42 protein-coding genes and 2 pseudogenes (1 of these 44 running past the window's edge) are annotated in these 57,671 nt (G+C 73.8%); 27 read left to right on the forward strand and 17 right to left on the reverse strand.

What is annotated here, in order from left to right; all coding sequences use genetic code 11:
* Positions 1 to 386: 386 nt before the first annotated feature.
* A complete protein-coding gene (locus tag AB0P17_RS31495) occupies positions 387 to 1,154 on the reverse strand; it encodes an IclR family transcriptional regulator (RefSeq protein WP_365816184.1) in 768 nt (255 codons plus the stop codon).
* 195 nt (positions 1,155 to 1,349) lie between these two features.
* Here AB0P17_RS31495 and AB0P17_RS31500 point away from each other — a divergent pair, with 195 nt between their 5' ends.
* Both AB0P17_RS31500 and AB0P17_RS31505 read left to right on the forward strand, forming a co-directional pair.
* A complete protein-coding gene (locus AB0P17_RS31500; protein ID WP_365816281.1) occupies positions 1,350 to 2,120 on the forward strand; it encodes an SDR family oxidoreductase in 771 nt (256 codons plus the stop codon).
* A gap of 14 nt (positions 2,121 to 2,134) precedes the next feature.
* Positions 2,135 to 3,163, forward strand: a complete 1,029-nt coding sequence (locus AB0P17_RS31505; RefSeq protein WP_365816186.1) for an L-idonate 5-dehydrogenase — start codon at positions 2,135 to 2,137, stop codon at positions 3,161 to 3,163.
* 53 nt (positions 3,164 to 3,216) lie between these two features.
* On the opposite strand, the gene AB0P17_RS31510 is transcribed toward AB0P17_RS31505, so the two are convergent.
* A complete protein-coding gene (locus tag AB0P17_RS31510) occupies positions 3,217 to 3,744 on the reverse strand; it encodes an N-acetyltransferase (RefSeq protein ID WP_365816188.1) in 528 nt (175 codons plus the stop codon).
* Between the two features lie 235 nt (positions 3,745 to 3,979).
* On the opposite strand from AB0P17_RS31510, the gene AB0P17_RS31515 reads away from it, so the two are divergent.
* On the forward strand, positions 3,980 to 4,381 hold the full coding sequence (locus AB0P17_RS31515; RefSeq protein ID WP_365816190.1) for a DUF6221 family protein: 402 nt from the start codon (positions 3,980 to 3,982) through the stop codon (positions 4,379 to 4,381).
* Positions 4,382 to 4,472: 91 nt separating this feature from the next.
* Here AB0P17_RS31515 and AB0P17_RS31520 read toward each other — a convergent pair whose 3' ends face one another.
* From AB0P17_RS31520 to AB0P17_RS31535, 4 genes are all read right to left on the reverse strand, one after another.
* The gene (locus AB0P17_RS31520; RefSeq protein ID WP_365816192.1) at positions 4,473 to 5,261 is read right to left on the reverse strand and encodes an SAM-dependent methyltransferase; all 789 of its coding nucleotides are present in this window, start codon (positions 5,259 to 5,261) and stop codon (positions 4,473 to 4,475) included.
* Between the two features lie 85 nt (positions 5,262 to 5,346).
* Positions 5,347 to 6,147 carry a class I SAM-dependent methyltransferase gene (locus AB0P17_RS31525; RefSeq protein WP_365816194.1) on the reverse strand — a complete coding sequence of 267 codons (801 nt, stop codon included), beginning with the start codon at positions 6,145 to 6,147 and terminating at the stop codon, positions 5,347 to 5,349.
* A complete protein-coding gene (locus AB0P17_RS31530) occupies positions 6,144 to 7,247 on the reverse strand; it encodes a type III polyketide synthase (protein ID WP_365816196.1) in 1,104 nt (367 codons plus the stop codon). The genes AB0P17_RS31525 and AB0P17_RS31530 overlap by 4 nt, the downstream gene beginning before the upstream one ends.
* Before the next feature lie 9 nt (positions 7,248 to 7,256).
* Positions 7,257 to 8,465, reverse strand: a complete 1,209-nt coding sequence (locus AB0P17_RS31535) for a cytochrome P450 (RefSeq protein WP_365816198.1) — start codon at positions 8,463 to 8,465, stop codon at positions 7,257 to 7,259.
* A gap of 304 nt (positions 8,466 to 8,769) precedes the next feature.
* On the opposite strand from AB0P17_RS31535, the gene AB0P17_RS31540 reads away from it, so the two are divergent.
* The 3 genes and pseudogenes from AB0P17_RS31540 to AB0P17_RS31550 form a co-directional block, all read left to right on the forward strand.
* Positions 8,770 to 9,450, forward strand: coding sequence for an ABC transporter permease (locus AB0P17_RS31540; RefSeq protein WP_365816200.1), 681 nt, complete (start codon positions 8,770 to 8,772; stop codon positions 9,448 to 9,450).
* Positions 9,447 to 10,163: an ABC transporter permease subunit gene (locus tag AB0P17_RS31545; RefSeq protein WP_365816202.1), complete on the forward strand. Its 717-nt coding sequence runs from the start codon at positions 9,447 to 9,449 to the stop codon at positions 10,161 to 10,163. The genes AB0P17_RS31540 and AB0P17_RS31545 overlap by 4 nt, the downstream gene beginning before the upstream one ends.
* Positions 10,160 to 11,104, forward strand: a pseudogene (locus AB0P17_RS31550) (ABC transporter substrate-binding protein); the annotation flags it as partial. The gene AB0P17_RS31545 and the pseudogene AB0P17_RS31550, both read left to right, overlap by 4 nt.
* A 26-nt stretch (positions 11,105 to 11,130) precedes the next feature.
* Here AB0P17_RS31550 and AB0P17_RS31555 read toward each other — a convergent pair.
* The 4 genes from AB0P17_RS31555 to AB0P17_RS31570 form a co-directional block, all read right to left on the reverse strand.
* The gene (locus tag AB0P17_RS31555; RefSeq protein ID WP_365816204.1) at positions 11,131 to 12,105 is read right to left on the reverse strand and encodes an acetylxylan esterase; all 975 of its coding nucleotides are present in this window, start codon (positions 12,103 to 12,105) and stop codon (positions 11,131 to 11,133) included.
* A gap of 382 nt (positions 12,106 to 12,487) precedes the next feature.
* On the reverse strand, positions 12,488 to 18,067 hold the full coding sequence (locus tag AB0P17_RS31560; protein ID WP_365816206.1) for a type I polyketide synthase: 5,580 nt from the start codon (positions 18,065 to 18,067) through the stop codon (positions 12,488 to 12,490).
* Positions 18,064 to 24,747, reverse strand: a complete 6,684-nt coding sequence (locus AB0P17_RS31565; RefSeq protein ID WP_365816208.1) for an SDR family NAD(P)-dependent oxidoreductase — start codon at positions 24,745 to 24,747, stop codon at positions 18,064 to 18,066. The genes AB0P17_RS31560 and AB0P17_RS31565 overlap by 4 nt, the downstream gene beginning before the upstream one ends.
* An 18-nt stretch (positions 24,748 to 24,765) precedes the next feature.
* Positions 24,766 to 31,404, reverse strand: a complete 6,639-nt coding sequence (locus AB0P17_RS31570; protein WP_365816210.1) for a type I polyketide synthase — start codon at positions 31,402 to 31,404, stop codon at positions 24,766 to 24,768.
* Between the two features lie 574 nt (positions 31,405 to 31,978).
* Between AB0P17_RS31570 and AB0P17_RS31575 the strand changes: the two genes are divergently transcribed.
* The 8 genes from AB0P17_RS31575 to AB0P17_RS31610 all read left to right on the forward strand — a co-directional run bounded on the left by AB0P17_RS31575 (position 31,979) and on the right by AB0P17_RS31610 (position 40,390).
* Entirely contained in the window at positions 31,979 to 33,154 is a 1,176-nt protein-coding gene (locus tag AB0P17_RS31575) for a radical SAM protein (RefSeq protein ID WP_365816212.1), read from the forward strand.
* Between the two features lie 4 nt (positions 33,155 to 33,158).
* Positions 33,159 to 33,458 (forward strand): phosphopantetheine-binding protein, encoded by a 300-nt coding sequence (locus tag AB0P17_RS31580; protein ID WP_365816214.1) that lies wholly within the window; start codon positions 33,159 to 33,161, stop codon positions 33,456 to 33,458.
* A gap of 11 nt (positions 33,459 to 33,469) precedes the next feature.
* Positions 33,470 to 34,855, forward strand: coding sequence for a hypothetical protein (locus AB0P17_RS31585; protein WP_365816216.1), 1,386 nt, complete (start codon positions 33,470 to 33,472; stop codon positions 34,853 to 34,855).
* Positions 34,845 to 35,894, forward strand: a complete 1,050-nt coding sequence (locus tag AB0P17_RS31590; RefSeq protein ID WP_365816218.1) for a Gfo/Idh/MocA family oxidoreductase — start codon at positions 34,845 to 34,847, stop codon at positions 35,892 to 35,894. Before AB0P17_RS31585 ends, AB0P17_RS31590 begins: the two co-directional genes overlap by 11 nt.
* Positions 35,891 to 36,898, forward strand: coding sequence for a lysylphosphatidylglycerol synthase domain-containing protein (locus AB0P17_RS31595; protein WP_365816220.1), 1,008 nt, complete (start codon positions 35,891 to 35,893; stop codon positions 36,896 to 36,898). Before AB0P17_RS31590 ends, AB0P17_RS31595 begins: the two co-directional genes overlap by 4 nt.
* Positions 36,877 to 38,007, forward strand: coding sequence for a hypothetical protein (locus AB0P17_RS31600; protein ID WP_365816222.1), 1,131 nt, complete (start codon positions 36,877 to 36,879; stop codon positions 38,005 to 38,007). The genes AB0P17_RS31595 and AB0P17_RS31600 overlap by 22 nt, the downstream gene beginning before the upstream one ends.
* A complete protein-coding gene (locus AB0P17_RS31605; RefSeq protein ID WP_365816224.1) occupies positions 38,004 to 39,317 on the forward strand; it encodes a condensation domain-containing protein in 1,314 nt (437 codons plus the stop codon). The genes AB0P17_RS31600 and AB0P17_RS31605 overlap by 4 nt, the downstream gene beginning before the upstream one ends.
* A gap of 68 nt (positions 39,318 to 39,385) precedes the next feature.
* Positions 39,386 to 40,390, forward strand: coding sequence for an LLM class flavin-dependent oxidoreductase (locus AB0P17_RS31610; RefSeq protein WP_365816226.1), 1,005 nt, complete (start codon positions 39,386 to 39,388; stop codon positions 40,388 to 40,390).
* 271 nt (positions 40,391 to 40,661) lie between these two features.
* On the opposite strand, the pseudogene AB0P17_RS31615 reads toward AB0P17_RS31610, so the two are convergent.
* Positions 40,662 to 40,856: pseudogene (locus AB0P17_RS31615) on the reverse strand (IS5/IS1182 family transposase); the annotation flags it as partial.
* A gap of 136 nt (positions 40,857 to 40,992) precedes the next feature.
* Entirely contained in the window at positions 40,993 to 42,168 is a 1,176-nt protein-coding gene (locus AB0P17_RS31620) for a betaine/proline/choline family ABC transporter ATP-binding protein (protein ID WP_365816228.1), read from the reverse strand.
* A 239-nt stretch (positions 42,169 to 42,407) separates the two neighbouring features.
* Between AB0P17_RS31620 and AB0P17_RS31625 the strand changes: the two genes are divergently transcribed.
* The 8 genes from AB0P17_RS31625 (at position 42,408) to AB0P17_RS31660 (ending at position 49,580) form a co-directional block, all read left to right on the forward strand.
* Positions 42,408 to 43,706 (forward strand): alpha/beta fold hydrolase, encoded by a 1,299-nt coding sequence (locus tag AB0P17_RS31625; RefSeq protein ID WP_365816230.1) that lies wholly within the window; start codon positions 42,408 to 42,410, stop codon positions 43,704 to 43,706.
* Between the two features lie 111 nt (positions 43,707 to 43,817).
* Positions 43,818 to 44,150, forward strand: a complete 333-nt coding sequence (locus AB0P17_RS31630) for a DUF5133 domain-containing protein (protein ID WP_365816232.1) — start codon at positions 43,818 to 43,820, stop codon at positions 44,148 to 44,150.
* 91 nt (positions 44,151 to 44,241) lie between these two features.
* Positions 44,242 to 44,832: an XRE family transcriptional regulator gene (locus tag AB0P17_RS31635; RefSeq protein WP_365816234.1), complete on the forward strand. Its 591-nt coding sequence runs from the start codon at positions 44,242 to 44,244 to the stop codon at positions 44,830 to 44,832.
* Positions 44,833 to 44,910: 78 nt separating this feature from the next.
* Positions 44,911 to 45,879 carry an NADPH:quinone oxidoreductase family protein gene (locus AB0P17_RS31640; RefSeq protein ID WP_365816236.1) on the forward strand — a complete coding sequence of 323 codons (969 nt, stop codon included), beginning with the start codon at positions 44,911 to 44,913 and terminating at the stop codon, positions 45,877 to 45,879.
* The gene (locus AB0P17_RS31645; protein ID WP_365816238.1) at positions 45,876 to 47,090 is read left to right on the forward strand and encodes an acyl-CoA dehydrogenase family protein; all 1,215 of its coding nucleotides are present in this window, start codon (positions 45,876 to 45,878) and stop codon (positions 47,088 to 47,090) included. The genes AB0P17_RS31640 and AB0P17_RS31645 overlap by 4 nt, the downstream gene beginning before the upstream one ends.
* The gene (locus tag AB0P17_RS31650) at positions 47,087 to 48,247 is read left to right on the forward strand and encodes an acyl-CoA dehydrogenase family protein (protein WP_365816240.1); all 1,161 of its coding nucleotides are present in this window, start codon (positions 47,087 to 47,089) and stop codon (positions 48,245 to 48,247) included. The genes AB0P17_RS31645 and AB0P17_RS31650 overlap by 4 nt, the downstream gene beginning before the upstream one ends.
* Positions 48,248 to 48,403: 156 nt before the next feature.
* Positions 48,404 to 49,273 (forward strand): phosphatidylinositol-specific phospholipase C/glycerophosphodiester phosphodiesterase family protein, encoded by an 870-nt coding sequence (locus AB0P17_RS31655; RefSeq protein WP_365816242.1) that lies wholly within the window; start codon positions 48,404 to 48,406, stop codon positions 49,271 to 49,273.
* 112 nt (positions 49,274 to 49,385) lie between these two features.
* Entirely contained in the window at positions 49,386 to 49,580 is a 195-nt protein-coding gene (locus AB0P17_RS31660; RefSeq protein WP_365816244.1) for a hypothetical protein, read from the forward strand.
* 18 nt (positions 49,581 to 49,598) lie between these two features.
* Here the strand turns inward: AB0P17_RS31660 and AB0P17_RS31665 are convergent, their stop codons facing one another.
* The 3 genes from AB0P17_RS31665 to AB0P17_RS31675 all read right to left on the reverse strand — a co-directional run bounded on the left by AB0P17_RS31665 (position 49,599) and on the right by AB0P17_RS31675 (position 52,528).
* Positions 49,599 to 49,973, reverse strand: a complete 375-nt coding sequence (locus AB0P17_RS31665; RefSeq protein ID WP_365816246.1) for a DUF779 domain-containing protein — start codon at positions 49,971 to 49,973, stop codon at positions 49,599 to 49,601.
* Between the two features lie 126 nt (positions 49,974 to 50,099).
* Complete coding sequence (locus AB0P17_RS31670; protein ID WP_365816248.1) at positions 50,100 to 51,134, reverse strand: L-idonate 5-dehydrogenase; 1,035 nt, start codon at positions 51,132 to 51,134, stop codon at positions 50,100 to 50,102.
* Positions 51,131 to 52,528 (reverse strand): MFS transporter, encoded by a 1,398-nt coding sequence (locus tag AB0P17_RS31675; protein WP_365816250.1) that lies wholly within the window; start codon positions 52,526 to 52,528, stop codon positions 51,131 to 51,133. Before AB0P17_RS31675 ends, AB0P17_RS31670 begins: the two co-directional genes overlap by 4 nt.
* 240 nt (positions 52,529 to 52,768) lie before the next feature.
* On the opposite strand from AB0P17_RS31675, the gene AB0P17_RS31680 reads away from it, so the two are divergent.
* The gene (locus AB0P17_RS31680) at positions 52,769 to 53,482 is read left to right on the forward strand and encodes a GntR family transcriptional regulator (protein WP_365816252.1); all 714 of its coding nucleotides are present in this window, start codon (positions 52,769 to 52,771) and stop codon (positions 53,480 to 53,482) included.
* Positions 53,483 to 53,501: 19 nt separating this feature from the next.
* On the opposite strand, the gene AB0P17_RS31685 is transcribed toward AB0P17_RS31680, so the two are convergent.
* Both AB0P17_RS31685 and AB0P17_RS31690 read right to left on the reverse strand, forming a co-directional pair.
* Positions 53,502 to 54,098, reverse strand: coding sequence for a hypothetical protein (locus AB0P17_RS31685; RefSeq protein WP_365816254.1), 597 nt, complete (start codon positions 54,096 to 54,098; stop codon positions 53,502 to 53,504).
* Positions 54,077 to 54,706: a TetR family transcriptional regulator gene (locus tag AB0P17_RS31690; RefSeq protein ID WP_365816258.1), complete on the reverse strand. Its 630-nt coding sequence runs from the start codon at positions 54,704 to 54,706 to the stop codon at positions 54,077 to 54,079. Before AB0P17_RS31690 ends, AB0P17_RS31685 begins: the two co-directional genes overlap by 22 nt.
* A gap of 193 nt (positions 54,707 to 54,899) precedes the next feature.
* On the opposite strand from AB0P17_RS31690, the gene AB0P17_RS31695 reads away from it, so the two are divergent.
* The 4 genes from AB0P17_RS31695 to AB0P17_RS31710 form a co-directional block, all read left to right on the forward strand.
* Positions 54,900 to 55,676, forward strand: a complete 777-nt coding sequence (locus AB0P17_RS31695) for an SDR family NAD(P)-dependent oxidoreductase (RefSeq protein WP_365816260.1) — start codon at positions 54,900 to 54,902, stop codon at positions 55,674 to 55,676.
* 89 nt (positions 55,677 to 55,765) lie between these two features.
* A complete protein-coding gene (locus AB0P17_RS31700) occupies positions 55,766 to 56,701 on the forward strand; it encodes a zinc-binding dehydrogenase (RefSeq protein WP_365816262.1) in 936 nt (311 codons plus the stop codon).
* Between the two features lie 336 nt (positions 56,702 to 57,037).
* Positions 57,038 to 57,526, forward strand: coding sequence for a dihydrodipicolinate synthase family protein (locus AB0P17_RS31705; RefSeq protein WP_365816264.1), 489 nt, complete (start codon positions 57,038 to 57,040; stop codon positions 57,524 to 57,526).
* On the forward strand, positions 57,523 to 57,671 hold the 5' end (the start) of the coding sequence (locus tag AB0P17_RS31710; protein ID WP_365816266.1) for a glucarate dehydratase family protein. It continues 1,123 nt past the right edge of the window; 149 of the gene's 1,272 nt are visible here — the first part of the coding sequence; the start codon lies at positions 57,523 to 57,525; its stop codon lies beyond the right edge, outside the window. Before AB0P17_RS31705 ends, AB0P17_RS31710 begins: the two co-directional genes overlap by 4 nt.

Below are 57,671 nucleotides of genomic sequence, written 5' to 3' on the forward strand. Positions count from 1 at the left end.
GCCGGGCGCCGGGGCGGGCGCCCGGCGCGCCTCGGACCACCCCGTCCGAGTGGTGTTGTGCGTGGTCAGAGGCGGTGTGGTCGGTGCCCCGCCGGCCCGGCGGAGAGCGGCCGGACCCTGCTGCCGCGGGCGAACTCGCCCTGCCTCGCGGGGTGGTGACGGGGCGACGGGGGAGCGGGCTCGGCGGTGGTGGCGCGTCCGGTGGTCGCGGTGTCGCCGCGATGGTTGCGGTGAAGTCCAGCCACTCACGGCCTGATTGCGGTTCGGAACCCGCAATCGCGGCGCGTGGACGGCCTGTTCCGGCACCCGCGCGGAGACGGCCGGATGCGGGGGCAGCCGTGAGGGCGGGCGGACCCAGGACCTGAGCGCGGGCCGTGCGGCCGAGGTCAGCGGGTGGGCAGCCGGACGCCGAGTTCGGACGCGGCGGCCTGCAGGACCGGCACCATGGCGACCAGGTCGTCGAGGGTGCGGCGGAAGGCGGGGGCCGCGGTCGAGAGCGCCGCGAAGACAGTGCCGTCCGGGCGGAGCACGGGCACGGCCACGGCGCGCAGCCCGGCGTGGTGCTCCTCGTCGGCCGTGGCGTAACCGCGTTCGGCGGCCCGCTCGACCTCGGCGCGCAGGACCGCGCGGTCGGTGATGCTGCGCGGTCCGTACGGGGTGAGCTCGACCCGTTCCAGCAGGTCCGCCCGGACCTCGGCGGGGGCGAACGCCAGCAGCACCTTCCCCATCGAGGTGCAGTGCAGGGGGCCGTGCCGGCCGGGTTCGCTGCGTACGCCGACGGGCAGCGGACCGTCCACGTAATGCACGTAGAGATGGTGCGTCCCGTCGAGCACGGACATCAGGGTGGCTTCCTCGGTCTGCCGCGTCACCCGCTGCATCACGGGGAGGGCGGCGCCCGCGAACCCGTACGCCTGGCCGGCCTGCTGGCCGAGCCGGAAGAGGCCGAGCCCCGGTTTGTAGCGCTTGCCGACCGGTTCGAACTCGACCAGACCCTCGCGGCACAGCGAGTTCACCAGCCGGTGCGAGGTGGAGACGGGCACACCGCTCTCGCGCGCCAGCTCCGAGAGCGTGATGCCGTGCGGGTGCTCGCCGACCAGCAGGAGGAGCCGGATCGCCCGGCCCACCACGTCGACCGGGACATCGCTGGCACTCACAGCAGGAAGCTACCACTCGGCGGAAGGACTCTCCGCCGGGCGGTGGGTGACCTGCGTACGCGACCTGGTGCGCGACCTGGTGGTTGACACCGGCCGGGGAGCGTGGACACGATACTTTCCATTGAACAGATTGCGTTTCCATTCAGTGGGAAAACGGAAGGAGCTGTGCATGACACGGCACCGGAGGGCCACCCGATGAGCCACCCGATGTTCGACATCACCGGAAAGGTCGCCCTGGTCACCGGATCGAGCCGGGGCATCGGCCTGGCGCTCGCGCGGGGGCTGCTGGAAGCCGGCTGCACGGTCGTCCTCAACGGCCGGGACACCGCCGCCCTGGAGGCGGCGCGCGCCGGACTGGCCGAGGCGTTCGGCGACGCCGTCCGCGCGGAGGCGTTCGACGTCACGGACTCCGCCGCCGTCGCCCGGGCCGTCGCCTCCGTCGAGGAGCGGACGGGCCCGATCGACATCCTCGTCAACAACACCGGGGCCCAGCGGCGCGCCCCCTTCACCGACTTCACCGACGAGGAATGGCACGGACTGCTGGGCACCAACCTCACCAGCGCCTTCCTGGTCGGCCGCGAGGTCGCCCGGCGGATGACCCCCCGCGGCCAGGGCAAGATCGTCAACATCTGCTCGCTCCAGAGCGAGGTGGTGCGCCCCGGCATCGCCCCGTACGCCGCCACCAAGGGCGGCCTCAAGATGCTCACCAAGGGCATGTGCGCCGACCTCGGCCCCTCCGGTATCCAGGTCAACGCCATCGGCCCCGGCTACTTCGAGACCGAGCTGACCGCCGCGCTCGTCGCCGACGAGGAGTTCAGCGCCTGGGTCCGGGGCCGCACGCCCGCCGGCCGCTGGGGCACGGTCGACGACCTGGTCGGCGCCCTGATCTATCTCGCCTCCCCCGCCTCCGACTTCGTCAACGGCCAGGTGCTGTACGTCGACGGAGGCATGCTCTCCGTCCTGTGAAGGAGCCTTCCCCCATGCACGCGTGTGTTGTCCACGGAGCCGGTGACCTGCGGATCGAGGAACGCCCGGCGGCCGACCCCGGGCCCGGCGAGATCGCCGTCTCGGTCGCCCTCGGCGGAATCTGCGGTTCCGATCTGCACTACTACCACCGGGGCCGGGTGGGGGACTTCGCCGTCACCGCGCCCATGGTTCTGGGCCACGAGGTCGTCGGGCACGTCGCCGCCCTCGGCCCCGGCACCACGGGACCGGCCGAGGGCACCCCCGTCGCCGTGCACCCCGCCACCCCCTGCGGCGCCTGCCCCGAGTGCGCCGACGGCCGGCGCAACATCTGCGCCCACACCCGCTATCTGGGCAGCGCCGCCCGGACCCCGCACGTCCAGGGCGGGTTCGCCCAGCACATCACCGTGCCCGCCGACCAGATCCGCCCGCTGCCCGCGGGGCTCGGGCTGCGCCGCGCCGTCCTCGCCGAACCGCTGGCGGTCGCGCTGCACGCCGTACGCCGGGCGGGCGCGGTACGCGGCCGACGCGTCCTCGTCACCGGCGCGGGCCCCATCGGCTGCCTCGTCGTGGCGGCGCTGCGCCGGGCGGGCGCCGCGGAGGTCGTCGTCACCGACCTCCTCGACGCGCCGCTGCGGCTCGCGGCCGAGGTCGGCGCCACCGCGACCGTACGGGCGGACCGCCCCGACGATCCGGCCTGGGGAGACGCCGTCGATGTCGCGATCGAGGCGTCCGGCGCCCCGGCGGGCCTGCGCACCTGCGTGGAGCGGGTGCGCCGCGGGGGCACCGTCGTCCTGCTGGGGCTGCTGCCGCCCGGCGAGGTCGGGCTGCTGGGCAATGTCGCGGTCACCCGCGAGATCGAACTGCGGGGCGCCTTCCGGTTCGACGGCGAATTCGACGAGGCGCTGGCCCTGCTGGCCGGAGGTCTGCCCGTCGATCCGGTCGTCACTCACACCTTCCCGCTGGAGCGGTCCGTCGACGCCTTCGACATCGCCGGGGACCGTGCGGTCGCCTCCAAGGTGCTGCTGGACCTCTCGCGGAACTAGAGTCTGTCGTTTTTGTTGGGGCGCCTCGGAGTCTTTGTTGGGGCGCCTCGGAGTCAGATGTGGTCGAACGGCTCGGCGAGCCGGAAGGTGCCCCGCAGCGTCTCCCGGTACGCGGTCAGCGCCCGGACCTGGAAATACGCGCCCCACGACGGATCGGGCGGCACGATCCCGTACTCCGTGCTGGTCCGGAAGCCGTACCTGCCGTAGTACGCGGGGCTCCCCAGCAGCGCGACGAGCGGCTCGCCGAGGGCGTCCGCCGCGCCGAGCACGGAGTGGACGAGCGCCAGTCCCACGCCGCGGCGCTGGTGGTCCGGGCGCACGCTCAGCGGACCGAGGAGGAGCGCAGGGGCGCCGTCGACGCGCCCGCGGGTGCAGACCACGTGCCCGACGATCTCCCCCGGCCCGCCCGGCGCGCCGTCGACGGCGACGAGCGAGAGCTCGGGCAGCCAGTCCTCGCAGGTGCGCAGCGCGTCGAGGAGCGGGGCCTCCACGGTCTCCGGTTTCTCCGGGGTCGCGAAGGCGGCAGCGGTGACGGCCCGTACGGTGGCACGGTCGGCGGAGTTCTCACGTCGGATCAGCACCCGCACAGTGTGGCGCGGCGCGGGGCGGCGGCGCAAAGGAATTCCGCCGCCCGCCGCCCCGCGCCCGACCGGTCAACTCGCTTTTCCCTGGCGGATGCGTGCCGGGCGCGCGCCCCGGCGTGGACGGCGCGGCGGGCGGGGCCGAAGTGCGGCATGCTCTGCGGGACGAGTGGAACGGACCCGGCACGGGCACTGCCCGGAGCGGGTCCGTCATGGCCAGAAGGACCGGAACCAGATGACAGACCACAACGCTGGACTGATGGCGTTCGTGCGGGCACGCCTCGACGAGGAAGAGCGGATCGCCCGCGACGCCGGCGGCGATGCCTGGCGGTGCCCGCCGGAGCAGCCCGGTGAGATCCACGACCGCACCGGCGGCATCGCGTTCAGCCTGCGCACCCACGGCTACGACCGCCATATCGCCCGTCAGGATCCGGCGTGCACCCTCCGGCGTGTCGAGACGAGCCGGGTGCTGCTCGACGAGTACGCGGAGGTCGCGGCCCTGGACGTGGACCGTCCCGGCGACAGCTTCGCCTCCGGCCGCGCGGTGGGACTGGGCTTCGTCGTCCGGCAGATGGCCGCGGAACACGCCCACCACAGCGACTACCAGGTGAAGTGGCTGCCCCGGTTCTCCCACTAGGCATCCACCAGCGGCTTGTCCCCGATGGACCGGCTCCGGTTTCCCGCCGGCCCGGTCCATCGGGCCCGTCAGGGCGGTATGACGGCGGCGGCTACGGTACGCGCGCGACGCCGGCGTAGAAGCCGCTCGGCTCGGGCGCCGGGGCCGGTCCGTCCTTGTACCAGTGGGCGGCCGTCACCAGCCCGGGTGCCACCAGTTCGAGACCGTCGAAGAAGCGCGCCACCTCGGCCCGGTCCCGCATCCGCAGCGGGATCTCGCCGTCCTTGTAGGCGGTGGTGACGACGTCCCGGTACTGCGGGTGTTCGTCGAAAGTGGTGTGGGAGAGGAGCAGATAGCTGCCGGAGGGCAGCGCGTCCACGAGGGTCCGGGTGATCCCGTACGGGTCGTCCTCGTCCGGGACGAAGTGCAGCAGCGCGATGAGACAGAGCGCGACGGGCCGGCCGAAGTCCAGGAGGGTCCGGGCGTGATCGAGGATGGCCTCCGGCTGCCGGACGTCCGCCTGGACGTAGTCGGTGGCGCCCTCGGCCGTGCCGGTGAGCCGGGCCTCGGCGTGGCGCAGCACGATGGGGTCGTTGTCGGCGTAGACGATCCGGGCCGTCGGAACGATCTCCTGGGCGATCTGGTGCAGATTCGGCTCGGTGGGGATCCCCGTGCCGATGTCGAGGTACTGGTCGACGCCCTGCCGGGCCACCCAGGCGACGGCGCGCCGCATGTACGCCCGGTTCCGTAAGGCGTTGCCCTTGGCCTCGGCGGGTATTCGCTCCCCGACCACCTGGTCGACGAGGTAGTTGTCCTTGCCGCCGAGGAGCCAGTCGTACACCCGTGCGGGGTGGGCCTTGCTGGTGTCGATCCGGGGCTGGGGCGGCGGATGGGCCGTCATGAAGGGCTCCTGTGTGGGTGGCCGGGGCTGCCGCGACCGCCGACGCGCCGTGGTGGGCGCGGTGCGACGCGGACGGGCGCACAGCCTAGGTGACGCGCGCCGCCCGGGACCAGGCCGTGATCATGACGTAGCCGGGATACCGTTCCGCCGTCGCCGGTTCACCGGTGAGCGCGGTCAGATCGTCGATCCGCAGTACGTCGAACCCCGCCGCGTCGAGCAGGGCCGGCAGCCGCTCCCGCGTCGTGAGACGCGCGCCCGGCGCCCCCGGCGGTGTGCCGCCGGCGCCGACCGGGTCCGCGAGGAGCAGCAGGCCGCCGGGGCGCAGACAGCGGGCGGCCTCCGCGAGGACGGCCCGCTTGCCCCGGCGGCCGGGGGTGTCCGGCAGCCGCGTCGTGACCTCCATCATGAGCGCCTGGTCGAAGGAGCCGGCCGGGAACGGCAGCGCGGTCGGGTCGGCGGTGTGGAACTCCGGCCGGACGGCGAGCGCCGAACGCGCGGCGCGGCGCCGCGCGGTGGCGATCCGGGTGGCGCCGATGTCCGTGCCGGTCACCGTGCAGCCGGTCTCCGCCGCCAGCAGCAGCGCGGCCCGTCCGGTGCCGCAGCCGATGACGAGCAGGGCGGTGCCGGGGAGCGGCGCGAGCCGGGTCCCGGCCAGCCGGGTGAGCCGGTCGGCGCGTACGGCCGGGGTGGCCGGGGCGCCGGGCCCGTGCGGGGCGTCGAACCCGTCCGGGTCGTCGGGCCCGGTGACTTCGTCGGGCTGGTCGGAGTGACCCCGGTGCGGAACATCCGTGCCCGGCGCGCGGGCGCGGTGGTCGGCGCGAGGGGCGTCGGCCCGGGAGAGCCGGGGGCCCGGCGGGCCCGCCGTCCGGATCTCCCGGGCGTTCACACCGCGCTCCTGGGAACGCTTTTGCCGCGGTGGGACACCGGCGCCGCGCCGCCCGGCCGGATCCAGCGGCCGAGGGAGATCTCCGCGGTGATCCCGGGGCCGAAGCCGGCGATCACCCCCCGGGCCCCCTGCGCCGCGCCGCCCTCCTCGAAGAGCCGGTCCAGCGCGTCGAAGATGACGGCGCTGGCGATGTTCCCGCGTTCGGTGAGGGTCGCCCTGCTGTAGCGGAAGTTCTCCGACGGGAGCATCAGATACTTGCTCAGGTCGTCGAGGATCCGGGGCCCGCCCGCGTGGACGATGTAGAAGTCCAGGTCGGAGACGTCCCAGCCGAACGGCTCCGCCATGTCCCGCATGGCCGGGGCGAGCATGGACATCGTGCCGGGGACCCGCTTGTCGAGCATGAAGTGGAAGCCGGTGTCCCGGACCGCGTACGAGATCCACTCCTCCGTGCCGGGCACGAGATGCGAGCCGTTCTGTTCGAGCTGTACGCCCACCCCGCCCTCGCCCCGTACGGCGACGGCGGCGACGGCGTCCCCGAAGAGACCGTTGGAGAGCAGATTGCCCACCCCGAGGTCCTCCGGCTGGTAGCAGAGCGAACAGAACTCGCAGGACACGATGAGCACGTTCGCCCGCGGATACGCCATGCAGAAGTCGTGCGCGCGGTTGATGGCGGTGCCGCCCGCGGCGCAGCCGAGCTGGGCGATGGGCAGTTGGCGGGTGGCGGATCTGAACCCCATGGTGTTGATCAGCCACGCGGTCATCGAGGGCATCATGAAGCCGGTGCACGACACGTACACGATCAGGTCGATGTCACGGGTCGTCAGCTCCGCGTGGGCCAGCGCCCGGTCGATGACCTCCGGCAGCCGGGACTTGGCCTCGCTCTCGTAGAGGGCGTTGCGGGCGGTGAAGCCCGGATGTCTCAGCGTGTCCTCGATCGGCTGCACGAGATGCCGGGTCTGCACCCCGGTGTTGCCGATCAGCCGGAGCGCCAGGGCGAGTTGCGGGTGCCCGGCGTGCAGGGTACGCGCGAACTCCAGGGTCTGTTCCCGGGTGATGACGTGCTCGGGCACGGCGATCGCCGGTCTGCACAGTGTTGCCATGTCAGCTCCTCACCAGGCGACCGGAAGCGCCAGCGGATAGCGCCAGATGGAGTCGGTGTTCCACCGCACCTCGGGCTCGGGAACGGCCAGCCGCAGCGCGGGGAACCGGCGGAACAGGGTGCCGACGGAGACCTGGAGGGTCATCCGGGCGAGATGGGAGCCGAGGCAGTGGTGGCTGCCGTACCCGAACGCCATGTGGACGGCGGGATCCACGCGCTCGAAGTCCAGCTCGTCCGGGCGCTCGTAGACGAGATCGTCCCGGTTGGCCGTCAGATAGGAGACATGGACCGTGTCGCCCGCCTTGATGGTCACCCCGTCGAACTCGACGTCCTCCAGGGCCACCCGCGGGATGCCGACCCCCTGGCGGAACGGGATGTACCGCAGCAGTTCCTCGACGGCCTGGGGCAGCATTTCGGGGCGGGCCCGCAACTGCGCGAGCTGCGCGGGGTGGGTCAGCAGCGTGAAGACGATGTTGCTGATGTCGTACGTGGTGGTGTCGTGGCCGGTGACGACCAGGAGCATCGCCAGGACGGCCAGTTCGGCCTCGTCCAGCATCTCGTCGCCCACCCGGGCGGTGGCGAGCGCGCTGATGAGGTCGTCCCCCGGAGCGCGCCGGCGCGCCGCGGTCAGCTCGGTGAAGTACGCCCGCAGCCCCGCCTTCGCCCCGACCGCGGAGTCACGGTCGGCGGCGTTCATGGACATCATCGCCATCGCCCAGTCGCGCAACTGGCGCCGGTCCGCCACAGGTATGTCGAGCAGTTCGCAGATCGACATCAGGGGCAGCCGGTCGGCGAGATCGGCGACGATGTCGCCCGGCCCGCCCCGCGCGACCATCTCGTCGAGCAGTTCGTCCACGGTCCGCTGCGTCCAGGGCCGCGTCGCCTCGACCTGACGGGTGGTGAACGCCTTGATGATCAGCCGGCGCACCCGGTTGAGGTTGGGCGGGTCCATCAGATTGATCGCCTCGGACTGGGCGATGGGCGCCGGGGTGATCCGCGGAAAGTCCTTGCCGATCAGCGCCGCGCGGCTGAACCTCCGGTCCGAGGTGACGGTCTGGACGTCCGCGTACCGGGTGACGAGCCAGCAGTCGCCCTCTCCGTACGGCATCCGGACCCGGGCGATGGGAGCCTCGGTCCGCATCCGGGTCATGAAGGGGTCGGGTTCCAGCGCGTTGTCATGTCGGACCGGGCAGGTCCGCACGGAATCCGAAGGAGTCATCGCGGCACTTCCTCAGGGAGGGGGGTAGATGGCGAGGGTCCTGATTGATCGGAGCATGCCATGACGATCGGCGCCACACTCAAGTAATTCCGTCCAGTTCACCCGTAAGAGGTATTTACGTGTGATCCCACGCAACATCCTTACCATTCAGGCGAATTGGGACCCCGCGGTCCGCCCGTGGCCCCCTCCCGGCGGCCCCGGCGCCCGCCACGGGGATCTCGCCGCGCCCCACTCGACCGTCCCGCCTCCCCCGTACGGTCCAGCACGGCGCGCGGGCGCCGCGGGGCGGCGCTCCAATGGACAGGTGACCGCGCCCCCGGACGACTGCCTCGCGCGCAACGAGTGGATCTGCGGCGCCTATCTCTCCAGCCGTCGCACGATCCTGTGGGACGCGGTGCTCCAGCACCTCCAGCTCACCTTCGCCGCCGTCCTGATCGGCCTGGCCCTCGCCGTACCCCTCGCGCTCGCCGCCCGCCGCTGGAACGTGGCGGCGGCCCCCGTCCTCGGCGTCACGACCGTCCTCTACACCATCCCGTCGCTCGCCATGTTCTCGCTGCTCCTGCCGTTCTACGGACTGTCCGCCTCGCTCGTCGTCGCCGGGCTCGTCCTCTACTCCCTGACCCTGCTCGTACGGAACATCCTCGCCGGGCTGCGCGGCGTCCCCGAGGAGACCCGGCAGGCCGCCCGTGGTCTCGGATACGGCCCGCTCCGGCTGCTGCTCACCGTCGAACTGCCGCTCGCCCTGCCCGCGGCCCTGGCCGGACTGCGCATCGCGACCGTCTCCGCCGTCTCCCTCGTCACCATCGGCGCCATCGTCGGATACGGCGGGCTCGGCAACCTCATCTACGCCGGGATGAACTCCTTCTTCAAGGCGCAGGTGCTCACCGCCTCCGTGCTGTGCGTCGTCATCGCCGTCGCCGCCGACGTCATCCTCCTGCTGCTCCAGCGCCGGCTCACCCCCTGGACCCGGCGGGCCCGCGCGTGAACACCCTCACCGCCGCCTGGTCCTGGCTCACCAGCCCCGCACACTGGTCGGGCGACGGCTCCATCGGCGACCGGCTCGCCGAGCACCTCTTCCTCACCGTCGTCTGCCTCGCCCTGAGCTGCGTGCTCGCCCTGCCCGTCGCCCTGGTCCTCGGCCACCTCGGCAGGGGCGGCGCCCTCGCCGTCAACATCTCCAACGCGGGGCGCGCCGTCCCCACCTTCGCCGTTCTCGTCCTGCTGCTCCTCACCCCGCTCGGCGCGTACGGACAGTGGCCCACGATCATCGCCCTGGTCCTCTTCGCCGTCCCGCCGTTGCTGACCAACGCCTACGTCGGGATGCGGGGCGTCGACCGGGACACCGTCCGGGCGGCCCGGGGCATGGGCATGACCGCGTGGCAGACGCTGTACCGGGTCGAGGTGCCGCTCGCGCTGCCGCTGATCCTCACGGGCGTACGGATCGCCGCCGTCCAGCTCGTGGCCACCGCCACTCTCGCGGCGCTGATCGGCGGCGGGGGACTCGGCCGGATCATCACCGCCGGGTTCAACCTCGCCGACACCGCCCAGGTGGTGGCGGGCGCCGTGCTCGTCGCCGCCCTGGCGCTGCTGGTGGAGGGGGTGTTCGAGGCGGTGCGGCGGCTGGGGACGTCCGGGCCGAGGCGGGGCGGGCCGGGCCGGACCGGCCGGACGGGAGGCCCCGGGGACGGCGCCGGATGAGACCGCTGCGTACCACCGCCCTCTGCGGCGTCCTGCTCCTGGCGACGGCCACCTGCACCACGGGACCGTCCCTGGAGCACCGGGGCGCCGTCACCGCCCCGCCCGGCGACAGCCGTCATCTGACCGTCGGGACCGCCGGCTTCACCGAGAGCGACCTGCTGGCCCAGATGTACGCGCTCCTGCTGGAGCGGGCCGGGTACCACACCAGGATCCTCTCGGTCACCAACCGGGAGCTCTACGAACCGGCCCTGGAGAGCGGCCGGATCGATGTCGTACCGGAGTACGCGGCCACCTTCGCCGACTGGCTGAACGCCAAGGTCCACGGCCCCGGCGCCCGCCCCGTCGGCTCGCCCGACCTCGCCACCACGATGAAGGCGCTGCGCACCCTCGCCTCGGCGCGCGGGCTGACGGTCCTCGCCCCCGGCCGCGCGGTCGACCAGAACGCCTTCGCCGTCGCCGCCTCCTACGCCGGGAAGCACCGCCTCAGGACCCTCAGCGACCTGGGCCGCTCCGGGCTGCCGGTACGGCTCGCCGCCGGTGACGAGTGCGTACGGCGCCCGTACTGCGCGCCGGGGCTGAGGAAGACGTACGGGATCGACATCACCGGCATCGACCCGAAGGGCGTCGGCACCACACCGGCCAAAGAGGCCGTGCGGCGCGGCCAGGACCAGATGGTGCTGACCACGACCACCGACGCGACCCTCGGCCGGTTCGGACTGGTGCTGCTCGCCGACGACAAGCACCTGCAGAACGCCGACAACATCGTGCCCGTCGTCAACCGGGCCAGGGCCGGCGCGCGAGGCGTCACCGAGGCCCTGGACCGGCTGAACACCGTACTGACGACCGCGGACCTGGCCGGGCTGGGCGAGCGGGTGGACGGCTGGCGGCGGCTGCCCGAGGACGTCGCCAGGAGCTATCTGGAGGCACGGGGACTGCTGCCGGCCGGCAGCGGCGGCCCGCCGCCCCGTCAGCCCGCCCGCAGCCGCTCCGGCAGCCAGCGCAACTGCGCGGCCTGCTGGTACGGGCCGCCGCCCTCGTGGTCGTTGAAGTCGTACACCTCGATCGACTTGTCCTCGTGCGCGTACGCGTTGAACGCGCCGAACACCGTCGACGGCGGGCAGGTCTCGTCCTCCAGGGCCACCGAGAACAGCGCGGGGGCCCGGCCGCGCGCCGCGAAGTGCACGCCGTCGAAGTAGTTGAGCGTCCGCCACGCCCGCTCCGTCCGGCCCCGGTAGGTCTTCAGGTAGAGACCCACCTCGCGGTACGGATGCCGGGAGCTGATGGTCGTGGCCCGGGGGAAGTCGCAGAGGAACGGCACGTCCGGTGCCACCGCCACCAGGTCCGGTACGAGACCGGCCACCGCGAGGGTGATCCCGCCGCCCTGGCTGGCGCCGGCGACCGCGGTGCGCGCCGCGTCGACCAGCGGGTGGGCCCGGGCGGCCTCCACGGCGCGCACCGCGTCCGTGAAGAGCCGCCGGTAGTAGTAGTCGTGCGGGTCCTCGATGCCCCGGGTCAGGAAGCCCGGTATGGAGGAGGCGCTGCCCACCGGGTCGGGGGTGTCGCCGCCGTCCCACCCGGCGCCCTGGCCCCGGGTGTCCATCACGAAGTGCGCGAAGCCGGCCGACCCCCACAGCAGATGACTGTGCGGCAGCCCGCGCCCACCGCCGTACCCGACGTACTGCACCACCACGGGCAGCGGCTCACGGGCGCCCGCGGGCAGGACGAGCCAGCCCTTGACAGGGTGGCCGCCGAAGCCGGCGAAGGTCACGTCGAGGACGTCGAGCGTCGTCAGCGCGGTCGGGACGGGCTCGAAGCGCACGTCGAGATCGTGGCCGCGGGTCTCGGCGAGGGTCTTCGCCCAGAACTGGTCGAAGTCCTCGGGCTCCACGGACGCGCTCCGGTAGACGCGGAGCTGGTCGAGGGGCAGATCGGCCTGGGGCATGCGGGACCACCTCGGTAGGGAAACGGGGCTACTGGCCAACTGGACTACGGATGATCACACCGTACGACCGGAGGGTGGATCGCAGAAGAGCGCGAACCCGCCGGTGCGGCCTGCGTCAGGAGGGCCGGGGCCTGGTAGGGGGGCGGGTCCTGGCAGGGGCTATTGGGGAGGACTTCTGTTCGGTCGGGAAGTGGTGGGCGGCGGTGAGGAGGGTGACGTGGCGGTGCCAGGTTGTGAACGAGCGCTGGTCAGCACGGGCCAACGGCGCAAACACCTCCCCAGCGAACTCCTCCCACCGACCCCGACACGCAGCGAGTTCATCCACCCTCATACCAGCGGGAAACCATCAAGGCGACCACGTGCCCAGAGACGTCACAAAGCCCTACCAGGGCGTGGTGATGATCGGCCCGGGAGCCGGGGCGAGCCAGTGGCGCAGGGCGTCGGCGGTGTCCGCGGAGTCCTCGGCGGTCATCGTGAAGTGGTCACCCGGGACCTCGGCCAGCGTGTGGTCGAGCGGCCACGCGGTACGCCAGTGCCGGTCCGGCAGCGGCTCGCCGCCGGTGCCGGGCACGCCGCGTCGCGGCCGGACCACCAGGGTCGCGGCGGCCACCGGCCGCGGCCGCCAGTCCAGGAACATCCGCAGGTAGTGGCCCGCGGCGGTGATCACACTGTCGTCGAACCTGGCGAGGCCGGGCCGGCGCAGAACCGCGCGGTTCATGGCCGTGGCCAGGTCGGGCGGGACGTCCGAGGGCACATACGTGTCCAGCAGGACCACGCCCCGCGGGCCGCGGCCCGCGGCCTCCAGCCGGGCCGCCACATCGTGCGCCAGCAGCCCGCCGCTCGAACCGCCGACCAGCACCACCGGCCCGTTCCCGGCGCACTGCACCGCGGCGTCGGCCAGCGCCCCGGTGAGCGCCTCGGGGGAAGCGGCCAGCGGCTCGCCCGGCTCGAAACCGGGCACCGTCAGCACCGACAGGTCGAAGGCCCCCCGCAGACAGGCTGCCAGGCGGGCGAATTGCAGCACGCCGTGCACGGGCAGCATGGACGGCAGGCAGACCAGTCGCGGGGCCAGGTCCGGCTCCGCGGCGCTGGAGAGGCCGATCGCCCGTACCACCGGGGCGGGACGGTCCCGCTCGGTGAACACCGGACGCAGGGCGGCCGCGCTCGCGGCGAGCGTCCGCATCTCCTCGGTACGGCCGCGTTCGGCCAGTTCCCGGTAGACGGCGGACAGTGTCTGGCCGCCAGTTCCACGGTCCGAGCCACCTCCCTCGTCCGGGGCGGGGCCGTCCGGGTCCGTCAGGTCGCCCAGATCGTCCAGCATGCGCCGCGCCAGCGCCGCCGGCGTCGGGTACTCGAAGACGACCGTGGCCGCCAGGGCCAACCCGGTAGCCCTGGCCAGCCGGTTACGCAGACCGATCGCCATGAGCGAGTCGAAGCCCAGCAGTGCGAAGGGCCGGTCCGGCGCCACGTCCTCGGCCGTGGCGAAGCCGAGCTCCTCGGCCGCCGCATCGCGGGCCAGCCCGGTCAGCACGGTCAGCCGCGCGGCCGGGTCCAGCCCCCGCAGCCGGTCGAGTACGGCGGTGGGTCCGGCGGCCGGTGACCGCGGCTCCGCCCCGGCCAGACGGTGCAGGACCGGCGGGAGCAGCCCGTCACCGGCCGACGCCGCCAGGGCACCACGGTCCAGGGCCGCCGCGACGACCGCCGCCCGACTGCCGGCCAGCGCGGCGTCCAGCAGCCGCAGGCCGTACGCGTCGTCCATCGCCCCCAGGCCCAGCCTGGACATCCGCGCCAGGTCCGCGCCGCGCAGCGACCCCGTCATCGCGCCGGACCGCGCCCACATGCCCCAGGCCACCGAGACGCCGGGGGCGCCACCGGCCCGGCGGCGGGCGGCGATCGCGTCCAGCGCCGCGTTGGCGGCGGCGTAATTGCCCTGGCCGCCGGAGCCCAGCACGCCCGCCAGGGAGGAGAACAGCACCAGCGCGACCGAGTCGCGGGCGCGGGTCAACTCGTCCAGATGGACGGCGGCGTCGGCCTTCGGTGCCAGGACCCGGTCCAGCCGCTGTTGGTCCAGGGCGCTGATCACCCCGTCGTCCAGCACCCCGGCGGTGTGCACGACGGCCGTCAGCGGCGCGTCCGCCGGTACCCGCGCCAGCAGCGCGCGCACCTCCTCGCGGTCCGCCACGTCGCACGCCACGATGTCGACCCGCGCCCCCGACCGTTCCAGCTCCGCACGCAGCTCCGCCGCACCGGGTGCCAGCGGGCCGCGGCGGCCCGCCAGCACCACGCTGCGCACGCCGTGCGCCGCCACCAGGTGCCGGGCCGTCAGCATGCCCAGCGCTCCGGTACCTCCGGTCACCACCACCGTCCCCGCCGGGTCCCACGACGACCGGCGGCTCGTGCTCCCGGCCACCTCGCCGGCCGCCACAGGCACCAGCCGTGGCACCCACACCCGGCCGCCGCGCACCGCGAGCTGGGCCTCGCCGCGGGCCGCGCCCGCCTCTGCCAGGGCCGCCAGGTCGGCGGCGTCGGCCGCGTCGGCCAGGGGCAGGACGGTCGAGTCGCCCTTGCCGGCGGGCGTCGCCACACCGTTCGAGCCACTCTTGTCCGCAGGCGCCGGCACACCGTCCGGACGGTCCGGGGCCGCGGCACCGGCCGTCCCCGTGCCATCCCCCGCCCCGGCGCGGTCGAGCAGGACGACCCGGTCGGGGTACTCCGTCCGGGCCGAGCTGACCAGGCCCCACACCGCCGCGGCGGCCGGGTCGACCGCGGTGGCCTCGTCGACGCCCTCCACCGTGACGGCGCGGCGCGTCACGACCGCCAGCCGGGCCGAGGCCCAGGCCGGGTCCGCGGTGAACGCGCGCAGCACGGCCAGCACCCGGCCGGTGGACTCGCGTATCCGCCGCGGTTCGTCGCCGTCCGCGCTGCCTCCGGGGACGGGAAGCACCACCCAGGACACGCCCAGAGCCGGTGTACGGTCCGCGAGTTCCCGCGCGTCACGGACGGTCAGTACGGTTCCCGGTCCGAGCACCGCCCTTTCGCCCGGCGACCTGACCCAGTCGATGCCGAACAGCCCCTCGACGGCCGCCGGATCCGCCCCCGTGGGCCGACGGACCGGACGCCCCGGCTCCGGCTCCTCTACGTCCGACGAGCCGGCCGGTGAAGCGGTAGCCGGGCCGGAGACCAGCCAGTACCGATGCCGCTGGAAGGCGGTCGTCGGCAGGGACACCCCAGGCGCCCGTCCGGGCAGCACCGCCCGCCAGTCCACCGCCCCGCCCCGTACGAACACCTCGGCCGCCGCGGCGGTCACGGACACCACCTCGTCCGCGTCCCGGCGCACAGCCGGTACGCAGGGCAGCGCACCGCCCGCGCACTCCGCGCCCTGCGCGCTCAGCGCCCCGTCCGGGCCGATCTCCACCAGCGCCGGCACCTCGGCGTCGGCCGCGACAGCCGCCACCGCGTCGGCGAACCGCACTGGTCGGCGGGCCTGCCCCACCCAGTACTCGGGCGTGCACACCTCCTCGTCCGCCCGCCGGCCGGTCACCGTCGACACCACCGGCACCCGCGCGGGCCCGTACGACAGGCTCTCCGCGACTTTCCGCAGGTCTCCGAGGACCGGCTCCACCAGCGCGGAGTGGAAGGCGTGGCTCACCCGCAGCCGGGTGGTCCTGCGCCCCTCGGCCGCCAGTTCCGCCGCCACCGCCCCGACCGCGCCGATCTCGCCGGAGACCACCACGGAACCGGGGGAGTTCACCACCGCGATCCCGGCTCCCGGCCGTCCGGCCAGCGCGGCCAGCACCCGCTCCTCGGGCGCCGCCACCGCGACCATGGCGCCGTTCGCGGGCAGCGCCTGCATCAACCGTCCGCGGGCCGCCACCAGGGAGGCCGCGTCCGCCAGCGACAGCACGCCCGCCACATGGGCGGCCGCCACCTCGCCCACCGAGTGGCCGAGCACCAGCGCGGGACGCAGACCCCACGACGCGAACAGAGCGGACAGCGCGACCTGCACCGCGAACAGGCCGGTCTGCGCGTACACCGTCCGGTTCAGCAGCGCGGCCCGTTCACCGCCGGCCGGCGCGAACACCACCTCGCGCACCCCGAACGGCACCCGGTCGCCCAGACACCGGTCCAGCTCCGCGCACGCCGCGTCGAAGGCATCCGCGTACACGCCGAACGCCTCATGCAACTCCCGGCCCATTCCCGGCCGCTGCGTGCCCTGACCGGAGAACATCCACCCGGCACCGCCGCGCCCCGGACCCGCTCCGTCGCCGGTGACCGGCCCCGCCCCCCGGACCACGCCCCGGGGCTCCCGGCCGTCGCGCAGCGCGCGCAGGCCGGCCAGCGCCTCACCACGGTCCCGGGCCACCACCACGGCCCGCCGCTCCCGGACGGTACGGTCCAGCAGGGCCCGCCCCGTCTCCTCCGTACGGACACCGGCGCTGTCCGCCGACTCCCACCAGGCCAGCAGCCGCCCGGCCTGGGCCCGCAGCCCGCCGGAGGAGCGCGCCGACAGGACCAGGGGGACCACCCCCTGGCCGTCCGGCGGCACGGCGACCGCGTCTGCGGACCGCTCCGGCCGCTCCGCCTCCTCGACGATCACATGGGCGTTGGTGCCGCTGATGCCGAACGACGACACACCCGCCCTCCTCGGATGCCCGGCGCGTTCCCACTCCCGGGGCGCCGTCAGCACCCGTACATGCCCGGCCGACCAGTCGACCCGCGACGAGACCCGGTCGACGTGCAGCGACGCGGGCATCACGCCATGGCGCATCGCCATCACCATCTTGATCAGGCCGGCGACGCCGGCGGCGGCCTGCGTGTGGCCGATGTTCGACTTCACCGAGCCCACCCACAGCGGCCGTTCCGGACCCCGGTCCCCGCCGTACGCGGCCAGCAGGGCGCCCGCCTCGATCGGGTCGCCCAGCGCCGTACCGGTACCGTGCGCCTCGACCATGTCCACCTCGGCCGCGGACAGTCCGGCGCCGGCCAGCGACCGGCGGATCACCCGGAGCTGCGATGCGCCGCTCGGCGCCGTCAGTCCGTTGGAGGCACCGTCCTGGTTCACCGCGGAACCGCGCACCACGGCCCAGACCCGGTGACCGCGCCTGCGGGCCACCGACAGCCGCTCCAGCACCAGGACCCCGGCGCCCTCGCCGAAGCCGGTCCCGTCCGCCCCGTCGGCGAACGCCCGGCACCGCGCGTCCGCCGACAGGCCCCGCTGCCGGGCGAACTCCACGAGGACGGTGGGGGTGGCCATCACGGCGGCCCCGCCGGCCAGCGCCATCGAGCAGTCCCCGGCCCGCAGCGCCCGGCAGGCCAGGTGCAGGGCCACCAGGGAGGACGAGCAGGCGGTGTCCACGGTGACCGCGGGACCGGTCAGGCCCAGGACGTACGCCACCCGGCCACTGGCCACGCTCGGCGCGGCGCCGGTGGCCAGCAGGCCCTCCACCGCGGCCTGCCGGTCCGGCTCGGTCCCGCTGCCGTAGCCGTAGTAGGACAGGCCGGTGAACACCCCGACCTCCTCGCCGCTCAGCGATACCGGGTCGATACCGGCGCGCTCCACCGCCTCCCAGGACACCTCCAGGAGCAGCCGCTGCTGCGGGTCCATCGCCAGGGCCTCGCGCGGCGAGATACCGAAGAACGGCGCGTCGAAGTCGCCGGCGTCCGGCAGGAATCCGCCGCCGCGGGTGTAGATCCGGCCCTGCGCGTCCGGGTCGGGGTCGTACAGCCCCTCAAGGTCCCAGCCCCGGTTCTCCGGGAGGCCGGAGATCGCGTCCTCGCCGTCCGCGACCAGCCGCCACAGGTCTTCCGGCGAGGCGACGCCGCCGGGGAAGCGGCAGCCGATGCCGACGATCGCGATCGGCTCGCGTGCCCGGTCCTCCGCCTCGTCCAGTCTCCGGTTGGCCTCCCGCAGGTCTGCCGTCGCCCGCCGCAGGTACTCCCGTAACCGCTCCTCGTTCGTCACCGGGCCTCCACGCCTCCGGCGAGACCGCCGGTGCCTTCCCCGCCGTATGCCCTGAACTCGTCGTCCAGCGCGCTGAACAGCTCCTCGTCCGTGGCCGCCGCCAGGTCGTCGGGCGACGGCGCGGCGCCTTCGGCCGGAGGCTGCCTGCCGGCCCACCGGCGCAGCAGGCCCTGCAGCCGGGTCCCGATGCCTTCGGCGTCCCGCTCGTCCACCTCACCGGCCAGCCCGGCCAGTACCCGTTCGAGCCGGTCGAGTTCGGCCGTGACGGCGGCGGTGCCGGACGCGGCCCGCGGCGTCAGCTGCTCGCGCAGGTAGGCCGCCAGCGCCCTGGGCGTCGGGTGCTCGAACACCACGGTCACCGGAAGACGTACTCCGGTGGCCGCCCCGAGCCGGTTGCGCAGGTCCACCGCGGCCAGCGAGTCGAACCCGAGGTCCTTGAACGCGCGGCCGCCCGGAACGGCCTCCGGGCCGCTGTGCCCGAGCGCGACCGCCGCGTGCCCGCGGACCAGATCGGTGAGGGCCACGTCCTGATCGTCCGGGGAGAGCCCGCGCAGCCGTTCGGCCAAGGCGGAGGACGACGGCGCGGCGGACGCGGCGTGGGCGCGGCGGCGCGGCGGCGCGGCGCCGAGGTTCCGCAGGATCGCCGGGAGCAGGCCCGCGGTCTCCTGGTCGCGGAGGGCGGCCTCGTCGATGAGCGCGGGGACCGCGACCGCGTCCGGGCCGCGCAGGGCACTGTCGAACAGCCGCAGTGCCCTCTCGGTGGGCATGGGCGCGATGCCGGCGCGTCCCAGCCGCGCGTGGTCCGTCCCGGCCAGTGTGCCGGTCAGGCCGCTGGCCTCCTGCCACAGACCCCAGTCCAGGGACAGCGCCGGCAAGCCGAGGGAGCGGCGGTGCTGGACCAGCGCGTCGAGGAAGGTGTTCGCGGCGCTGTAATTGGCCTGGCCGGCGTTGCCGAGCACACCCGCCGCGGAGGAGAACACCACGAACAGGGCGAGGCCGGTGCCGGCGGTCGCCTCGTGGAGGTTGACCGCCGCGTCCGCCTTCGGCCGCAGCACCGCCTCCAGACGCTCCGGCGTCAGGGCCGTCAGCAGCCCGTCGTCCAGGGTGCCGGCCGCGTGGACCACGCCGGTCAGCGGGTGTTCGGGAGCGATCCGGGCCAGCAGCCGGTCCAGGTCGTCGCGGTCCGCGGCGTCGCACGCGGCCACGGTCACCTCGGCGCCCGCGGCGGTCAGCGCGTCCCGGAGGCCGTCGGCGCCCGGCGCCCGCGCGCCCTGCCTACTCGCCAGCAGCAGATGCCGGACCCCGTGGACGGCGACCAGGTGACGGGCGATCAGCCCGCCGAGCGTTCCGGTGCCCCCGGTGATGAGGACCGTGCCGTGCGGGTCGAGCGCCGACGGGATGCTCAGCACCGCCTTGGCCGGCCGCGGCGGCGCCTCACCGGTGGGCGCGCCCGGAGTGGCGGGCACGCCCTGGGCGGGTGCGCCGACGGACCGGAACGCCTCCGCGGCCCGCCGCGCGTCCCAGATCCGCACCTGGGGCGCGCCCGGCCCGCCGCGCCGGAGGAGCCGTACGGCCTCCCGCAGCATCGGGCCGATCCGTTCCGGGCCCGCGTCGGCCAGGTCACAGGACCGGTGGCGTACGGCGGGGTGCGCCGCGGCCTCCGGGTGACCGGCGGCCGGCAGGGCACCGCCCGCGGCCACGAACCGTCCGCCACGCGGAAGCAGCCGCAGCGAGAGGGCGGGCGACCCGGGCCCGGAGAAGTCCAGCAGTACATCCACACCGCGCCCCTCCGAGGCGGCCAGAACGGCGTCCTCGACGTCGGCCCCGTGCGAGCGGACCAGGCGCGCGTCGTCCACGCCGCACGCCCGCAGCAGCTCCCGCCCCGCCTCGCCGGCCGTGGCGAAGACCTCGGCGCCCAGATGCCGGGCCAGCAGCACCGCGGCCGTCCCGGGACCGGTGTCGGCGCCGTGCACCAGCACCGTCTCGCCCGGCGCGAGCTCCGCCGGCCCCCGCAGCGCCCACAGGGCCGTCACCCAGTCCGACGGCACCGAGGCGCCCCGTTCGTACGACCAGTCCTCCGGCAGTCCCACCACCGTCCGCGCGTCGGCCACCGCCAGCGGGCCGAAGGCGTGCGGCAGGAGACCCATGACACGGTCGCCCACGGCCGGGCCGGTGACCCCGGGCCCGACCTCGGTCACCACACCGGCCCCTTCGGCGCCGAGCGGGCCCGAGACGTCCCCTCGCGCGCCCCGTACGTCGGCCGGGCCGACCCCCGCGGCCCGCACCGCGACGCGGATCTGCCCGGCCCGCAGCGGCGCCGCCGCCTCGGGCGCGGGCAGCAGGGCCAGGCCGTCCGCCGCTCCCGCACCGGTGGTCGCCAGCCGCCACGGGGCGGGACCGGCGGGCAGCGTCAGTCCGTCCGCCGCGGCCGACCGTACCAGCCGCGGGACCAGGATCCGGCCGCCGCGCACGGCGAGTTGCGGCTGGTCGGAGATGATCGCGCCGACCAGCGCGGCGGCCGAGGCGGCGCCGTCGAGATCGGCCAGCACGAACCGGCCGGGGTGCTCCGACTGTGCCGACCGCACCAGGCCCCACACACCGGCAGCGGCCAGGTCGTCGACGCCCTCGTCGGGGCCGGTGGCCACCGCCCGCCGCGTCACCAGCACCAGACGCGAGTGCGCCAACCGCTTGTCGGCCAGCCATGTCCGGAGCAGGTCGAGCACCCGTCCGGTCACCGTCCGCACCGCGGCGGCCAGGCCGGCACCCGCCGGTTCCGGGCCGGCCGGGGGCCCGCCGCCCACGACGGCCAGCACGGTGTCCGGCACGGCGGAGCCGCCGTCGAGCGCGTCCAGGAAGGCGGCAGGCCCGTCGTGGATCCGGCAGTCCCCGCCGAGCGTGGCCTCAAGACCGGCGCTGTCGCCACCGGCTCGCAGCAGCGCGCCCGCCGACCGGTGTGCCACCGGGCTGTCCTCGGGCGCCGGCGTCCACTCCACGCGCAGCGGCAGATCCGGTGCGCGGCCCGCGCCGGCGGTCAGCCCGGCCAGGGCGACCGGCCGCAGCATCAGCTCCTCCACCGAGGCGACCGGTCTGCCCGCGGCGTCCGCCACCTCGATCGCGACCGCGTCCGTGCCGGTACGGGACAGCCGCACCCGCACGGACGAGTCGGCCGTGGCGAACAGCCGTACGCCCTTCCAGCCGAAGGGCAGCCGTACCTGGCCCTCGTCCGCCGTCAGTTCGTCGGTGCCCAGCGCGTGCAGCACCGAGTCCAGCAGCGCCGGATGGATGCCGAACCCGTCCTCGGCCGGTGCGCCCGCACCGGCCTCCGCCGGGAGCACCGCCTCGGCGAACGTCTCCTCGCCCGCCCGGTACACGGCCGTCAGCCCCTGGAACGCGGGCCCGTAGTCGTAGCCGCTGTCGGCCAGCCGCTCGCGGACCGTGTCGACCGCGACCGGCTCGGCGCCCGGCGGCGGCCACTCGGAGAGGTCGAAGGAGGCGGGTCCGGTGTCCGGGGCGAGGACCCCGCTCGCGTGCCGGGTCCACGGCTGGGCCGGGCCGGTGTCCTGCGGCCGGGAGAAGACACCGACTTCGCGCAGTCCGGCCTCGTCGGGACCGCCGACCACCACCTGGAGCTGGACCGCGCCCTCCTCGGGCAGGACCAGCGGGGCCTGCACGGCCAGCTCCCGCACCCGGTCGCACCCGACCTCGTCGCCGGCCCGCAGGGCCAGTTCGAGGAAGGCCGTCCCCGGCAGCAGGACCACACCGGCCACCGCGTGGTCGGCCAGCCACGGCTGCGCCTTGAGCGACAGCCGGCCGCTCAGCGTCACCTCGTCCCGCTCCGCGGACGGCAGCACCGCGGCCAGCAGCGGATGGCCGGCCGTCCGCAGTCCGGCGGACGATACATCGCCGGCCGCCTGCGCCGCCTCCAGCCAGTACCTCCGGTGCTGGAAGGCGTAGGTGGGCAGGGCGACACGCCGCCCGCCCAGCGGGGCGAACACCGGCTCCCAGTCCACCGCGACGCCGTGGACGTACGCCTCGGCCAGGGCGGTGTGGAACCTGCCGAGGCCGCCCTGGTCGCGGGCCAGGGTCCCGACGACCACGGCGGCACGGCCGGCCGCGTCCGCGGTCTCCTGTGTTCCCACGGTCAGCACCGGGTGCGGGCTGCACTCGACGAAGACACCGAAGTCGTCGTCCAGCAGGCTGCGCACGGCGTCCTCGTACCGGACGGTCCGGCGCAGGTTGCGGTACCAGTACGCGGCGTCGAGCCCCTCGGTGCCGACGGCTTCGCCGCTGACGGTCGAGTAGAACAGCACGTCGGACGGGCGGGGCGCGATGTCCCGCAGCACCCGCGTGACCTCGTCGCGGATCGCGTCCACATGGGCGGAGTGCGAGGCGTAGTCCACCGGTACCCGCTTGGCCCGCACGCCCTCGTTCTGGTAGCCGGAGGTCAGGTCGGCGAGCGCGTCGGCGTCGCCGGAGACGACGGTGGAGGCCGGTCCGTTCACCGCGGCGATGCCCAGCCGGCCGTCGTAGGCGGCGAGCCGCTCGGTCACCCGGTCGGCGGGCAGCGGTACGGACAGCATGCCTCCGAGGCCGGACAGCCGGGTCAGTACCCGGCTGCGCAGGGCGACGACACGGGCGCCGTCCTCCAGGGACAGTGCCCCTGCCACCACCGCGGCGGCGATCTCCCCCTGGGAGTGGCCCACCACGGCGTCCGGGGTCACCCCGTACGACCGCCACAGCGCCGCCAGCGACACCATCACCGCCCACAGCACCGGCTGCACCACGTCCACCCGGTCGGTGGGCGGCGCGCCGGGCAGCCCACGGATCACATCGGTCAGCGACCAGTCCACGACGGGGGCCAGGGCCCGCTCGCACGCGCGCATGCGCTGCGCGAACACCGGTGCGGTGTCGAGGAGTTCGGCCGCCATGCCGTCCCACTGCGATCCCTGGCCGGGGAAGACGAAGACGGTGCCGGCCAGTTCCTCGGCCACGGTGCCCTCGGTCAGGCAGGCGGCGGGCCGGCCCTCGGCCAGGCACTCCAGCCCATGGCGGAACGTCGCGCGGTCGTCGGCGACGATCACCGCGCGCGCCGCCAGCCGGGCGCGGGTCGTCGCCAGAGAGTGGCCGATGTCCACCAGGTCCGGTCCGGCGTCCCCGGACACGAAGCCCAGCAACCGGGCGGCCTGGGCCCGCAGGGCGCCCGCCGTCTTCCCGGACAGCAGCCAGGGCACGGCGACCGTGCCACGGAGTCGGCCGCCGGCCGCGGCCCGTTCCTGGACCTCGTCCCCGGGCCGGCCGGCCGGCGCCTCCTCGACGATCAGATGGGCGTTGGTGCCGCTGATGCCGAACGACGACACCGCGGCCCGCCGCGGACCCGGCCCGTTCCACGGAGTCGGCTCGGTGAGCAGGCGCAGCGCCCCGGACTCCCAGTCGACGTGCGGCGACGGCTCCTCGGCGTGCAGAGTGCGCGGCAGCACGCCGTGCCGCAGCGCCATCACCATCTTGATCACTCCGGCCACGCCGGCCGCGGCCTGGGGGTGGCCGATGTTGGACTTCACCGACCCTAGCCACAGGGGCCGTTCCGGCGCGCGGTTCTCACCGTAGGTGGCCAGCAGGGCGCCGGCCTCGATCGGGTCGCCCAGGGTGGTGCCGGTGCCGTGCGCCTCCACCGCGTCGATGTCGTCCGCCGTCAGCCCCGCGTCGGCCAGCGCCTGCCGGATGACGCGTTCCTGTGACGGGCCGTTGGGGGCCGACAGGCCGTTGCTGGCCCCGTCCTGGTTGACGGCGCTGCCGCGCACCACCGCGAGGACCGGGTGGCCGTTGGCTTGGGCGTCGGAGAGGCGCTCCAGCAGGAGTACGCCCGCGCCCTCGCCAGGGCCGAAGCCGTCGGCCCCGGCGCCGAACGCCCGGCACCGGCCGTCGGCGGACAGCGCGCGCTGCCGGCTGAAGCCGACGAACGTCTCGGGGACGGCCATCAGCGTGACCCCGCCGGCCAGGGCCATCGAGGACTCGCCGCGCCGCAGGGACTGGCAGGCCAGGTGCAGCGCCACCAGGGAGGACGAGCAGGCGGTGTCCACGGTGACCGCGGGGCCCTGGAGCCCGTAGGTGTAGGCGATCCGGCCGGAGATCACGCTGGTCAGCGTGCCGGTCAGGATGTAGCCCTCGGTGCCCTCCGCCCGGTCCGTCATGCCCTGTCCGTAGCCCTGCGCGTAGGCGCCCATGAAGACTCCGGTGGAGCTGCCCCGCAGCGCCTCGGGGCGGATCCCGGCCGTCTCCAGCGTCTCCCAGCAGACTTCGAGCAGCTGTCGCTGCTGCGGGTCCATGGCCAGGGCCTCGCGCGGGGAGATGCCGAACAGCTCCGCGTCGAAGTCGCCGGCGTCCCGCAGGAATCCGCCGCCCCGGGTGTAGAAGCGGCCGGCCCGGTCCGGGTCGGGGTCGTAGAGCCCGTCGACGTCCCAGCCGCGGTCGCGCGGCCAGGGCACGATCGCGTCCTCGCCGACGGAGACCAGCCGCCACAGGTCGTCGGCAGAGCCGACACCTCCGGGGAATCGGCAGCCCATGCCGACCACCGCGATCGGCTCGTGCTGCGCGGCGACCAGCTCGTCGATCCGGCGGCGCGTGGTGCGCAGCTCGGCCGTCAACCGCTTCAGGTACTGCACGGACTTGTCGTCGTGGGTCATGACGCGCCTGCCTTTCCGCTATGCGCCGCCGAGTTCACGGTCCAGCAAGTCGTAGATCGACTCGGCCGTGGCGGTCTCCAGATCCTGGTCGTCCGGGCTGTCGGCCGCCCCGCTGCCGTACCGCGACAGGAGCGGCACCGGCCGTACCGCCACGGTGGGGGCGGCGGGGGCGGCCGGTTCGAGGCCGGTCGGGGCGGACTCGAACGGGGCGGTCCTCGGGAGCTGGGACAGCAGGAAGGCCGCCAGTTCCCTGGGCGTGGGGTGGTTGAAGACGGCGGTCGACGGCAGCCGCACACCGGCCGCCGCGCCGAGCCGGTTGCGCAGTTCCACCCCGCTCAGCGAGTCGAAGCCCAGCTTCCGGAAGGACCGGTCCGGGCCGACGGCGTCCGGGCCGGCGTGGCCGAGCACGACGGCCGCCTCCCGGCGGACCAGGTTGACCACCAGCCGCTGGCGTTCGGATGCGGACAGGCCGGCCAGCCGCTCGGTCAGCCCCTCCGGGCCGGTGCCGTCCGGCGTGCCGCTGTCCGACGTGGTGCTGTCCGGTGTGGCGCCGTTCGGGGCGCCCGCCGCCCGCGGCAGCGCGGGCCGCACCAGTGACCGCAGCACGGCCGGTACCTGAGCCGTCGGCCGGCCGTCCAGCGAGCCGAGGTCCAGCCGGGCCGGGACGACCGTCGACCGGTCTCCGCGGCAGGCGGCGTCGAACAGGTCCAGCGCCCGCGAGGTGGACAGCCCCGCGATGCCGCCGCGGGCCATCCGAGCCCGGTCGGCCTCGCCCATGTGCGCGGTCATCCCGCTGGCGTCCTGCCAGTACCCCCAAGCCAGCGACACCGCGGGCAGCCCGGCCGACCGCCGGTGGGCGGCGAGCCCGTCGAGGAACGTGTTGCCCGCCGCGTAACCGGCCTGGCCCGGCGTGCCGAGCACACCGGCCGCCGAGGAGAACAGGACGAACGCCCGCAGGTCGAGGTGGCGGGTCAGCTCGTGCAGATTCCACGCGGCGTCCGCCTTCGGCCGCAGGACGTGTTCCAGCTGCGGCACGGTCAACGTGTCGATCAGGCCGTCCTCCAGCACGCCCGCGGCGTGCACCACGCCGGTGAGCGGGGCCCTCAGCCCGGCCCGTTCGACGACCCCGGCCAGGGCGTCGCGGTCGGCGGCGTCGCACGCCTCGACGCGTACCGAGGCGCCCAGCGCGGTCAGCTCCCTGACCAGCTCGGCGGCTCCGGGCGCCGCCATGCCCTGACGGCCGGTCAGCACCAGCCCGGTGACGCCGTGTGTCCGCACGAGCCTGCGCGCGACCTGAGCGCCCAGCACTCCGGTGCCGCCGGTGATCAGCACCGTCCCGTCCGGGCCGAACCGAGGAGGCAGCGTCAGGACGACCTTGCCGATGTGGCGCGCGAGGCTCATATGACGCAGGGCCTGCCGGGCGCGGCGTACGTCCCAGGCGGTCACCGGCAGGGCCCGCAGCGAACCGTCGTCGAAGCCGCGGACGAGTTCGGCGAGCATCGCGGCGATCCGCGCGGGGCCGGCGTCCATCAGGTCGAACGCCCGGTACGACACGCCGGGGTGATCCCGGGCGACCTGCGCCGCGTCACGGATGTCGGTCTTGCCCATCTCCACGAACCGGCCGCCCGGTCCGAGCAGCCGCAGCGAGGCGTCGGTGAACTCGCCGGTCAGCGAGTTGAGCACCAGGTCCAGCACCCCGGCCTCGGCGCGGAACCGCGCCTCGAAGCCGGTGTCCCGGGAGGAGGCGAGGTGCCGGTCGTCCAGCCCCATCCGGCGCAGCACCGGCCACTTGGCCGGACTCGCGGTGGCGAAGACCTCGAGGCCGAGGCGGCGGGCCAGCTGTACGGCGGCCATCCCCACCCCGCCCGCGGCGGCGTGGACCAGCACCTTGCGGCCGGGCGCGGCGCCGCCCAGGTCGACCAGCCCGTGGAGCGCGGTCATGAACGCCACCGGCACCGTCGCCGCCTCGGCGAACGACCACCCATGCGGTACGGGGGCCAGCAGCCCGGTGTCCACGACAGCCGACGGCCCGCAGCCCTGCCCGAACAGGCCCATGACACGGTCGCCGACGGCGATGTCCGTCATACCCGGGCCGGTCTCCACCACCACGCCCGCGCCCTCGGCGCCGAGCGGCCGGTCGTCCTGGACCAGCCCGAGGCCGACCACCACGTCCCGGAAGTTGACGCCGACGGCACGGACGTCCAGACGCACCTCGCTGGCCCGCAGCTCGCGCGCGCCTCCCTCGAAGGGGACCAGCGCCAGGTCGTCCAGCGTCTGCCGCTCGCCGGCCTCCAGCCGCCACCCCGGCGCCGTCGGCACGGGCAGTGCCTCGGTGTCGTCCTCGCGCCCGAGCCGGGGGACGTACACGGTGCCCCCGCGCAGCACGAACTGCTCGCCGACCGGGTCGGCACCGCTCCCGGACCGGGCGGCCCGCGCCCACCAGGAGAGAGCGGCGGGCAGCTCCGACCACCGGTCCACGTCCACCAGGGCGAACCGCCTGGGGTGCTCCGCCATCGCGGACCTGAGCAGTCCCCACACCGCGGCGCCGCCGAGGTCGGTCACCGCCTCGCCCTCCGCGGTCGCCACCGCGCCACACGTCGCGACCACCAGGACCGACGCCTCCCAGCGCCCGTCGAGCCACTGGCGTACGACATCCAGCACGTCCCGCAGCCGCTGGTGCGCCTGCGCGGCCGCACCCGGGCCGTTGCCGGTGCCGGTGTCCGCGGTCACCGGCAGGCACACCAGCGGTGAGACATCCTCCTTCACGTCGGACAGCGACCTCGCGGTCGCCGTCCCCGTCACGCCGGGCGGCACCGGGTCCCCGACGACGACCGCCTGTGCCCCGGCCTCGCCGTTCTCCCGGATGTCGCCCGCCTGCTGCCAGCGCAGGACGAACAGGTCGCCGCCGGCCGGGTCACCGGACGCCGCCGTTGCCAGCACCGCCGGGTCGACGGGGCGCACGACCAGGGAGTCCACGGCGAGGACAGGTGCGCCCGCGGCGTCCACGACCGACACCCGCACCGCGGCGTCCTCCTGACCGGCGACCAGCGGCTCGCGGGCGACGCGCACCCGTACGGCGGTCGCGCCGGCCGCGCTGAGCGACACCCCGCCGAACGCGAACGGCAGCAGGAGCGGCCCGCCCGTACCCCGTGGCGCGGCGGCGAGCGTGCAGTGCAGTACGGCGTCCAGCAGAGCGGGGTGGACGGCGTAATCCCCGGCGTCCGCGCGCGCCTCGTCCGGGAGCACGACCTCGGCCAGGACCTCGTCCCCGAGGCGCCAGACCGCCTGGACACCGCGGAAGGCGGGCCCGTACGCATAGCCCCGGGCGGCGAGTTCGTCGTAGAACCCGTCCGTCGGAACCGGTACGGCGCCGGGCGGGGGCCAGGCCTGACCGTGGACCGGCTCCGGCGCATCCCCCGAGGCGGCCGCGGCGCCGCCGGGCGGCGCGTCGCGGGGGCTCAGCGCCCCGGTGGCGTGCCGGGTCCACGGCCCGCCCCCGGCGGCAGGCCGCTCCGGGTCCTGCTCCGGCCTGGAGTGGATCTCCAGCGCCCGCCGGCCGGACGGCTCGGGCCGCGCCAGGACCACCTGCACCTGGACGGCGCCGTCCGGGGCCAGGAGCAGCGGAGTGTGCAGGACGAGGTCCTCGACGCCGCCGCAGCCGGCCTGGCCCGCCGCGTGCAGGGCCAGGTCGACCAGCAGGCTGCCCGGCGCCGGCACCGTACCGGCGACGACATGGTCGGCCAGCCACGGCTGCCGGGCCGGTGAGATCCGCCCGACCAACACCAACTCGTCCGACCCGGCCACCGGTACGGCCGCGCTGAGCACCGGGTGGTCCACCCGGTCCAGCCCGAGCCGGTCGGCCCGTCCGGGCTCGTCCGCACCGCCGTCGGCGGGTGTGTGCAGCCAGTAGGGCCGGTGCTGGAACGGGTACCTCGGCAAGTCGACCCGGCCGGCCGGTGCGCCGGACGCACCGGTGGCGGTCAGCGTGGCCGGCCAGTCGACCCGGGCTCCGCCGGCCCACAGCCGGGCGACGGAGGCCAGCATCTCGTGCCGGTCGTCGCCGTCCCGCCGCAGCGACCCGCTCACCACGATGTCCCGCCGCTCCAGGTCGGCGCGGTCCTCGATGCTCATCGTCAGCACCGGGTGCGGACTGACCTCGATGAACGTCCGGTGGTCGGCCAGCACGGCGCGGACGGTCTCGTCGAACAGCACGGTCTGCCGGAGGTTCCGGTACCAGTAGTCTGCGTCCAGGCCACGGGTGTCGAACAGACCGCCGGTCACGGTGGAGTAGAACGCGGCCTCGCCCGCGACAGGGGTGATGTCCGCCAGCGCGTCCGCGAGTTCCCGCCGCAGCGGTTCCACCGCGGCGGAGTGGGACGCGAAGTCCACCGGCAGCCGTCGGGCCCGGATCCCGTCGGCCTCACAGCCGGCGACGAACGCGGCCAGGGCGTCCGGCGGACCGGAGACGACGGTCGTCCCGGGGCCGTTCACCGCGGCCACCTCCAGCGGCCCGGGCTCGCGGCCCAGCCGGCGGCGTACCTCGTCGACGCCCAGCGCCACCGCCGCCATGGCGCCCGGGGCGGCCAGCGCGGCGACCGCCCGGCTGCGCAGGGCGACGATCCGGGCACCGTCGGCCCGCGACAGGCCGCCCGCGACGCAGGCCGCCGCGACCTCGCCCTGCGAATGGCCCAGCACCGCGGCGGGGCGCACCCCGCAGGCGCGCCACAGCGCGGCCAGTGACACCATCGTGCCCCAGAGCACCGGCTGCACCACGTCGGTGCGGTCCGGCGACGGCGCGCCGGCCGCCTGGCGCACCACGTCGACCAGCGACCATCCGGTCCACGGCCGCAGCGCCGCGTCGCACTCGTCGAGGGCCTCGGCGAACACCGGGGAGGCGCCGTACAGCTGACGTCCCATCCCGACCCACTGGGTGCCCTGGCCGGGGAAGACGAAGACGGCGCCGGCGCCGGTGCCCACCTGTCCGGACACCAGGCCGGCCGCGGACCCGCCCGCGGCGAGCGCGGTCAGCCCGGCGCGCAGCTCCCCCCGCCCCCGGCCGAGCACCACCGCGCGGTGCTCCAGACCGGCCCGGCTGCGGGCCAGCGCCGCCGCGACCCGCCCGACGGGTACGCCCCGGCCCGCGCCCCGGGTGAACTCGGCCAGCTGGCGGGCCCGTTCGCGCAGCGCCGTCGGCGAGTGCGCGGTCAGCACCCAGGGAACCGTACGGTCCGGTCCGGGCCCGGTGCCGTCGTCGGCCCCGTCGGTCGCGTCGGCGGGCGCCTCCTCGAGGATGACGTGCGCGTTGGTCCCGCTGACGCCGAACGAGGACACACCGGCCCGGCGGGGCGGGCCGTCCGTCCGCCAGGGCACCGCCTGTTGCAGCAGCCGCACGGGCCCGGAGTCCCAGTCGATGTGCGGGGAGAGCTCGTCGGCGTGCAGGGTCCGCGGCAACTCGGCGTGGCGCATCGCCATCACCATCTTGATCAGGCCGGCGACGCCGGCGGCGGCCTGCGTGTGGCCGATGTTCGACTTCACCGAGCCCAGCCACAGTGGTCGCTCCGGGTGCCGGTCCCCGCCGTACGCGGCCAGCAGGGCCCGCGCCTCGATGGGGTCGCCCAGCGCGGTCCCCGAGCCGTGTGCCTCGACCGCGTCCACGTCGGACGCCGCGACGCCCGCGTCGGCCAGCGCCTGCCGGATCACCCGCTCCTGCGCCCGGCCGTTGGGGGCCGTCAGGCCGTTGCTGGCGCCGTCCTGGTTCACAGCCGAGCCGCGCACCACGGCCAGCACGTCGTGCCCGTTCCGGCGCGCGGCCGACAGCGTCTCCAGCACCAGCAGCCCGACGCCCTCGGCCGGGCCGAACCCGTCGGCGCCCGCGCCGAAGGCCCGGCAGCGTCCGTCCACCGACAGCCCGCGCTGGCGGCTGAACCCGACGAAGACCCCGGGCGCGGCCATCACGGTGACACCACCGGCCAGGGCCCTCTCGCACTCGCCGCGGCGCAGCGCCTGCGCCGCCAGGTGCACGGCCACCAGGGAGGACGAGCACACCGTGTCGGTGGTGACTGCGGGTCCTTCCAGGCCCAGCACGTACGACACCCGGCCCGAGGCCACGCTGATCGTCTGGCCGGTCATCAGATAGCTCTCGGCGCCGTCGGTGGCCTGGTGCAGGCGGGGGCCGTAGTCCTGCGTCATCACACCGGCGAACACGCCCGTGCGGCTGCCCCGCAGCGCCGTCGGATCGATCCCGGCGTCCTCCAGCGCCTCCCAGGCGACCTCCAGCAGCAGCCGCTGCTGGGGGTCCATGGCCAGCGCCTCGCGCGGCGAGATGTCGAAGAATCCCGCGTCGAACTGCTCCGCGTCGTGGAGGAATCCGCCCCCCTTGGAGTAGAAGCGGCCCTGCGCGTCCGGGTCGGGGTCGTACAGCCCCTCAAGGTCCCAGCCCCGGTTCTCCGGGAGGCCGGAGATCGCGTCCTCGCCGTCCGCGACCAGCCGCCACAGGTCTTCCGGCGAGGCGACGCCGCCGGGGAAGCGGCAGCCGATGCCGACGATCGCGATCGGCTCGCGTGCCCGGTCCTCCGCCTCGTCCAGTCTCCGGTTGGCCTCCCGCAGGTCCGCCGTCGCCCGCCGCAGGTACTCCCGTAACCGCTCCTCGTTCGTCACCGGGCCCCACTCCCTCCGCGCAGCGGGGCGGGGGCGGGAGATAACAGAGTGCTTCCAGCCATGAGACGTCCTCACCAGAAGGATTCGGAAATGCCGCGCGGGGGAGGATGAGCAAAGCGATCGCGAGTGAATACTCCCGCACCGGCATTTCGCAATACGCGCGGGATCCGGGTGGAGATGCGGCGCTGCCGCCGCGCAGAAATTACCCCAAGTCGTTTTGCACCGTCAAGAGTGATCGTCAGGAGTGATCGACTGGAGTCATGGTGATAACCGTGAGCGCTTCCCCCGTCTTAATTCCGCATACTCTTCAGTGGTTGTATACAATGTTGGCGACCTGGTCTTCGCGAGCCCGCCGGACCGACAATGGGTCACATAACGGGCAATGATCGCCCTGGGGGCAGAACTGTAATTTTACGGGATGATGGGGGTGCGTTCTTTACAGGCGGCGAGACCCGGTGCTTCAATCGATTCACACGTTGCAGCAAATTACTCATCAGTACTGTTGCGGCAATTAACGGGGTACGTAGCTCCACGGTCGTTGGTCTCTCTTTCCGTGCGCCTCGGAGGAAACGCTGTGCATCCCAAAACCGAACGCAGGCTCAACGCCAAAGAGTTCGAGGACTTACGTCGAACCGTCGCCATCCGCGCCGAGACCCGCCGCAACACCGCGCTGGACTCGGGCTACGCGACCCCCATGCCGCGCGAGGTGAGCATGCAGCTCACCTACCGCTGCAACCTCCGCTGCACCCACTGCTACCAGTGGAACGACCAGGGATTCTTCCACGACTACAGCAAGGAGAAGCAGCGCACCGAGCTTGACATCGATGTCGTCGACCGGGTCCTGCGGGCCACCGACGAGCGGCGGGCGAAGGTGTTCATGTGGGGCGGGGAACCGCTCATGCACAGCAAGTTCGGCGACATCGCCGCACTCCTCGCGCGCACCCCCCGGACCGTGGTCATGTGCACCAACGGCCTGCTGGTGGAGCGCAATCTGCCGCATCTGCTGTCCCTGGGCCCCGGGCTGAACCTGCTGGTCAGCCTGGACGGGCTGGACACCGACCACGAGGCCCTGCGCGGCCGCGGCACCTTCCCGCGCACCATACGCAACATCAAGACCCTGCTCGACCTCCAGCGCTCGGGCGAGTACCAGGGCGAGGTCTCGATCTCCTGCATGGTGAGCAACGAGACCGTCGGCAAGATGTACGAGTTCATGGAGTGGGCCGAGGAACTCGGCGTCAACACCGTGTACTTCCAGTTCCCCTGGTACATCAGCCCCCCGGTGGCCGAGTCCATGGACCGGCTGTACGAGGAGTGCTTCGCCTGGCTGAACCCTCCGCCCCCCGGCGCCACACCCACCTGGCACTCGTACACCTACCGGCTGAAGCCGGAGCTCATCGACGTCCTCAAGGACTCGATGACCAGGCTCGCCGCGCGCACCTGGCGGGTACGCATCCGCTACCAGCCGCAGCTGGAGGTCGACGAGGTCAGCGACTTCATCCTCGGCTCGCCCGCGCCGGCCCAGCAGCGCAACCGCTGCCTCGCCGTCTCCAATCGGCTGGAAGTCCATGCCGACGGGAAGGTCAGCTCGTGCAAGTTCTTTCCGGAATTCATTGTCGGAGACCTGTATGAGAACAGCGTCGAGGAGGTATGGCAGAGCGAGACTTTCCGGAAGGTGCGGGAAGTGCTGCGCGGTACGGGACTCATGCCGGTCTGCTCGAAGTGTATTCTTCTCTATCTGAACGGGTCGTGATGAGATGACGGACACGGCGGATGCTCTCACGCAGCGGCCGACGGAAAACCGTTCGGTCGAGGAACGCATAAAAAAGCTGCTGGGCGAAATCATCGGTGACCCCGGGCTTGCCGACGCGCTGACCGGCGAGAGTCATATCATCGAGGATCTCGGGCTGGATTCCATCCAGATGATCAACTTCCTTCTCCGGCTTGAGGACGAATTCGATCTGGAGCTGGACTACGAAAGCCTGACCTTCGAGCAGCTCGGACATATCAAGGAACTGATCCGGTTTGTGACGGCAGAGGCCGACCGCCTGTCATGAAGGCCGGAAAAGTGATCAGACTGGGTGCCTTCGATGCCGAGCGCCGGTGGCGTCCGCGAGGTCTGGCCGTCCTGCCCGCTCTGCGGGACCCGGAAGGGGACCGCACGGTGGCGGCCATGGACGAGCTGCTCGCCGCCGCGTGCGGGCCCACGGATCTGCTGATCACCTCGGCCGAGCCGCCCGGGGCCCTCCTGCGCACGCTCGCCGCGGCCGGCCTGCCCACCCGGCACCGCGTCGCACCGGCGCCCGGACCCGGCAGCCGGCGCGACGCGGCCGGCCCGGACGTCACCGATGCCGCGAACAACGACGCGGTCACCGTCGAGCAGCGGCTGCTGGCCTCGCCGCCCGGCGACCTCGTGGAGTACGGGATCGCGCCGTATGCCGTCCTGCCGGAGACCGCGGCACTGGCCGGTCAGTGCGCGCCCGGCTCGGAACTGCCCGACGCCGACACCGTGCGCGCGGTGTCGTCCAAGACCTGGTCGAACGCGTTCGTACGGAACCACGGGCTGCCAGGGGCCGGCGACACGGTCCGGTCGGTGGCCGAACTCCACGCCCGGATCACCGCGTTCGACGGTGCCACCGCGCTCGTCAAGGACCCGTACGGCGTGGCCGGCCGCGGCACCATCACGGTGTCCTCGCCGCGGGTGTTGCGCTCCGTCACACGGACCCTGGAAGCGCAGGCGGAGCGGGGGGCGGCCGTCGAACTGCTCGTGCAGCGCCAGTACGAGAAGGCCGCCGACTTCTCCGCCCACCTGGAGATCGCTCCGGACGGCACGGTCGACTGGCTCGGCGTCCAGCTCATGCACAACACAGGGTTCTCCTACGCCGGTTCACGCCCGGTCCCCGAGCCGCTGGCCCGACGGCTGGCCGGGTGCGGCTACCGCGAGGTGATGGAGAAAACCGGCGCGGCACTCGCCGCCGCGGGCTACCACGGGCCGGTGTGCGTCGACTCGATGACGCTCCACGACGGCACGCTCGTCCCGGTGCTCGAAATCAACCCGCGGATGTCCATGGGCCTGATCAGCCTGCTGCTCGGGCGGCGCCTCGCCGGTGCGGGCACGTCCGCGCGCCTCGCCGTGCGCGGGTTACGGCTGCCGGCGACCGGCCCCGGACACCCCCGGGACCCGGCCCCCTCGTCGCCGGACGACGAGGCCGGCCGGGTGTCCCGCCGCTACGGCGCCCTGGTCACGGCGCTCGACGGCCAGGACGCGCTGTACCGGGCCGGCGGCACCGGCGTACTCCCGTTGACGGCCAACACGCTGCGCTCGCCCAGGGCGCGGCTGTACTACGCCGTGGTCGCCCGCGACGCGGAGCAGGACCGGCTCCTGGAGGACGCCATGGACCGGGTCGCGCGATCGCTGGAACGTACCGCCGGCGAGGTGTCCCATGCCTCATGAGATCGGACTCATCGGCGCCACCGGGATCGCCGAGCGAGCCGTTCTCGCCCCCGCCGCGCGCCGCGAGGACATCCGGGTGCGGGCGGTCGCCGCCCACACCCCGGACCGTGCCACGGCCTTCCGGGCACGGCACGGCCTGCCGGGCGGCCACGCCGGCTACCGGGAACTGCTGGACGACGAAGCCGTGGACACGGTCTACATCTCCCTGCACAACACCGCGCACGCCCAGTGGGCGGTCGAGGCGGCCCGGGCGGCCAAGAACGTCGTGATCGAGAAACCGCTGTGCCTGGGGCGCCGGGAGCTGCACGCGCTGCGCCACGCGGCCTCGGCCACCGGAGTGCACGTCGTCGAGGCGGTGATGACCGCGGACCATCCCTGGCAGGCCGCCGTACGGGACCTGATCGACTCGGCGGAGCTGGGCGCGCTCACCGCGATCCACTCGTACATCGGCTTCGAGCCCCCCGACCGCCGCGGTTACCGCTTCCGGCCCGAACTGGGCGGCGGCGCCTTCCTCGACACGGCGAGCTACTGGCTGCAGGCGGTGCAGGCCACCGCCGGGCTCGACGGCGCCACCCCAGGCGGCCGTTCGGACTTCGGCGGGCCCGGCGGCGTGGACCTGGAGTTCACCGCGACCCTCGACCTGCCGTCCGGGGCGCGCGCCACCCTGCACGCGACGCTGGGCGAGGGATACCGGGCGGACCACGAGTTCGTCTTCACCCGCGGCCGGGTGCGGCTGCGCAACTTCCTGCGGCCCGCGGCGGGGCCGCTCCCGGTGAACCTGCACATCGCGCCCGACGGCGCCCCCCGCCGCGTGCTGTCGTTCCCCGCGTCCTGCTACTACGACGACCAGCTGGACCGCTTCCTCACCCGGGTGTCCGCGCCGCCCGCCGACCAGTGGCGCGCGGTGGCCGAGCGGGTGTCCCTCATGGAGGACTGCTACCTCGCCGCCCTCGCAGCCCCCGGCGCGTCCCGCGCGAGGACGGCCCCCTCCGGGGCCCGCGGCGCCCTCGCCGCTCCCGGCGCGGGGACCGGCCGGTGACCCCGGCCGGCGGGCCGGCCGGGAAACGGGCGGGACACGCCGTCAGCCTCGCCGTGACCCTGGTGGCGGCCGGGGGCATCTGCTGGTGGGCCCTGCGCGGCGTGGACGGGGCCGCGCTGGCCCAGGCGCTGGGGAAGGCGGACGTGCCCGTGGCCGTCCTCTCGGCCCTCGGGTACACCGCCGCGTTCTACGCGCTCGACGTGGCCGGCTTCACCCTGGTGTACCGGCGCCACCTCGCCCCGGACGTGCCCACCCGGGAGGTGGCCACCGTCGTGTGCGGCAAGCAGCTGCTGGGGCTGATCTTCCCGCCGCTGACCAAGGTGGTGGCCCCCCTGTACTTCCGCAGGCGCTGGGGGGTCGGGGCGGCGCGCACACTGGGCGCCACCGAGGTGCTGACCGTCGCGGACGGCATCGTGGTCCTGGCCTGCATCGGCGCCGGCGCGACGCTGGGGAGCGGGCTGCCGGGCGGTGCCGCGCTGCTGAGCATCGGGCCCGCCGCCGGCCTGGCGGTCTTCCTGCTGTGGGTCTGGCTGCCGGCCGGCCGACGGATTTTCCCCCGCCTCCGCGACAGCGCGTTCCTGTCGGTGTTCGTACGGACCGGACCGGCCGAGATGGCGGTCCAGCTGGCGTTGCGCGCCGGTCTGGTCCTGGCCATGTTCGCGGCGTGGTGGCTGCTGATCTCGGCGATGGGCCTGGACCTGGGGCTCCAGCACCTGGCGCAGTTCTGCGCGGTGTTCCTGTTCGCCACCCAACTCCCCCTCTCCATCGGCGGATACGGCGGCCCGCAGGGCGTGTGCGTGCTGCTGCTCGCCGACACCTGGCACGTGTTGTCCCGTACCGACGCCGTCGCGCTGAGCCTGCTCTGGTCGACGCTGTACCTGCTGTCGCGCGCGACCGTCAGCGCGTTCTTCGTCCTGCCGATGGTCCGGCTGCTGAGCGGGGGGAACACTCCGCCCGACGGGCCGGAGAAAGGAGCGCGGCCGTGGACCGGGAGCGCCCTGTGATCGCCGTTCTGACCTCGGGCGTGGCGCTGGGCGTCCATGTGCCGGGACTGCTGCTGGCCCGACGGCTCGACGAGAGCGGTGTACCGGTCCGCGTCGACGTGCTGGAGCGCTGCCTGCCCGCGGACAAGCGGGAGCGGATACCCGCGTCGAAGCGCAGCTTCCACCGGGACTTCCGGGTGGCGCTGGCCGGACAGCGGCTCTCCAGGGGCAACACCACCGCCCTGGAGGACGATGAGGTCGAACGGCTGCTCCGCGAGTGGGAGGCCGACCGGGTCGACCTGCTCGTACTGCTCTCCGGGTTCTGGCTGCCCGCCGCCCACCGCTACGCCGCCCGCCACCCCGGCGTGCGCATCCATGCCTGCCACGTCGACTCGGTCCTCTCACCGTCGTTCACGTCGGCTGCCGCCGGGGTGCCCGCCGCGCGGCGCGCCGCCGGCACGTTCCGCGACATCTGGCTGCTGGAGGAGCACGCGGGCGGCGTGGCCCGCACCATCCCGGTGAGCCCGGCGCCGCCCGTGGCCTGGTCCCGGCGGGCCCCCCGCTACCTGGTGCACGGCGGCGGTTGGGGGATGGGTACCTACGCGGGACGCTCCCAGGAGATGAGCCGCCACGGGCTTGCGCTGGACATCGTGGTGTACGAGCCCGCCGACGTCACCGGCACGGACCCGGACGGCGGCGCGGGGCGCCCCATCGACGGCCACCGGTACTTCATGCTCGACCCGGACTGGCACCCCTGGCACGACACCGGGTTCCCGCCGTTCGGCCGCATCCGGCGCGACGGCACGGCCGACTTCCGGCGCGGCCGGCACCACCACGACGCGTTCCATCTCACCCGCGAGGCGACCGCGGTGGTCAGCAAGCCGGGCGGCGGCACCCTGATGGACTCCCTCGCGGCCGCCACGCCGGTGGTGCTCCTCGAACCCTTCGGCGAACACGAGGCGGTCAACGCCCGGCTCTGGGAGCGGCTCGGCTTCGGAATCTCCTACGACGCGTGGGCGGACAGCGGTTGGTCCCGCGCGCTCCTGGAGCCGCTGCACCACAACCTGCTCCGGGCACGCGGCCGTGCCGCCAGCTACTCCGACCTTCTGATCGAGGAGACGACGCGATGAGACACGAGATGTCGCTGTTCCAGCGGGTGGCCATGCAGACCGAGAAGATCAGGCCCGGCTATCTCACCAACCCGCGGGCCACCCTGAACATCGTGGTCGACATCAGCGGTCCGCTGGACACGGACGTCCTGGGCGCGGCGTTCCGCGAACTGGTGGAGCGCAACGAAACCCTGCGGGCACGGCCGATACCGGACTCCACCCGCACGGAGGCCGTCCCGGGCGCCGATGGCGTCGAGCTGCGTCCGGTCGAGTCGTCCGGCTCACCGGAACAGGACGCGGAGCGGCTGGCCGCCCTGCTCCAGGAGACCCGTATCGACATCGACGCACCCCCGTTGGTACGGGGCCACCTGGTCGCCACCGGCGCCCGGCGGCACCTGCTGGGGCTGGTCTTCCACCACTTCGCCGTCGACCCGTCCTCGCTGCGCCACGCGCTGGCCGAACTCTGCGGGCTCTACACCGCGTTGCTCGCCGGGCGTGAGCTGCCGCCGGTGCCGCTGCCGTACAGCCAGTACGCCCAATGGCAGAACAAGCGGCTGACCGAGCGTGCGGCGGCCGACCGGGCAGGGTGGCAGAGGGCTCTGGGAGACCTGCCGGTGCCGGTCTACCGCCGGGACACCCCTTTCCGGCCGTCGGCCCCGGTGAACGGCCGGGTACTGCGCATGGAGGTGCTGGGCGACACCAGGACCGAGGCGGTGCTCGACTGGTCGCGCGTCCATCGCAGCACGGTGTTCACCACCCTGCTGGCCGCGTACGGGCTCGCCCTGCGGTCCCGCGCGGAGACCGACGACCTCGTGGTGGCCTCGGTGTTCGAGCAGCGCGACCACCCCGGGGTCCGGAAGCTGGTCGGACCGTTCGTCTACCCCACCCTGCTGCCGCTGCGGGTCCGCCCCGGCGGTCTCACCGCGGAGTACGTCGGCGAGGTCCGCTCGGCGGTCATCGAGGCCTACGGACGCGCCCAGTTCCCGGTCGTCGAACTGCTCGGACTGGCACCGCAGTTCGCGCCCGGCGTGCTGGGCACCGCCCCGTCCTGGTTCCGGATGTTCGAGTACCTGCCCAGCAGGGACACCGTCCCGTACGCCTTCGGAGCGGCGCTGGGGACGGTCACTCACTCCGCCGGGAACCAGGCCGAAGCCAACCACTTCGGGCAGTTCATGCGGGTGCGCCGGGCACCGGACGGCGCCCTGATGGGGCGGATCGGCTACGACGCCAACGACATGACCGAGGACAGTGTGCTGGCGTTCGTCGACGACTTCCGCGGCCACCTGACCTCGCTGGTGACGCGACGGACCGCCGCGCCGGCACACCGCTGACACCCGGACAGGACGCGGGCCCCCGGACCGTACGCGAGCGGCGGACGGGGAGCAGAACGGAGAGCATCGTGGCATACACCTTCGACGTCTACGGCACGGCCTTACCGGGGCGACCGAGCGAGCAGAACTCCCTCGCCAGCATCGGCGCGCTCGCCCAGCGGGCAGAGCGCTTCGGCTACGAGGGTCTGCTGGTCTTCTACAACCACGAGAACCTCGACCCCTGGGTCGTGTCGGCGGCGATGACGCAGCACACCAAGACCCTGGTGCCGCTGGTCGCCGTACAGCCGTACGCCATGCCGCCGTACACCGCGGCGAAGCTGATTCACGGCATGGCGTCCCTGTACGAACGGCGGTTGGACGTCAACCTGATCACCGGCGGCATCAAGGGTGAGCTCGACCAGGTCGGCGACCGCGCCGACCACGACGAGAGGTACGAGCGGGCGGCGGAGTACATGACCGTCGTACGCGCCCTGCTCGACTCCGACGGTCCGGTGGACCACGAGGGCCGCCACTACCGCTTCCGGGGCCTGCGGACCTTCTCCCGACTGCCGGCCGCCCTCCGGCCCCGGGTCTTCGTGGCGGGATCCTCGAAGGCCAGCCTCGCGGCGGTCGGCAGCGTGGGCGATGTCGCGGTCACCCACCCCGAGCCGACGGCCGCGTTCGCCGAGACGTTCGTGGCGCCCCGCCTGGGGGACCCGCAGGCGCTGGGCATCCGCGTCGGGCTGGTCGCCCGGCGCACCGACGAGGAGGCGTGGGCGGAGGCCCGCGGCCGTTATGTCGGCGACCGCCGCTCGCGGGCGATGACCGCCATGAAGACCCGGTCGGAGTCGGACTGGAACCGGCGGATCGCGGCGCTGGCCATGAGCGGCGACACCCACGACGACGTCTACTGGACCGGCGCCTACCAGGCCGAGAAGGGCCTGATGCCGCTGCTCGTCGGCAGCTACGACCGAGTGGCGGAGTACCTGGAGGGCTACCTGTCGCTGGGGGTCAGCAAGCTGCTCCTGGGCGGGGTGCTCAGCGAGAGCGACTTCCACCACAACGACGCCGTCCTGTCCCGGCTCAGGTCCTGACCCTGCCGCATGCCGGCCGGGAATCCGGTACGCCGCCGCGTCGGCGTTCCGGTCGGTGCATCCGTGGCTTCACCTTCGGCTCCACAGCGCCCCGGGCGCAGGCCCGTCACCCGGCGTACCAGGATGACGGTCACGGCGCCGGCAGCCGTCGTGCTGACCTGGCCCGGCATCGCGCAGGCGGCTCCGCGGTCCACCGCCACCATCACCGCCACGGAGCGGGCGGCTGCCGACATCACCTGGACCCTCGTCCGGGCGGGCAACCCGACGCGGTCTTGTCGAAGGCCGGGGTCCGTCCTCCCCGGCTCGCATGGCGAACGCGGTCGGCGCTCTGGTCGCGGCGCTCGGGGATGGTCGCCTTGATGCCCCGGCGCCGTAGGAGGCGGCGGATCTTCCGTGAGGAACAGACCTTGTCCGCCACCACCCGGTCGGGCTTGGTTCGCCGCCGTCCGGCGCCGACGCGTGGGACGGCGGATCGCGTCGAGCACGGCGGGGAGCATCGCGCAGTCGGTCGTTCGGATCATGCTGGGCTCGCGTGCCCGCAGTGACATCTGCCGCTGACGCGGCGGGCGCTCCCTGATCCAGCCTGATCCGAACGAAAGACCCTAGGCGTCCGCGACCGAGTCGAAGTCGACCTCGCCCCGGCCGATGCCCTGCGCGTCCGCGTCGACCGAGCGGCGCAGCGCCTCGTGGAGCTTGGCCGGGGTCAGCACCCCGGCGAAGCGCGCCCCGTCCAGCACCGCCACCCACCCCGCGTCGTGCTGGAGCATCTCGCTGAACGCCTGCTTCAGCGGCGAGCCGAGCGGCACCCACGCCTCCATCCGCCGGGCGTGGTCCCCCACCGTGCCGGGCTCGGACCCGTCGGTCCCCGCGCGGGCCGGCGCGCCGGCCGCGATCCACCCGTGCAGCTCGCCCGCGTCGTTCAGCACCACCGCCCAGCGGGCCCCCTCCGCACGCATCCGCGCCGCCGCGTCCCGCGCGGGCTCCCCGGTCCTGGCGACGGGCGGCTGCTCCAGATCGGCCGTCTCGACCGCGGTCACCGAGAGCCGTTTCAGCCCCCGGTCGGCACCGACGAACCGGGCCACGTACGGCGTCGCCGGGGTGCCGAGCACCGCGCCCGGGGTGTCGAACTGCTCGATGCGCCCTTCCCCGTACACGGCGATGCGGTCGCCCATCCGTACCGCCTCCTCGATGTCGTGGGTCACCAGCAGCACGGTCTTGCGCACCGTCGCCTGGAGCTTCAGGAACTCGTTCTGCAGCCGCTCGCGCACCACCGGGTCCACCGCGCCGAACGGCTCGTCCATCAGCAGCACCGGCGGATCGGCGGCCAGGGCGCGCGCCACCCCGACCCGCTGGCGCTGTCCGCCCGAGAGCTGCGCGGGGTAGCGCGGACCGTATGTCGCCGGGTCGAGCCCCACCAGTTCCAGCAGCTCCGCCGCCCGCTCGCGCGCCCTCGCCCTCTTCCAGCCGAGCAGCGTGGGGACGGTCGCGGTGTTGTCGAGGACCGTACGGTGCGGGAACAACCCGACCTGCTGGATGACATAGCCGATCCGGCGGCGCAGCGCGACCGGGTCGACCCCGGAGACGTCCCGGCCCTCGACGAGGACCCGGCCCGAGGTGGGCTCGATCAGCCGGTTCACCATCATCATCGTGGTCGTCTTGCCGCACCCCGAGGGCCCCACCAGCGTCACCAACTCGCCCTCGCGCACCTCGAAGGACAGGTCGTCCACGGCCGCCGTACCGTCCGGGTAGACCTTGCCGACCTGCTCGAACCGGATCATGACCTCACGCTAGGAGCGGCCGGTCCCGCCCGCACACGGGCCGCGACTGTCCGGGGCACCGGCGTCCCGGTCGGTGGCCCGCTCGGCGCCCCGGGGCAGCGGCGGCTGAACACGCACCGTGCCCGCTCCGTATCCACCGGGGCGGGCCGAGGTGCCCGCCGGCCGTGTGCTGAAATGTCCGGCGTGACTGCCCCGGTGGTGCCCGACCGCCTCGGGGGCGCGAGAACAGGAGCCCTTTCTTGACCAGTTACCGCCAGCCCGGCGTCGTCCTCACCGACCACCGCTTCACGGTCCCGCTGGACCACGGCGATCCGGGCGGCGAGCGGATCGAACTGTTCGCGCGCGAGGTCGTGTCGAGCGCGCGGGCCGGCGCGGAACTGCCCTGGCTGCTCTACCTGGAGGGAGGGCCCGGCTTCGGCGCGCGCCGGTTCACCGGCAGACAGGCATGGCTCGGGCGCGCCCTGACGGAGTTCCGGGTACTCCTGCTCGACCAGCGGGGCACCGGCCTCTCCACACCCGTCAACCGGCAGACCCTGCCGCTGCACGGCGGCCCGCGCGCGCAGGCCGACCACCTCGCCCACTTCCGCGCCGACTCCATCGTCCGCGACTGCGAGACCATCCGCCCGCTGCTCACCGGCGGCGCCCCCTGGACCGTACTCGGCCAGAGCTTCGGCGGCTTCTGCGCCACCCACTACCTCTGCGCCGCTCCCGAGGGCCTGGACACCGTCCTGATCACCGGGGGACTGCCGTCCCTGGACGCCACCGCGGACGAGGTCTACCGCGCCGCGTACCCGCGGATCGCGCGCAAGGTGGAGGCACACTACGCCCGTTACCCCCAGGACATCGAACGCGCCCGCGCCGTCGCGCGGTACGTCGCCGAGCACCGGCCGGTCCTGCCCGGGGGATACACCCTCACACCGGAGGCGTTCCAGTCCCTCGGCATCGTGCTCGGCGCGGGGGACGGCAGCCATCAGCTCCACTACCTGCTGGAGAACGCCTTCGTCCGCACCCCCAAGGGCCCCGCCCTCTCCGACGCCTTCCAGGAGAACGTGGCCTCGTCCCTCTCCTTCGCCGGACACCCGCTGTACGCGCTGGTCCACGAGGCGATCTACGGGCAGGGCGGCCGGGCCACCGACTGGGCCGCCGAGCGGGTACGGGGCGAGTTCACCCGGTTCGACGCGGCCAGGACCCTCGCCGGGGAGGGCCCGCTCTACTTCACCGGCGAGTCCGTCCACCCCTGGCACTTCGAGAACGACCCGGCGCTGCGCCCCCTGCGCGAGACCGCCGAACTGCTCGCCGCCCGCACCGACTGGCCCGCCCTGTACGACACGGCGCGGCTGGCCGCCAACGAGGTGCCGGTCGCGGCGGCCGTCTACCACGACGACATGTACGTCGACACGGAGCACTCGCTGCGCACCGCGCGCGCCATCCGCGGCCTGCGCACCTGGGTCACCGACGAGTTCGAGCACGACGGGGTACGGGCGGGCGGCCCGCGCGTCCTGGACCGGCTGCTGGCGCTGGCCCGCGGCGAGAGCTGAGCCTCCGGGGCCCGCCGCGCGGATGCGGCGCGCCGGGGGGAGAATGACGCTCAGGGGACTGTGTCAGGCTGTGCGCGACGACTGGTCCCCGCCGAAGCGGAGGTGGTGGACATGCTGCTGCCGGACAGACATCTTGTCGCCGATCTCCTGGCCCGCTACCGGGCCTGGGAACGGCTGGTGCTCGTCGATCCGCTGGACGTGACGACCCGCAGACGCTTCGAGGACGTGGCGTACACCCTCTGCGTCCTCATGGGACAGCGCACCGCGCGGGAGGCGATCTGGCAGGCGGAGGCGTATCTGCGCAGGATCCGGCCGGTCCCGATCTTCCCGGACGGTACCGAGCCGGACGGTACGGGGGCGAACCGTACGAGGCCGGACCATTCCAGGCCGGACCGTTCGAGGCCGGACGGGAGACGGGCGGGCATGACCCGGGCGGACGGCTGAGCGCCCCGCGGCGCCCCGCGGCGGCCCGGCCGGCGCCCGGCCGTCACTGTGCCGGATTGACAAACGGGCGTGCTGTTTCTGCAATGTACGGATGGACGAAGACCCCCGGCTCGACGACGTGCTGAACCAGGTGGGACCCCGGCTGCGCCGGATCAGGCGCGAGCGCGGGGCCACTCTGGGCGCGCTCTCCGCCGCCACCGGCATCTCCGTGAGCACCCTCTCCCGGCTGGAGTCCGGCCACCGCAGGCCCAGCCTCGAAGTGCTGCTGCCCATCGCCCGCGCCCACCAGGTGCCGCTCGACGAGCTGGTCGGCGCGCCCGAGGTGGGCGACCCCCGGATCCGCTCCAAGCCGATCGTGCGCGGCGGCCGTACGATGCTGCCGCTCACCCGCCAGCCGGGCGGCCTGCGGGCGTACAAGGTGGTGGAGGAGTACACGCCCGACCACTGCGACGAGGAGCAGCGGACCCACGAGGGGTACGAGTGGCTGTTCGTCCTCTCCGGGCGGCTGCGGCTGCGGCTCGGCGATCACGATGTGGTGATGGGCCCGGGAGAGGCGGCCGAGTTCGACACGCGGGTCCCGCACTGGTTCGGCCCGGCCGGGGAGGCGCCCGTGGAGTTCCTGAGCCTCTTCGGCCCGCAGGGCGAGCGGATGCATGTCAGGGCGCGGCCGAAGACGTCCTGAGCGGGCTGTTCCCAGCGCGACAAGCGACCGCTTAGTATGCGCAGGGACGTGGTACCGACCCCGTGTGTGGAGGCCCGAATGCTGGCATGGCGCGTGCACAGGAACGGCGAGCCCGCGGAGGTGATGCGGCTGGAGGAGACCGAGCTTCCGGTGCCCGGCGCCGGGCAGGTCCGGCTGCGGGTCAGGGCGGCGAACATCAACTTCCCGGACGCCCTGCTCTGCCGGGGCCAGTACCAGGTACGGCCGCCGCTGCCCTTCACCCCGGGCGTGGAGATCTGCGGCGAGACCGAGGACGGCCGCCGCGTCATCGCCACACCGGAACTGCCGCACGGCGGCCTGGCCGAGTACGTCGTGGCAGACGAGACGGCGCTGCTGCCCGCGCCCGGCACACTGGACGACGCCGAGGCCGCCGCGCTCCACATCGGCTACCAGACCGGCTGGTTCGCCCTGCACCGGCGGGCCGCCATCAAGCCGGGGGAGACCCTGCTCGTCCACGCCGCGGCCGGCGGCGTCGGCAGCGCCGCCGTCCAGCTCGGCAAGGCGGCGGGGGCCACCGTCATCGGGGTCGCCGGAGGCCGCAACAAGACCGCGGTGGCCCGGGAGATGGGGTGCGACGTGGTCATCGACCGCCGCACGGACGACATCGTCGCGGCCGTCAAGGAGGCCACCGGAGGCCGGGGCGCGGACGTCGTCTACGACCCGGTGGGCGGCGACGCGTACACCGCGTCCGCCAGGAGCGTCGCCTTCGAGGGCCGGATCGTCGTCGTCGGCTTCGCGAGCGGGACGATCCCGAGCCCCGCCCTCAACCACGCCCTGGTGAAGAACTACACGATCATGGGGCTCCACTGGGGCCTCTACAACTCCAAGGACCCGTCGGCGGTGGCGCGTTGCCACGAGGAACTGACCGCGCTGGCGGCCCGGGGCGCGATCAGGCCGCTCATCAGCGAGCGGGCCGAGATGAAGGGCGGCGCCGACGCCGTGCAGCGCGTCGCCGACGGCGCCACCACGGGCCGGGTGGTCGTCCTCCCCGCGGGGGAGCTCCGGTGACCGCTGCCGCCGACGTCCCCGACGCCGCCGAACTCCGCTCCCGTACCAGGGAACTGCTGGCCGGACACCCGCCGGCCACCACCGGACGCACCGACTTCCTCAGGGCGCGCTTCGACGCCGGACTCGCCTGGGTGCACTACCCGGCCGGGCTCGGCGGACTCGACGCGCCGCGCTCCCTCCAGGCGGTCGTGGACGCCGAACTCGCCGCCGCCGGCGCGCCCGACAACGACCCCCGGCGGATCGGCATCGGCCTCGGCATGGCCGCGCCGACCATCCTGCGGTACGGCACCCGGGAACAGAAGGAGCGCTTCCTGCGGCCTCTGTGGGTCGGCGAGGAGGTGTGGTGCCAGCTCTTCAGCGAGCCCGGCGCGGGCTCCGACCTGGCGGCCCTCGGCACCCGCGCGGTGCGTGAGGGCGGCGGCCAGGACACCGGTGACTGGATCGTCAACGGCCAGAAGGTGTGGACGTCCAGCGCCCATCTCGCCCGCTGGGCCATCCTCATCGCCCGTACCGATCCCGAGCTGCCCAAACACCAGGGCATCAGCTACTTCCTCTGCGACATGACCGCACCGGGCGTCGAGGTACGGCCGCTGCGCCAGATCACCGGCGAGGCGGAGTTCAACGAGGTCTTCCTCACCGACGTCCGCATCCCCGACAGCCACCGGCTCGGCGCGATCGGCGAGGGCTGGAAGGTCGCGCAGACCACGCTGATGAACGAACGGGTCTCGATCGGCGGCGCCCGCCTGCCCCGCGAGGGCGGCATGATCGGCAAGGCCGCCGCCACCTGGCGCGAGCGGCCGGAGCTGCGCACCCACGATCTGCACCGGCGGCTGCTCACCCTCTGGGTGGAGGCCGAGGTCGCCCGGCTCACCGGCGAGCGGCTGCGCCAGCAGCTCGTCGCGGGCCAGCCGGGGCCCGAGGGAAGCGGGATGAAGCTCGCCTTCGCCCGCCTCAACCAGGAGATCAGCGGCCTGGAGGTGGAACTCCTCGGCGAAGAGGGCCTGCTGTACTCGGACTGGACCCTGCGCCGGCCCGAACTGGTCGACTTCACCGGACGCGACGCCGGATACCGCTATCTGCGGTCCAAGGGCAACTCCATCGAGGGCGGTACGAGCGAGGTCCTCCTCAACATCGTCGCCGAACGCGTCCTCGGTCTGCCCCCGGAGCCGCGCAACGACAAGGACGTCCCCTGGAAGGACCTGACCCGGTGACCACGCAGCCCGCCCCCGCCGCGACCTCCCCCGACCTGCTCTACTCGGAGACCGAGGACGATCTGCGGGCCGCCGTACGGTCGTTGCTCACCGACCGGGCCGACCTGCCGGCCACCCTCGCCCGCGCCGAGTCCGGCGACCCCTACGACCCCGGGCTGTGGACCTCGCTCACCGCCGGGATCGGCGTGGCGGGGCTGCTCGTCCCGGAGAAGCTGGGCGGCCAGGGCGCGGGCCACCGGGAGGCCGCGGTCGTCCTGGAGGAGCTGGGCCGCGCCGTCACCCCCGCGCCCTATCTCACCAGTTCGGTGGTGGCGACCGAGACCCTGCTCGGCTGTGACGGGGAGAGCACGGAGTCCACGGATGTCGCGGGGCTCCTCACCGCGCTGGCGAGCGGTCACCGTACCGCCGTGCTCGCCCTGCCGCTCACCACCGCCCCGGACGCGCCGCTCCCCTTCGCGGGGGACGCCGTGGCCTCCGGGGCCCCGGAGGGGGCGGCGACCACGGTGAGCGCCGTCGCCGACGCCGCCCGCGCCGACGTGCTGCTCCTCCCGCGCGCCGACGGTCTGTACGCCGTCGAGACGGCGGCGCCCGGGGTCACCGTCGAGCCGCTGCCCCCCCTCGACCTGACCCGCCCGCTCGCCACCGTCACGGTCGCGGCCGGCCACGGCGTCCGGATCGCCGACGCCGCCACGGGAGAGGCCGCCGTACGGCGCGGACTGCTGGCCGGCGCCGGACTGCTCGCCTCCGAACAGCTCGGCCTCGCCGAGTGGTGCCTGGAGGAGACCGTCCGGCACACCCGCGAGCGCCACCAGTTCAACCGCCCCGTCGGCTCCTTCCAGGCACTCAAGCACCGGATGGCGCAGCTCTGGCTGGAGGTCGTCTCGGCCCGCGCCGCCGCCCGCAACGCCGCCGACGCACTCGCCACCGGCGACCCCGGGGCCCCGCTCGCCGTGGCCGTCGCCCAGGCGTACTGCGGGCGCGTCGCCGTCCACGCCGCCGAGGAGTGCGTCCAGCTCCACGGCGGGACCGGCATGACCTGGGAGCACCCCGTGCACCTGTACCTCAAGCGCGCCAAGTCCGACGAGAGCGCGCTCGGTTCGCCCGGCGCACACCGGGAACGCCTGGCCGGCCTGGTGGACCTCCCCGGACCGGGATGACGGGGGGCACGCCGGGGAGCGGCACCGTCGGGTGGCTGAATCGAGGATGGCGGGTGGACGAACACTGCGCGGCACAGCCTTGATTCAGGCATGACAGGGCGATACTCACCAGGACCGTGCCCGTCGCGCCCCAGCGCGTTCCGTCCCGGAGGCATCATGGCCCTCACCACCCGCCGCAGAGCCGTCAGCACGCTCACCGCCGCGCTCGCGGGGGTCGTCGCCGCCCCCGCCTACGCCCGGGCCGCCGCCCGGACGGGAGGCGGCGGCCCGGGCCCCCGGCCGCTGCGCCGCGCCCACGCCCACAACGACTACCTCCACCCGCGCCCGCTCCTCGACGCGCTCGCGCACGGCTTCACCAGCGTCGAGGCCGACATCTTCCTGGTCGACGGCGAACTGCTGGTCGCCCACGAGGCCACCGAACTCGACCCGGCCCGTACCCTCGCCTCGCTCTACCTCGACCCGCTCCTCGCCCGGGTCCGCGCCAACGGGGGCTCCGTCCACCGGGGATACCACCGCCCGGTGCAACTGCTCATCGACATCAAGACGGACGGCGCCGCCGCGTACACCGAGCTGCACCGCCAACTCGCCCGCTACCGCTCGATGCTGACCACGTACGCCCACGGCTCGGTACGCCCCGGCGCGGTCACCCCGGTCATCTCCGGCGACCGCGCGGCCCGTGTGCCGATGGAGGCGCAGCGCGTGCGGTACGCCTTCTACGACGGGCGGCTCGACGATCTCGGGACCGCCGCGCCCGCCTCCTTCGTCCCGCTCATCAGCACCAACTGGACGCAGAGCTTCAGCTGGCAGGGCGCCGGCCCGTTCCCCGCCGCCGAGCGCGCCGAACTGCGGCGTCTCGCCGACGCCGCGCACTCCCACGGGCAGCGGTTGCGCTTCTGGGCCACCCCCGACCTTCCGGGGCCCGCGCGGGACGCCGTCTGGAGCGAGCTGCTGGCCGCCGGTGTGGACCACCTCAACACCGACGACCTCGCGGGTCTCGAACGCTTTCTGCGCGCCGCCCGTCCGTAACCCCGCGTCAACCACCCGTACGGCGGACACGCCAGTCGGCCGTACCGGCCCCCTCCTCCGCCACACTGGCGGCCGAATGCCGCGATTCCCGTGCGGCGGAGGAGGTTTGGCGATGGCCATTTCGATTTCAGTGGTGCTGCTTCTCGCGATTCTCGCGGTGGTCTTCCTGCGCAGTGGCGGACTGAAGTTCTCGCACGCGCTGGTCTGCGCCCTGCTCGGATTCTTCCTCGCGGGCACGAGCATGGCGCCGACCATCGCCAACGGGATCTCCACCACGGCCGGGGTGGTCTCCAGCCTCAACCCCTGACCGGTGGGCGTCCGGCGGTCACGTACCGACCAGCCGCGAGCGGATCAGGAAGCGCACCCCCTCGGGGGCCTCCAGGGAGAAGCCGCTGCCGCGCCCCGCGACCACGTCGACGATGAGCCGGGTGTGACGCCACACCTCGTACTGGCTCACCGACATCCAGAACGGGACCGGCTCGGTGACGCCCTCGACCTCCAGGGAATGGAGCAGCACGTCGGAGCCGCCGGTACGGAACTCGCCGTCCGGATAGCACATGGGCGCGCTGCCGTCGCAACAGCCGCCCGACTGATGGAACATCAACGGCCCGTGGTCCGCCCGCAGCCGCCGGATCAACTCGGCGGCCGCGGGCGTCAGCACGACCAGGGGCGTCTCGGGGGAACTCGCTTCGTCCGTCATCTCGCCGCCTCTGCGGAGGAAGGGAACCGGTCGTCAGGAGAACCAGTCAACCCGCCGCGAGGTTGCGCCGGGGTTGCACCGCGGCGCACCCCCTCCCGGTCGTCCCCCGGTCCGCCTGTCTCCTGTCTACCCGTCCCGGCCGAGCCTGAGCATCACCTTGCTGCTGCCGCTCGCCGGATCGGCGGCGACTGCCAGCGCCTCCCCGGCCCGGTCGAGGCCGAAGCGGTGGGTGATCACGGGGGAGACGTCCAGACCGTCCCGCATCGCCAGCAGCGCGTCGTCGATCTCCTCCACGAAGCGGTACGAGCCGACCCAGTTGATCTCCCGGGTCACCAGGTCGCCGAGGGCCGCGGACACGGCGGCGCCCGGCAGGTTCCCGACCTGGACGAGGGTGCCGCCGCGCGCCGTCGCCCGCAGGACGGGGCCGAGCGCCGCCGGGGCGCCGGACGCCTCGAAGGCCAGCTCGACATCGTCGGGGAGCACCGCGCCGGCGCCGAGGTCGCGCGTCTCGTCCGCGCCCATGGCGCGGGCGACGGCGAGCGACGCCGCGGAGAGGTCCGAGGCGATCACCGCGGCGGCGCCCCGGTGCTTCGCCGCCGCCACGACCAGCGCCCCGATCGGGCCGCAGCCGTTGACCAGCACGGTCTTGCCCCGGATGTCCCCGGCGCGGTGCACGGCGTGCAGCGCCACGGCGAGGGGTTCGGCGAGGGCGCCGTGCTCGGTGTCCACGCCGTCGGGCAGCGGCCGTATCTGCGCGGCCCGGACCACGCGGTACTCGCTGAACCCGCCGTCGGTGTGCGGGTCGAAGGCCGCGGAACCGAAGTACCGGATCCGCGGGTGGAGATTGGTGCGGCCGGCGATCCGGTCCGGCAGCGGTCCGTTGCCGACCGGCTCGGCCGGGTGCACGGTGACGGGCTGTCCGACGCGCAGTCCGCCGACTCCCTCGCCGGTCGCGGCGATCCGTCCCGCGACCTCGTGACCGAGCACCAGGGGGTGCGCGAGCGCCGCGGTCCCGGACGCCCCGTGCTTCCAGTAGGCGACGTCGGACCCGCAGATCCCGCCCCACTCCATCGCGAGGAGGACTTCCCCCTCGCCCGGCACGGGATCGGGACGCTCGTCGATACGGAGGTCTCCGGCACCGTGGACGACGACGGCCCTCATGCGGCGTCCTCCAGCCGGACCAGGTCGCGGCCGCGGGTCTCGGGGGCGAGGAACGCGGAGACCAGGGTGATCAGCGAGTAGACGACGAGCATCGCCGCGATCGGCCACCAGCTCCCGGTGACGGCGGTGAGGGTCGCCGCGACGACCGGTCCGATGGCGGTGGCGAGGATGCCGCCGATCTCCTTGGCCAGGGCGAGCTGGGTGAAGCGGGTCCGGGAACCGAACAGCTCGGCCATCGTCACGCTCTCCAGCGAGAACAGCCCGAGGACACCGACGTTGAGTCCGAGGACCATGCCGAGCATCAGCGCCGAGGTGCTGTCCGAGGTGATGAGCAGCATCATCGGGAACGCGAAGGCCATGGTCAGCAGGGTGAGCACGATATACATCGGGCGGCGGCCGAAGCGGTCCCCGAGCATGCCGACCAGCGGCACGGTGACGAAGCCCAGCAGCGAGCCGTACACGATCGCGTCGGTCGGCACGGACCGCTCGGCGTGGAGCGTGGTGGCGATGTAGCCGACGAGGAAGGTCTGGATCAGCCCCGAGTTGCCGGCCTGGCCGAACCGCAGACCGAGGGCGAGGAAGAACGCCTTGCCCTTGCGCTGGCGGATCCCGGCCTCCAGGACGCTCTCCTGCTTCCCGTCCAGGGAGGAGTCGTTCAGCGCGGTCTCGACCTCGTCGCGGGACATGGCGACGCCGTCGACCACGTCGGCCCGCTCCTCGAAGACCGGGCTCTCCTTGAGGTTCCTGCGCAGCCAGACCGCGAAGATCATCAGGAGGAAGCTCAGCAGGAAGGGGAGCCGCCAGCCCCACGAGAGCAGCTGCTCCTCGCTGAGCACGGCGAGCAGGATGGCCCACAGGCCGGACGCGGCCAGGGTGCCGGAGTTGGTGCCGAGCGACACCAGCGACGAGACCAGGCCCCGGCGCTTGGTGGGGGCGTACTCGGCGAGCATGACGGTGGCCCCGGCGATCTCGGCGCCGGCCCCGAAGCCCTGGATCAGGCGCAGGGCGACCAGCAGGATCGGGGCGAGGATGCCGATCGAGGCGTAGGTCGGCAGCGCGCCGATCAGCGTGGTCGAGGCGCCCATCAGCAGGATGGTCAGAAACAGGACCTTCTTGCGGCCGATCCGGTCGCCCATCCGCCCGAAGTAGACGGCCCCGGCGAGCCGGGCGACGTACCCGACACCGTAGGTCGCCATGGCGGCGATCAGGCCGATCGCCGGGCTGACGTCGGGGAAGAAGATCTTGTTGAAGACGATGGCCGCTGCCAGCGAGTAGAGCTGGAAGTCCATGAACTCCATCGCCGTACCCAGCCAGCCGGATACGGCGGCCTTGGTGAGATCACGCGTCGTTCTCGTCGCGGGGCCCGTGGGCTCCGTCCGCGTGGTGTCCGTCATGGGAACTCCGTTGTTCGGGGAAGTGCTGTCGGCTGTCGGAGAGGGACGAGCCTGCTCCTTCGAGGGTCCGTACGCCGCCGGCCAACCGGTTCACACGCCGGACAACTGGTCGACATGGCTGGTATACAAGCACTGGTCGGCCAGTGATGCAATACTCGTTCCACATGGGGCGACGCCATCGGAACGGCACAGCGCCATCGACCGGGCACGGGCCGTGTCAGCGCCCGATACGATGAGCGCATGGCCCGATCGAACCGGCAGCGGACCAGCCGCCGCGCTGTCTACGAGACGTTGCGGCACAAGGTTCTGACCCTTGAGCTCCCTCCGGGCGCAGCCCTGTCCGAGAACGAGCTGGCGGCGGCCCTCGGGGTCAGCCGCACCCCTGTCAGGGAGAGTCTGATCCTGCTCTCCCACGAGGGTCTGGTCCAGGTCTTTCCACAGGTGGGATCCTTTGTCTCACGTGTCGACCCGGCCAAGGTGGCCGACGCCCAGTTCCTCCGGGAGGCCGTGGAGCTGGCCTCCCTGGAAGACCTCCCCACCGAACTCGACCCCGAGGTCGTCGACGGACTGCGCGCCAACCTGGCCGAGCAGCAGCGGCCGGGCCTCGCCCTGGAGGAGTTCTTCGCCCTGGACGAGGCGTTCCACCAGGCCATCCTGCGGCTGAGCGGACACGGCAGCGCCTGGGCCACCGTGGTCTCGGCCAAGGGCCACCTCGACCGCGCGCGCCGCCTGGGTCTCTACCACACCGCCTCACCGGCCGGCTTCGCCGCCCAGCACGTGGAGATCTTCGAAGCGGTGCTCGCCGGCGACGTCACCCTGGCCCGTACGGCCATGCGCACCCATCTGCGGGCGGTCTTCGACGACGTCGAACGCATCCGGGCCCGCTCGCCCGAGCTGTTCGCCACGGACTCGGGCACGGTCCCGGTACGGCGCAACATCGCCGTCTGGGAATAGGGCCGCCCGGGAGGCACGGTCAGACACCGGCCGGGAGGCTCCGCCGGTGACGGCGGACGCGCCGCAGCAGGGCGGGCAGCCAGGGCGCCGCGCCGAGCAGGATCAGAAGGCACAGGAGCGGCACCCGCCAGTACGGCGAGACGTTCGCCGGGGGCGGGGACGGCGGGGGAGCCACCCAGGGGCGTGCCGTCTTCGACCAGGCGAGGAACGCGTCGCCCACCGGGACGAGGCCGAACGCGTACCGCTTGGTCCAGGGGGTCCGGACCGGCAGCCCGGCCAGCTCGCTGTAGTTGGCCAGCGCCCCGGCGAGCGGGGCGTCGCCGTGGACCTGGGCCGCGCCGATGGCGACCACCGTCGCCGACAGACTCACCCCGAGCGGCAGCGGGCCGGAGTCGACGTCGGCCGGACCGTCCAGCCCCCGCGGATACTCCCGTACGGTCGGGCCGAGGCCGAGCGGGGAGACGACGTACCGGTCGCGGAAGCGCGGGTACTGCTCGGCGGCGAAGTCCGGGTCGATGTCGACCAGGAAGCGCTGGATGAGGCTCTGCGAACGCGCGCCGCCGTCCCGCCGCCGGTCGGCCCCGGCGCTCCTGCTCAGCCGGTGGTGTCGAGCCACGTCTGCAGGAGGTCGCAGAGCGGAGCGAGCTCCTGGTCGAGCTCCGGGAGGAGGGCGGCGGACGGCGACGGTTCGGTGAGCCAGCTCCGCAGTACGGCGAGGAACGCCGCCTGCACGGCGCCGCCGATGCTCTGGGCCATCACACCGCTCGGCGGCATGCCGTGCCGGCGGGCGACGAAGGCGGTGACCGCGGCCGACCAGCTCAGCCAGTGCGCGGACTCCTCGGACCGCAGGTCGGGGGAGGTGTCGAGGAGCGCGAAGCGTTCCATCCACAGGCTGGAGTCCTCGATGGAGAGCGCCAGGTTCCTGACGACGCACGCGCGGACGGCGCGCATCGCCGGCTCCGCGGGGTCCGTGTCGTCGAGCAGTTCGGAGAGGCGCCGGGTGTGGACGTCGAAGGTGCCCCAGACGATCTCCGACTTCGTCCCCCAGTAACGGAACACACTCGTCCGGCTCACCCCGCTCGCCTCGGCGATCATCGGGATCGTGGTCGCCGCGTAGCCGTGGTCGAGGAAGAGGCGGATCGCGACGCGCTCGATGTCCTCCCGGGACGACACCGCGGGCCGGCCGGGGGACCGCCGTCGGGGCGGTGGTGGAGTCGCGGGCATACCAGTCCTGTCCCCCCGCCCCCTGTCAGGGGCGAGTACATTGTGATACTCAGTACCAGAATAGAAGGCGCACCCCGTCGCGGTGCTGAGGGGACCGTACTCGACGGAGGGAGGAGCTCTCCTGCGGGACGGGAGGACTCCCGCGCTCGGCGCGGCCCGGCGCCCGGCGGCAAGGGAAAGAGAGAGCTCAACCATGCAACTCGACGGCAAACGCGTCATCGTGACCGGCGGTTCCCAGGGCATCGGCGAGGCCACCGTGCGTGCCTTCGCGCGCGAGGGCGCGCGGGTGTGGTCGTTCGATCTGGCACCGGAGGCCGGTGAACGCGTCGCGGCCGAGGCGACGGCGGAGGGGCCCGGGACGGTCACGTTCCGTCGCGCCGACATCGCCGACAAGGACGCCGTCGACGCCGCCTTCGACGAGGCGGTGGGCGCGCTCGGCGGCCTCGACGTGCTGGTCAACGTGGCCGGCCTGCAGCGCAGCTCGCTCGCGGCGGAGATCACGGACGAGCTGTGGGAGTCGGTCTTCCGGGTCAACGTGCTGGGTACGATCCACACCAACCAGGCGGCCTACCGCGCCATGCGGCCGGGCGGCGCGGGCGCGATCGTCAACTTCGGCTCGATGTCCGGGTTCACCGGCGAGCTCACCAACGCCACCTACGGGGCCTCGAAGGCCGCCGTCCACACCTGGACGCGCACCGTGGCCCGCGAGTGGGGGCCGGACGGGATACGGGTGAACGCCGTGCTCCCGTACGTCAACACCCCGATGTTCGACAAGTACCGCGGCTCGCTCGCACCGGAGGAACTCGCGGCGTACGACGCCGAGATCGCGAAGTCGATCCCGCTCGGCGGGAAGTTCGGCGACGCCGACACCGATCTCGCGCCCGTGCTGGTGTTCCTCGCGAGCGACGCCTCGCACTTCATCACCGGGCAGCTCCTGCCCGTCGACGGCGGCCTGACCAGCGTCCGCTGACGATCACCACCGGCCCGGCGGGCCGGCGCCGCCACCGCGGCGCGTTCCGGCCGGGCCACCACGTATCACCAGAGAAAGAAGAAACACCCATGAGGGCATGGCAGTTCACCGGTGTGAACGAACCCCTGCAGCTTGTCGAGCTGCCCGAACCGACCCCGGCCGCGGGCGAGATCGTCCTCGCCGTCAAGGCGGCGGGGATCTGTCACAGCGACGTCAGCTTCATCGACGGCACGATCACCTCGCTGCTCGGGCATATCCCGATCGTGCTCGGCCACGAGACCGCCGGGATCGTCACCGCGGTCGGTGAGGGCGTTACCGGCTTCGCCGTCGGCGACCGGGTCGGCATCCCGGCCACCACCGAGGGGCCGGGCACCGCGGTCGACGGCGGATTCGCGGAGTACACCGCGGTCGAGGCGCGGCTCGCCGTCCATGTGCCGGACGCCGTCGACTTCGAACAGGCCGCGCCCGCCATGGACGCGGCCCGTACGGCCTACCGCGCCGTCGAGACGTTCGGGCACGTCGCGGCCGGGATGAACGTCGGCATCATCGGCTTCGGCGGTCTCGGCTCGCTCGGCGCGCAGATCGCGAAGGCCGCCGGGGCCACCGTGTACGTGGCCGAGGTGAACGAGTCCGCCTGGGAGCGGGTCAGGGAGCTGGGGGTCGGCGGTGTCTCCGCCGACATCCGTGACTTCGAGGACGCCGGACTCGACGTCGTCATCGACTTCGCCGGGTTCGGTACGACCACCGCCTCCGCCGTCGACGCCGTCCGGCACGGCGGGCGGATCGTGCAGATCGGCCTGGCCCGTGAGACGGCCACCCTCTCCATGCAGAAGATCACGATGAAGGAGATCACCCTCGTCGGCGCCTCCAACGGGGAGAAGTCCGAGGCGGAGGCCGTCCTAGGCCTCATCGCCACCGGAGCCCTGCGCTCCCACACCGTACCGATCCCGTTCGACCGGATCCCCGAGTACATCGGCAAGCTCACGAGCGGCGAACTGGCCGGCCGCGCCGTCGCCGTGCTCTAGTGCCCCTCGCTCCCGTGCGGCCCGGGGTTCTTCCCGGGCCGTACGGGAACGCGGTGCGGGGCGCGCCGCGCACCGAGCGTCCCGGCGCCCGGCTCAGCCGTGTATGTATGTGAACACCTGTCAGGTGTGTGGACACGTTACGGTCGCGTGCCCACCCGGTCAATGGTTTCCCGTGGAATCTCGCGGCACTGCCACTGTGTACCCGTGGAGTGAAAGGTCCCACGTCAGAGGCGGAGGGGCGGTGGTGTAGCCGCTTGACGCTTCCCCGCGGGGCGGCCTAAGTTCGGTGACGAATATATGAACATGGATCTCGGGCACATGCATGAATGGAGTCTCATGCTTGACGGAGTGCTGTTCTTTCCGGTCACCCCTTTCGCACCCGACGGCGCTCTCGATCCACAGACCCTCGACGCCCATGTACGGGCAGGGGTGGAAGCCGGCGCGGTCTTCGCCGCCTGCGGTACGGGGGAGTTCCGCGCCCTGTCGCCGCGGGAACACACCGACGTCGTACGCGCCGCGGTCGACGCCGCGAACGGTGCGGTTCCGGTGTACGCGGGTGTCGGCGGCGCGCTTCCGACGGCGGTCGACCTCGCCGTCCAGGTCGTCGGTTTCGAGGACGGCGTGGGCGACATCGAAACCCTGGCGCGCACCGTCGTCGCCATCCGCGCGTCGCTGCGCGACAGCGCCAAGCCCTTCCAGTTCTTCAACGGGCTCCCCACCACCGAGGTCACCGTCCCCGCCTACCGGGCCATCGGCGCCCCGCTCTACTCGTCCTCCTCGCTCCTGGAGCGGGGACTCGAACTGGTAAGGAGCACCAGCGCATGAGCGCCGAGAAGCTGCGGATCTCCGCCGTCACCATCACCCCGGTCGCCTTCCGGGACCCGCCGCTCCTCAACTCGGTCGGCGTCCACGAACCGTACGCCCTGCGCGCGATCGTCGAGGTGCACACCGACGGCGGGCTCACCGGGCT

Origin of the sequence: Streptomyces sp. NPDC088124, from assembly GCF_040685895.1 — a bacterium.
Classification (GTDB): Bacteria; Actinomycetota; Actinomycetes; order Streptomycetales; family Streptomycetaceae; genus Streptomyces.

Excerpts from the sequence above, each read along its gene's own strand:
- AB0P17_RS31555 (WP_365816204.1), bottom strand. The coding sequence starts at position 12,105 with ATGCCCCAGGCCGATCTGCCCCTCGACCAGCTCCGCGTCTACCGGAGC.
- AB0P17_RS31700 (WP_365816262.1), top strand. The coding sequence starts at position 55,766 with ATGAGGGCATGGCAGTTCACCGGTGTGAACGAACCCCTGCAGCTTGTC.
- AB0P17_RS31505 (WP_365816186.1), top strand. The coding sequence starts at position 2,135 with ATGCACGCGTGTGTTGTCCACGGAGCCGGTGACCTGCGGATCGAGGAA.
- AB0P17_RS31565 (WP_365816208.1), bottom strand. The coding sequence starts at position 24,747 with ATGACCCACGACGACAAGTCCGTGCAGTACCTGAAGCGGTTGACGGCC.
- AB0P17_RS31515 (WP_365816190.1), top strand. The coding sequence starts at position 3,980 with ATGACAGACCACAACGCTGGACTGATGGCGTTCGTGCGGGCACGCCTC.
- AB0P17_RS31665 (WP_365816246.1), bottom strand. The coding sequence starts at position 49,973 with ATGACGGACGAAGCGAGTTCCCCCGAGACGCCCCTGGTCGTGCTGACG.
- AB0P17_RS31630 (WP_365816232.1), top strand. The coding sequence starts at position 43,818 with ATGCTGCTGCCGGACAGACATCTTGTCGCCGATCTCCTGGCCCGCTAC.
- AB0P17_RS31590 (WP_365816218.1), top strand. The coding sequence starts at position 34,845 with ATGCCTCATGAGATCGGACTCATCGGCGCCACCGGGATCGCCGAGCGA.
- AB0P17_RS31660 (WP_365816244.1), top strand. The coding sequence starts at position 49,386 with ATGGCCATTTCGATTTCAGTGGTGCTGCTTCTCGCGATTCTCGCGGTG.
- AB0P17_RS31705 (WP_365816264.1), top strand. The coding sequence starts at position 57,038 with ATGCTTGACGGAGTGCTGTTCTTTCCGGTCACCCCTTTCGCACCCGAC.
- AB0P17_RS31605 (WP_365816224.1), top strand. The coding sequence starts at position 38,004 with ATGAGACACGAGATGTCGCTGTTCCAGCGGGTGGCCATGCAGACCGAG.
- AB0P17_RS31655 (WP_365816242.1), top strand. The coding sequence starts at position 48,404 with ATGGCCCTCACCACCCGCCGCAGAGCCGTCAGCACGCTCACCGCCGCG.
- AB0P17_RS31670 (WP_365816248.1), bottom strand. The coding sequence starts at position 51,134 with ATGAGGGCCGTCGTCGTCCACGGTGCCGGAGACCTCCGTATCGACGAG.
- AB0P17_RS31695 (WP_365816260.1), top strand. The coding sequence starts at position 54,900 with ATGCAACTCGACGGCAAACGCGTCATCGTGACCGGCGGTTCCCAGGGC.
- AB0P17_RS31640 (WP_365816236.1), top strand. The coding sequence starts at position 44,911 with ATGCTGGCATGGCGCGTGCACAGGAACGGCGAGCCCGCGGAGGTGATG.
- AB0P17_RS31535 (WP_365816198.1), bottom strand. The coding sequence starts at position 8,465 with ATGACTCCTTCGGATTCCGTGCGGACCTGCCCGGTCCGACATGACAAC.
- AB0P17_RS31690 (WP_365816258.1), bottom strand. The coding sequence starts at position 54,706 with ATGCCCGCGACTCCACCACCGCCCCGACGGCGGTCCCCCGGCCGGCCC.
- AB0P17_RS31530 (WP_365816196.1), bottom strand. The coding sequence starts at position 7,247 with ATGGCAACACTGTGCAGACCGGCGATCGCCGTGCCCGAGCACGTCATC.
- AB0P17_RS31680 (WP_365816252.1), top strand. The coding sequence starts at position 52,769 with ATGGCCCGATCGAACCGGCAGCGGACCAGCCGCCGCGCTGTCTACGAG.
- AB0P17_RS31520 (WP_365816192.1), bottom strand. The coding sequence starts at position 5,261 with ATGACGGCCCATCCGCCGCCCCAGCCCCGGATCGACACCAGCAAGGCC.
- AB0P17_RS31635 (WP_365816234.1), top strand. The coding sequence starts at position 44,242 with ATGGACGAAGACCCCCGGCTCGACGACGTGCTGAACCAGGTGGGACCC.
- AB0P17_RS31500 (WP_365816281.1), top strand. The coding sequence starts at position 1,350 with ATGAGCCACCCGATGTTCGACATCACCGGAAAGGTCGCCCTGGTCACC.
- AB0P17_RS31675 (WP_365816250.1), bottom strand. The coding sequence starts at position 52,528 with ATGACGGACACCACGCGGACGGAGCCCACGGGCCCCGCGACGAGAACG.
- AB0P17_RS31620 (WP_365816228.1), bottom strand. The coding sequence starts at position 42,168 with ATGATCCGGTTCGAGCAGGTCGGCAAGGTCTACCCGGACGGTACGGCG.
- AB0P17_RS31580 (WP_365816214.1), top strand. The coding sequence starts at position 33,159 with ATGACGGACACGGCGGATGCTCTCACGCAGCGGCCGACGGAAAACCGT.